This is a genomic window from Holdemanella porci, from assembly GCF_019052655.1.
Lineage (GTDB): Bacteria > Bacillota_I > Bacilli_A > Erysipelotrichales > Erysipelotrichaceae > Holdemanella > Holdemanella hominis.
In genome coordinates this window covers 1-55,772 of sequence record NZ_JAHQVB010000007.1, presented here as the reverse complement: position 1 = coordinate 55,772, position 55,772 = coordinate 1, and the positions used below count along the sequence as shown (strand labels likewise).

Annotated in this window: 57 protein-coding genes, 1 pseudogene, 1 CRISPR repeat array and 1 other annotated feature; of the genes and pseudogenes, 54 read left to right on the top strand and 4 right to left on the bottom strand. The window is 35.0% G+C overall.

Annotated features, from left to right (window positions below; all coding sequences use genetic code 11):
* Window positions 1-19: 19 nt before the first annotated feature.
* Window positions 20-451: a CRISPR direct-repeat array (repeat unit 36 nt; unit sequence GTTTTGTTACCATATGAATTTTTGCTAGAACAGAAC).
* 805 nt (window positions 452-1,256) lie between these two features.
* From KTQ83_RS02685 to KTQ83_RS02610, 17 genes are all read left to right on the top strand, one after another.
* Window positions 1,257-1,952, top strand: a complete 696-nt coding sequence (locus KTQ83_RS02685) for a response regulator transcription factor (RefSeq protein WP_244975740.1) — start codon at window positions 1,257-1,259, stop codon at window positions 1,950-1,952.
* The gene (locus KTQ83_RS02680; protein ID WP_217256018.1) at window positions 1,949-2,938 is read left to right on the top strand and encodes a sensor histidine kinase; all 990 of its coding nucleotides are present in this window, start codon (window positions 1,949-1,951) and stop codon (window positions 2,936-2,938) included. Before KTQ83_RS02685 ends, KTQ83_RS02680 begins: the two co-directional genes overlap by 4 nt.
* 91 nt (window positions 2,939-3,029) lie before the next feature.
* Complete coding sequence (locus tag KTQ83_RS02675; RefSeq protein ID WP_217256017.1) at window positions 3,030-3,797, top strand: ABC transporter ATP-binding protein; 768 nt, start codon at window positions 3,030-3,032, stop codon at window positions 3,795-3,797.
* Window positions 3,790-5,757: an ABC transporter permease gene (locus KTQ83_RS02670; protein ID WP_217256016.1), complete on the top strand. Its 1,968-nt coding sequence runs from the start codon at window positions 3,790-3,792 to the stop codon at window positions 5,755-5,757. The genes KTQ83_RS02675 and KTQ83_RS02670 overlap by 8 nt, the downstream gene beginning before the upstream one ends.
* Before the next feature lie 107 nt (window positions 5,758-5,864).
* The gene (locus KTQ83_RS02665; protein WP_217256015.1) at window positions 5,865-6,575 is read left to right on the top strand and encodes an AAA family ATPase; all 711 of its coding nucleotides are present in this window, start codon (window positions 5,865-5,867) and stop codon (window positions 6,573-6,575) included.
* Window positions 6,572-7,045 (top strand): 23S rRNA (pseudouridine(1915)-N(3))-methyltransferase RlmH, encoded by a 474-nt coding sequence (locus KTQ83_RS02660; protein WP_186998332.1) that lies wholly within the window; start codon window positions 6,572-6,574, stop codon window positions 7,043-7,045. The genes KTQ83_RS02665 and KTQ83_RS02660 overlap by 4 nt, the downstream gene beginning before the upstream one ends.
* 105 nt (window positions 7,046-7,150) lie before the next feature.
* Window positions 7,151-8,335 carry a phosphoglycerate kinase gene (locus KTQ83_RS12210; protein WP_117926647.1) on the top strand — a complete coding sequence of 395 codons (1,185 nt, stop codon included), beginning with the start codon at window positions 7,151-7,153 and terminating at the stop codon, window positions 8,333-8,335.
* An 18-nt stretch (window positions 8,336-8,353) separates the two neighbouring features.
* Window positions 8,354-9,100, top strand: coding sequence for a triose-phosphate isomerase (gene tpiA / locus KTQ83_RS12205; RefSeq protein WP_003864374.1), 747 nt, complete (start codon window positions 8,354-8,356; stop codon window positions 9,098-9,100).
* 134 nt (window positions 9,101-9,234) lie between these two features.
* A complete protein-coding gene (locus KTQ83_RS02650) occupies window positions 9,235-10,500 on the top strand; it encodes a C40 family peptidase (protein ID WP_217285020.1) in 1,266 nt (421 codons plus the stop codon).
* 93 nt (window positions 10,501-10,593) lie between these two features.
* Window positions 10,594-11,109, top strand: a complete 516-nt coding sequence (locus KTQ83_RS02645) for a nitroreductase (RefSeq protein ID WP_117923911.1) — start codon at window positions 10,594-10,596, stop codon at window positions 11,107-11,109.
* Window positions 11,102-11,587, top strand: coding sequence for a 2-C-methyl-D-erythritol 2,4-cyclodiphosphate synthase (ispF, locus tag KTQ83_RS02640; protein WP_217256013.1), 486 nt, complete (start codon window positions 11,102-11,104; stop codon window positions 11,585-11,587). Before KTQ83_RS02645 ends, ispF begins: the two co-directional genes overlap by 8 nt.
* Window positions 11,584-12,033, top strand: a complete 450-nt coding sequence (gene dtd / locus KTQ83_RS02635) for a D-aminoacyl-tRNA deacylase (RefSeq protein ID WP_117923915.1) — start codon at window positions 11,584-11,586, stop codon at window positions 12,031-12,033. Before ispF ends, dtd begins: the two co-directional genes overlap by 4 nt.
* The gene (gene folD, locus KTQ83_RS02630) at window positions 12,033-12,887 is read left to right on the top strand and encodes a bifunctional methylenetetrahydrofolate dehydrogenase/methenyltetrahydrofolate cyclohydrolase FolD (protein ID WP_217256012.1); all 855 of its coding nucleotides are present in this window, start codon (window positions 12,033-12,035) and stop codon (window positions 12,885-12,887) included. Before dtd ends, folD begins: the two co-directional genes overlap by 1 nt.
* A gap of 2 nt (window positions 12,888-12,889) precedes the next feature.
* Window positions 12,890-13,081, top strand: coding sequence for a DUF951 domain-containing protein (locus KTQ83_RS02625; protein ID WP_117570826.1), 192 nt, complete (start codon window positions 12,890-12,892; stop codon window positions 13,079-13,081).
* An 18-nt stretch (window positions 13,082-13,099) separates the two neighbouring features.
* Window positions 13,100-14,203 carry a redox-regulated ATPase YchF gene (ychF, locus tag KTQ83_RS02620; protein ID WP_117570827.1) on the top strand — a complete coding sequence of 368 codons (1,104 nt, stop codon included), beginning with the start codon at window positions 13,100-13,102 and terminating at the stop codon, window positions 14,201-14,203.
* Window positions 14,196-14,837: a site-2 protease family protein gene (locus KTQ83_RS02615; protein WP_186998328.1), complete on the top strand. Its 642-nt coding sequence runs from the start codon at window positions 14,196-14,198 to the stop codon at window positions 14,835-14,837. The genes ychF and KTQ83_RS02615 overlap by 8 nt, the downstream gene beginning before the upstream one ends.
* Window positions 14,838-14,997: 160 nt before the next feature.
* Window positions 14,998-16,806: a Na/Pi cotransporter family protein gene (locus KTQ83_RS02610; RefSeq protein WP_217256011.1), complete on the top strand. Its 1,809-nt coding sequence runs from the start codon at window positions 14,998-15,000 to the stop codon at window positions 16,804-16,806.
* 20 nt (window positions 16,807-16,826) lie between these two features.
* Here KTQ83_RS02610 and KTQ83_RS02605 read toward each other — a convergent pair whose 3' ends face one another.
* Entirely contained in the window at window positions 16,827-17,861 is a 1,035-nt protein-coding gene (locus KTQ83_RS02605; RefSeq protein WP_217256010.1) for a nucleoside/nucleotide kinase family protein, read from the bottom strand.
* 126 nt (window positions 17,862-17,987) lie between these two features.
* Here KTQ83_RS02605 and KTQ83_RS02600 point away from each other — a divergent pair, with 126 nt between their 5' ends.
* Entirely contained in the window at window positions 17,988-19,088 is a 1,101-nt protein-coding gene (locus KTQ83_RS02600; protein WP_217256009.1) for a uroporphyrinogen decarboxylase/cobalamine-independent methonine synthase family protein, read from the top strand.
* A gap of 44 nt (window positions 19,089-19,132) precedes the next feature.
* On the opposite strand, the gene tgt is transcribed toward KTQ83_RS02600, so the two are convergent.
* Window positions 19,133-20,344, bottom strand: a complete 1,212-nt coding sequence (gene tgt, locus KTQ83_RS02595; protein ID WP_186998324.1) for a tRNA guanosine(34) transglycosylase Tgt — start codon at window positions 20,342-20,344, stop codon at window positions 19,133-19,135.
* Window positions 20,345-20,733: 389 nt separating this feature from the next.
* Between tgt and rdgB the strand changes: the two genes are divergently transcribed.
* The 7 genes from rdgB to KTQ83_RS02560 all read left to right on the top strand — a co-directional run bounded on the left by rdgB (window position 20,734) and on the right by KTQ83_RS02560 (window position 26,786).
* On the top strand, window positions 20,734-21,309 hold the full coding sequence (gene rdgB / locus KTQ83_RS02590) for an RdgB/HAM1 family non-canonical purine NTP pyrophosphatase (RefSeq protein WP_186998323.1): 576 nt from the start codon (window positions 20,734-20,736) through the stop codon (window positions 21,307-21,309).
* Window position 21,310: 1 nt separating this feature from the next.
* Entirely contained in the window at window positions 21,311-21,832 is a 522-nt protein-coding gene (locus tag KTQ83_RS02585; RefSeq protein WP_117923929.1) for a tRNA (cytidine(34)-2'-O)-methyltransferase, read from the top strand.
* Window positions 21,810-22,343: a hypothetical protein gene (locus KTQ83_RS02580; RefSeq protein ID WP_217256008.1), complete on the top strand. Its 534-nt coding sequence runs from the start codon at window positions 21,810-21,812 to the stop codon at window positions 22,341-22,343. Before KTQ83_RS02585 ends, KTQ83_RS02580 begins: the two co-directional genes overlap by 23 nt.
* A gap of 207 nt (window positions 22,344-22,550) precedes the next feature.
* Entirely contained in the window at window positions 22,551-23,792 is a 1,242-nt protein-coding gene (locus tag KTQ83_RS02575; protein ID WP_244975739.1) for an NlpC/P60 family protein, read from the top strand.
* 68 nt (window positions 23,793-23,860) lie between these two features.
* On the top strand, window positions 23,861-25,060 hold the full coding sequence (locus KTQ83_RS02570) for a M16 family metallopeptidase (RefSeq protein WP_217256006.1): 1,200 nt from the start codon (window positions 23,861-23,863) through the stop codon (window positions 25,058-25,060).
* Window positions 25,050-26,303, top strand: a complete 1,254-nt coding sequence (gene yfmH / locus KTQ83_RS02565) for an EF-P 5-aminopentanol modification-associated protein YfmH (RefSeq protein WP_217256005.1) — start codon at window positions 25,050-25,052, stop codon at window positions 26,301-26,303. The genes KTQ83_RS02570 and yfmH overlap by 11 nt, the downstream gene beginning before the upstream one ends.
* A gap of 174 nt (window positions 26,304-26,477) precedes the next feature.
* Window positions 26,478-26,786, top strand: a complete 309-nt coding sequence (locus tag KTQ83_RS02560; protein ID WP_117923939.1) for a single-stranded DNA-binding protein — start codon at window positions 26,478-26,480, stop codon at window positions 26,784-26,786.
* A gap of 86 nt (window positions 26,787-26,872) precedes the next feature.
* Here the strand turns inward: KTQ83_RS02560 and rpsD are convergent, their stop codons facing one another.
* Window positions 26,873-27,481, bottom strand: coding sequence for a 30S ribosomal protein S4 (gene rpsD / locus KTQ83_RS02555; protein WP_117570841.1), 609 nt, complete (start codon window positions 27,479-27,481; stop codon window positions 26,873-26,875).
* A gap of 266 nt (window positions 27,482-27,747) precedes the next feature.
* On the opposite strand from rpsD, the gene KTQ83_RS02550 reads away from it, so the two are divergent.
* The 18 genes from KTQ83_RS02550 to KTQ83_RS02465 all read left to right on the top strand — a co-directional run bounded on the left by KTQ83_RS02550 (window position 27,748) and on the right by KTQ83_RS02465 (window position 43,233).
* On the top strand, window positions 27,748-29,523 hold the full coding sequence (locus tag KTQ83_RS02550; RefSeq protein ID WP_244975738.1) for a septation ring formation regulator EzrA: 1,776 nt from the start codon (window positions 27,748-27,750) through the stop codon (window positions 29,521-29,523).
* Entirely contained in the window at window positions 29,523-30,653 is a 1,131-nt protein-coding gene (locus KTQ83_RS02545; RefSeq protein WP_117923942.1) for a cysteine desulfurase family protein, read from the top strand. The genes KTQ83_RS02550 and KTQ83_RS02545 overlap by 1 nt, the downstream gene beginning before the upstream one ends.
* The gene (gene thiI / locus KTQ83_RS02540; RefSeq protein ID WP_117923944.1) at window positions 30,637-31,827 is read left to right on the top strand and encodes a tRNA uracil 4-sulfurtransferase ThiI; all 1,191 of its coding nucleotides are present in this window, start codon (window positions 30,637-30,639) and stop codon (window positions 31,825-31,827) included. The genes KTQ83_RS02545 and thiI overlap by 17 nt, the downstream gene beginning before the upstream one ends.
* Before the next feature lie 50 nt (window positions 31,828-31,877).
* On the top strand, window positions 31,878-32,666 hold the full coding sequence (locus tag KTQ83_RS02535; RefSeq protein WP_217256003.1) for a putative RNA methyltransferase: 789 nt from the start codon (window positions 31,878-31,880) through the stop codon (window positions 32,664-32,666).
* Window positions 32,635-34,197, top strand: coding sequence for a 23S rRNA (uracil(1939)-C(5))-methyltransferase RlmD (rlmD, locus tag KTQ83_RS02530; RefSeq protein ID WP_244975737.1), 1,563 nt, complete (start codon window positions 32,635-32,637; stop codon window positions 34,195-34,197). The genes KTQ83_RS02535 and rlmD overlap by 32 nt, the downstream gene beginning before the upstream one ends.
* 354 nt (window positions 34,198-34,551) lie before the next feature.
* Window positions 34,552-36,474 (top strand): oxidoreductase, encoded by a 1,923-nt coding sequence (locus KTQ83_RS02525; protein WP_186998313.1) that lies wholly within the window; start codon window positions 34,552-34,554, stop codon window positions 36,472-36,474.
* Between the two features lie 68 nt (window positions 36,475-36,542).
* The gene (locus KTQ83_RS02520) at window positions 36,543-36,845 is read left to right on the top strand and encodes an oxidoreductase (RefSeq protein WP_244975736.1); all 303 of its coding nucleotides are present in this window, start codon (window positions 36,543-36,545) and stop codon (window positions 36,843-36,845) included.
* A gap of 68 nt (window positions 36,846-36,913) precedes the next feature.
* Window positions 36,914-37,078: a hypothetical protein gene (locus tag KTQ83_RS02515; RefSeq protein ID WP_186998312.1), complete on the top strand. Its 165-nt coding sequence runs from the start codon at window positions 36,914-36,916 to the stop codon at window positions 37,076-37,078.
* A gap of 118 nt (window positions 37,079-37,196) precedes the next feature.
* On the top strand, window positions 37,197-37,337 hold the full coding sequence (locus KTQ83_RS02510; protein WP_217285019.1) for a hypothetical protein: 141 nt from the start codon (window positions 37,197-37,199) through the stop codon (window positions 37,335-37,337).
* Window positions 37,338-37,377: 40 nt separating this feature from the next.
* Window positions 37,378-37,560, top strand: coding sequence for a hypothetical protein (locus tag KTQ83_RS02505; RefSeq protein ID WP_217256001.1), 183 nt, complete (start codon window positions 37,378-37,380; stop codon window positions 37,558-37,560).
* Window positions 37,496-37,906 (top strand): NAD(P)-binding protein, encoded by a 411-nt coding sequence (locus KTQ83_RS02500; RefSeq protein WP_217256000.1) that lies wholly within the window; start codon window positions 37,496-37,498, stop codon window positions 37,904-37,906. The genes KTQ83_RS02505 and KTQ83_RS02500 overlap by 65 nt, the downstream gene beginning before the upstream one ends.
* Entirely contained in the window at window positions 37,891-38,478 is a 588-nt protein-coding gene (locus KTQ83_RS02495; protein WP_217255999.1) for an FAD-dependent oxidoreductase, read from the top strand. The genes KTQ83_RS02500 and KTQ83_RS02495 overlap by 16 nt, the downstream gene beginning before the upstream one ends.
* Window positions 38,479-38,677: 199 nt before the next feature.
* Window positions 38,678-40,021 (top strand): radical SAM/SPASM domain-containing protein, encoded by a 1,344-nt coding sequence (locus tag KTQ83_RS02490; protein ID WP_117923962.1) that lies wholly within the window; start codon window positions 38,678-38,680, stop codon window positions 40,019-40,021.
* A 50-nt stretch (window positions 40,022-40,071) separates the two neighbouring features.
* The gene (locus tag KTQ83_RS02485; protein WP_217255998.1) at window positions 40,072-40,962 is read left to right on the top strand and encodes a patatin-like phospholipase family protein; all 891 of its coding nucleotides are present in this window, start codon (window positions 40,072-40,074) and stop codon (window positions 40,960-40,962) included.
* A gap of 81 nt (window positions 40,963-41,043) precedes the next feature.
* Window positions 41,044-41,337: a hypothetical protein gene (locus KTQ83_RS02480; protein ID WP_117923966.1), complete on the top strand. Its 294-nt coding sequence runs from the start codon at window positions 41,044-41,046 to the stop codon at window positions 41,335-41,337.
* 2 nt (window positions 41,338-41,339) lie between these two features.
* Window positions 41,340-42,230 carry an O-acetyl-ADP-ribose deacetylase gene (locus tag KTQ83_RS02475; RefSeq protein WP_217255997.1) on the top strand — a complete coding sequence of 297 codons (891 nt, stop codon included), beginning with the start codon at window positions 41,340-41,342 and terminating at the stop codon, window positions 42,228-42,230.
* Between the two features lie 111 nt (window positions 42,231-42,341).
* Window positions 42,342-42,620, top strand: a complete 279-nt coding sequence (locus tag KTQ83_RS02470) for an autorepressor SdpR family transcription factor (RefSeq protein WP_186998305.1) — start codon at window positions 42,342-42,344, stop codon at window positions 42,618-42,620.
* Window positions 42,607-43,233, top strand: a complete 627-nt coding sequence (locus tag KTQ83_RS02465) for an SdpI family protein (RefSeq protein ID WP_244975735.1) — start codon at window positions 42,607-42,609, stop codon at window positions 43,231-43,233. The genes KTQ83_RS02470 and KTQ83_RS02465 overlap by 14 nt, the downstream gene beginning before the upstream one ends.
* Here KTQ83_RS02465 and KTQ83_RS02460 read toward each other — a convergent pair.
* Window positions 43,230-44,258: an Mbeg1-like protein gene (locus KTQ83_RS02460; RefSeq protein ID WP_217255996.1), complete on the bottom strand. Its 1,029-nt coding sequence runs from the start codon at window positions 44,256-44,258 to the stop codon at window positions 43,230-43,232. The two genes, KTQ83_RS02465 and KTQ83_RS02460, sit on opposite strands and share 4 nt — an antisense overlap.
* A 102-nt stretch (window positions 44,259-44,360) precedes the next feature.
* On the opposite strand from KTQ83_RS02460, the gene KTQ83_RS02455 reads away from it, so the two are divergent.
* From KTQ83_RS02455 to metG, 11 genes and pseudogenes are all read left to right on the top strand, one after another.
* Window positions 44,361-44,918 (top strand): manganese efflux pump, encoded by a 558-nt coding sequence (locus tag KTQ83_RS02455; protein ID WP_186998302.1) that lies wholly within the window; start codon window positions 44,361-44,363, stop codon window positions 44,916-44,918.
* A 10-nt stretch (window positions 44,919-44,928) separates the two neighbouring features.
* Window positions 44,929-45,489 carry a TetR/AcrR family transcriptional regulator C-terminal domain-containing protein gene (locus KTQ83_RS02450; RefSeq protein WP_117923978.1) on the top strand — a complete coding sequence of 187 codons (561 nt, stop codon included), beginning with the start codon at window positions 44,929-44,931 and terminating at the stop codon, window positions 45,487-45,489.
* Between the two features lie 40 nt (window positions 45,490-45,529).
* Window positions 45,530-45,741, top strand: a binding site (T-box leader).
* 44 nt (window positions 45,742-45,785) lie between these two features.
* Complete coding sequence (gene lysS, locus KTQ83_RS02445) at window positions 45,786-47,699, top strand: lysine--tRNA ligase (RefSeq protein WP_217285018.1); 1,914 nt, start codon at window positions 45,786-45,788, stop codon at window positions 47,697-47,699.
* 204 nt (window positions 47,700-47,903) lie between these two features.
* Window positions 47,904-48,452 (top strand): annotated as a pseudogene (locus tag KTQ83_RS02440) (phospholipase D-like domain-containing protein); the annotation flags it as partial.
* A 210-nt stretch (window positions 48,453-48,662) separates the two neighbouring features.
* On the top strand, window positions 48,663-50,096 hold the full coding sequence (locus KTQ83_RS02435) for a phospholipase D family protein (RefSeq protein WP_217285017.1): 1,434 nt from the start codon (window positions 48,663-48,665) through the stop codon (window positions 50,094-50,096).
* A 17-nt stretch (window positions 50,097-50,113) separates the two neighbouring features.
* Window positions 50,114-50,785, top strand: a complete 672-nt coding sequence (locus KTQ83_RS02430; RefSeq protein WP_425331019.1) for a response regulator transcription factor — start codon at window positions 50,114-50,116, stop codon at window positions 50,783-50,785.
* A complete protein-coding gene (locus tag KTQ83_RS02425) occupies window positions 50,785-51,828 on the top strand; it encodes a HAMP domain-containing sensor histidine kinase (protein WP_005929825.1) in 1,044 nt (347 codons plus the stop codon). The genes KTQ83_RS02430 and KTQ83_RS02425 overlap by 1 nt, the downstream gene beginning before the upstream one ends.
* A 33-nt stretch (window positions 51,829-51,861) precedes the next feature.
* On the top strand, window positions 51,862-52,905 hold the full coding sequence (locus KTQ83_RS02420) for an FUSC family protein (protein WP_217285016.1): 1,044 nt from the start codon (window positions 51,862-51,864) through the stop codon (window positions 52,903-52,905).
* 11 nt (window positions 52,906-52,916) lie between these two features.
* Entirely contained in the window at window positions 52,917-53,489 is a 573-nt protein-coding gene (locus KTQ83_RS02415; protein ID WP_217256860.1) for a CDP-alcohol phosphatidyltransferase family protein, read from the top strand.
* Between the two features lie 27 nt (window positions 53,490-53,516).
* On the top strand, window positions 53,517-55,367 hold the full coding sequence (locus tag KTQ83_RS12200) for an AI-2E family transporter (protein WP_244975734.1): 1,851 nt from the start codon (window positions 53,517-53,519) through the stop codon (window positions 55,365-55,367).
* Window positions 55,327-55,772, top strand: a 446-nt coding sequence (gene metG / locus KTQ83_RS02405; protein WP_254242913.1) for a methionine--tRNA ligase subunit beta, incomplete at its 3' end; no start/stop codon positions are given. The genes KTQ83_RS12200 and metG, both read left to right, overlap by 41 nt.

The window sequence follows — 55,772 nt, the reverse complement described above, 5'->3', positions numbered from 1 at the left end:
GCAAAGTCTGTCTTGTCTAGTTTTGTTACCATATGAATTTTTGCTAGAACAGAACTCATGTCTTTGATGTAATAGTTGAGTATATGTTTTGTTACCATATGAATTTTTGCTAGAACAGAACATAAACGCTTTGCAAAGTCTGTCTTATCAAGTTTTGTTACCATATGAATTTTTGCTAGAACAGAACCAAGACAAAACATTGATTGATATTTTGAACGTTTTGTTACCATATGAATTTTTGCTAGAACAGAACTTCAGATGCCGAAGTACACGATTGCTTATTGTTTTGTTACCATATGAATTTTTGCTAGAACAGAACAAAAACGAATCCGGTCAAACAGTGGACGAAGTTTTGTTACCATATGAATTTTTGCTAGAACAGAACAAAGGAGAGAAAGTTAAAGTCATGAAGATTGTTTTGTTACCATATGAATTTTTGCTAGAACAGAACCAACTGAAGGTGTCATGCAATATGGAAAGAGTTTTGTTACCATAAAGATTTTTGCTAGAATATCGTTTATTTCTCTTGTGTGACATTGACTACCGCATACTCACATATACCCTCTGTTCTCATTGTAAAACCCCAACCAACAAGGCCTGAGCTAATGATTTTTGTTTGTGTAGTCTTTTCTGCCGATTAGAGTTATGTTGTTTAAATGTACTTCTTGATCATTTAGAATGATAATATTGTTTTTAGTGATTTTGTGATTGAGTTTATTTCTTGTGAATTTTGTCTTGCTTTTATGATTGCCATATACAAAATAAATAGGGGGGCTACTTTAGTAAGTCTTCTGAGTTTCTTAAATAGGATTTCCATATCATATTTGTATGTGTATTCATCTACGAAGTCTTTGCCAAGTAGATAGAAATTTGGTGTTTGTGATTTCTTTTGTGGTTGTGATGTTGTAGGTGGTTTTATGGATGGTATACATATTCACAGAGCCAAAAGTAACGATGGATGTGGATATGGTAGCTGATACTATTATGCAGAATATTGGTTTTCTTTTCTTGAATACGATTAATAATACAAATTATGTATAGCTCACATAGCTTTATATGTACGCATATTTCAACAATTTAATAGTAATGCGATACAAATGGCGTATCGTATTTTTTGTTTAATGTATCCTTTAATACGTTGTTAATTAAATAACATAATCCGATTTCTAGAATGAGAATTCACATTTGAAGATAGATCATACTATCGCTTCCTCTTTGTTTTATCTTACAGCATTGTTAGAAAGATTTATTAGTTTATGCAGTATAATAAAGTGGGTGAGACTATGTATAAAATAATGATTGTAGAAGATGATGAACTCATCTCAAAAAAGTTAGAATCGTTTCTTAAATCTTGGAACTATGATGTTAATCGAGTTGTTGATTTTTATAATGTGATGGATGTATTTCAATCTTTCAATCCAGACTTAGTATTAATGGATATAACACTGCCTTATTTGAATGGATATTTGTGGACGGAAAAGATTCGTGAAGGATCCAAAGTTCCAATTATCTTTATTTCAAGTGCTACAGACAATATGAGTATTGTGATGGCTATCTCTAAGGGTGCGGATGATTTTGTATGTAAACCGTTTGATTTAAATGTTCTAGCTGCTAAAATTACGGCAATATTAAGACGTAGTTATGACTTTGTATCTAATCATAATATCCTTGAATATCAAGGTGTACGCTTTAATTTAGATGATAATACGGTATGTTTTCAATCTTCTCAAATTGAACTGAGTAAGAATGAGGCTAAGATCCTACGTTTACTTATGGAAAAGAAGGGGACGATTGTATCTCGAGATAGTTTAATGGAATATTTGTGGAAGACGGACTTTTATGTGGATGAAAATGCACTAAGTGTGAATGTGAATCGTTTGCGTAAAAAGTTAGAGAGTATTGGCATTGTGGATTTTATTCAAACAAAAAAAGGATTGGGATATAAGATATGAAGTTGTTTAGTCATTATTTAAAAGATCGACGTTTGTTTATAGTTATATATACTTTTAGTCTTTTTACATGTTATGTTGTATTTAAACTCTATAATTTAGAACTTGAAGCTTTTACATATGCCTTTATGATTTTATGTGTATTATTGGTGGTTTGTTTCTTTTGGGATTACTACAAATATTATAAGAAACACCAAACCTTAGTAACACTTCAATCCAATAGTAATGTTTCTTTGTCTTGTGATCTTCGAGATTTTTCATTGATGGGAGAAGATTATCATAAAATCTTAGTGGCTATGAAAGACAATCATGATGAGTATGTTATTTCTTCAGAAAACAAAATGCATGATCTAGAAGATTATTTTACGATGTGGGTACATCAGGCTAAGCTTCCCATTGCCGCTATGAAATTACTACTTGAAGATGAGGAATTGAGTCGTAATGAAATTAAGTTACAACTCTTACGTATGGATCAATATACAGATATGGTTTTAGCCTATTTACGCTTACATAGTACGCATACTGATTTCTTATTTAAAGAATTGGAGTTGGATGATTTGATTCGACAATCGATTCGTCGCTTTTCTACAGAATTTATTCGTAAACACATTCAGTTGAGTTTTAAAGAAACCGGGGATGTTATTTTGAGTGATGAAAAGTGGCTTGTGTTTGTGTTGGAACAAATTCTTTCGAATAGTCTTAAATATACCAATGAAAATGGTTTGATATCTATATATATGAAGTCTAAACATGTTTTAGTTATTGAAGATACGGGTATTGGTATTAGTGCAAGTGATCTAAGTCGTGTGTTTGAAAAAGGATATACAGGTATAAATGGACGTAGTGATAAAACGGCAAGTGGTTTAGGTCTATATTTATGTAAAAATATTTTAGATATGCTGAATCATAAAATAACGATTGAATCTAATGTAGGTAAGGGCACTCGAGTGATATTAGACCTTACGCATTTTGAAGGAAGAATTGAGTAATCTTACAATCTTGTAAGAATAGTGTTAGCTGAATCGATGGCTGCATTTTTGAATTCTTTGTAGAATTTTGGTGTACATGGAGGTAATGAATATGGCATTATTGGAAGTAAAAAATTTAAAAAAAGTATATACAACAAGATTTACACAGAATCAAGTACAGGCATTGACCAACGTAAACTTTAGTGTGAATAAAGGCGAATATGTCGCTATTATGGGTGAGTCTGGATCTGGTAAGACAACACTATTAAATATCTTGGCAGCTTTAGATAAACCAACAAGTGGACAAGTCTTATTACATGGTAAAGATATTACGCATATTTCAGAAAAAGAAATTGCGAACTTTCGAAGAGAACACTTGGGCTTTGTATTCCAAGATTTTAACTTATTAGATAATTTTAATAATCGCGATAATATTTTCTTGCCTTTGGTTTTAAGTAAGAAAAAATATCCAGAAATGAAAAAAAGATTGGATCCTATCGCAAAACAATTAGGGATTGAGGGTATTTTAGATAAGTTTCCATATGAAATTAGTGGTGGACAAAAGCAGCGTGTAGCTGTAGCTCGTGCTATCATCACAAATCCAGATCTAATCTTGGCCGATGAGCCAACGGGAGCTTTGGATTCAAAGAGTACAGAGGAACTTTTACATTTATTTGGAACAATCAATGCGAATCAACAAACAATCGTAATGGTTACTCATTCGACAAAGGCAGCAAGTCACGCTTCTCGCGTTCTGTTTATTAAGGATGGAATAATTTTCCATGAAATTTATAAGGGAAATAAGAATTTAGATCAGATGTACCAATGTATTAGTGATACGTTGACATTATTAGCTACAGGTGGTGTGCATCATGAGTAGAGCTTTCTATTTAAATTTAGCTGTAGATAATTTGAAGAAGAATGCGCGTACCATCATTCCTTATATATTAACGAGTGTCTTAACGACAATGATGTTGTATATGGTTGTTTCTTTGGCAAATAATCCACATTTAAATGAAATTGTAGGAGGAGCATCTATAAAGCAGTTATTAGGTTTTGGCACTGTGATTATTGAAATCTTTGCGTTTATTTTCTTGTTCTATACACATAGTTTCTTGATTAAAAGAAGACAAAAAGAATTCGCATTATTCTCTATATTGGGAATGGAAAAGAAACACTTAGCTCGAGTTTTGTTTTATGAAACATTAATAACTCTACTTGTTTCATTAATTTTAGGAATTGGATTAGGTGTTTTACTGGATAAAGCGATGTTTTTGGTTATCGCAAAAATGATTGGTGCAGATATTATACTCGGCTTCTACTTTTCTTTTATAGGTATGAGACAATGTGTTCTTGTGATTGGATTGATTTATGTATTGATCTATTTCTATTCTATGATTCGTATTCATATTTCAAGTCCGATTGAATTGCTTCATTCCGATCATATGGGTGAAAAAGAGCCTAAGGCCAAATGGTTTCTTTCCATTATTGGTATTCTTTGTCTAGGTATTGGATACTATTTATCAATTACTACTAAAAATCCTTTAAGCGCACTCTACGTCTTTTTTGTGGCTGTAGTACTTGTCATTATTGGAACGTATTTATTATTTACATCGATTTCGGTCACTTTCTTAAAATTAATGAAGAAAAACAAGAATTACTATTATAAGACGAATCACTTTATTAGTATTTCTGGCATGATGTATCGTATGAAACAAAATGCCGTAGGACTTGCGAATATTTGTATTCTTTCAACAATGGTTTTAGTCATGTTGTCGTCAACCCTTAGCATGTGGTCAAGTATTGATCGTGTTGTGGATTCACAATATCCAAGAGATTTTATTGGAACAGGATATGGGGAAGCTGCCAATATTGATTTTGATGAAATGAGTGAAGAATTGATTCGTATGGGCATTGTTCCAAAGAATCTTCTTGCGTATAAAGAGTTGGGTTATGCAGGATATTTAAAGAATGGCACTTTGATTACAGATTATCGTGATGAGGGAATTAATGCCGTAAATGAAATTCAAGAATTTTATTGTCTTCCATTAAAAGATATTCAAGATTATGAAAATATTAAGGGTTCTTTAAAGCCAAATGAAATCTATGTGTATTCCAATGTAGAAAAGGCTAAAGCGAAAACTTTATCTTTATTTGGAAAAGAATATGTTGTGAAGAAACAATTAGACCACTTGAAGATGGATGAAAGAAATCCCAATGTGACAGAGCATTATTATATTATTGTGGATTCAGAAAAGACTTTAGAAACGATGCAAGAAGATCAGACAAATGTGTATGGCGACGACGCGAGTACAATATATGCTAGTTATTCATTTGATTGTGATGCGAATGATCGTAGGGTTATTGAAAAATTAACTCAAAATGGAAATATAAATAATTTTATTTGGACAAATAAATCGGATCAGAAACAAGGTTTGATTGAATTATATGCAGGCATCTTATTTATTGGAATCTTCTTAAGCTTCTTATTTATCATGGCAACCATTCTGATTATGTACTACAAACAGATTACTGAAGGCTATGAAGATAAGGATCGTTTTGAAATTATGCAAAAAGTAGGTCTAGAACAAAGTGATGTAAAGAAGGCTATTCATTCACAAGTACTGACGGTATTCTTTATGCCATTACTTGTTGCAGGACTTCATGTTTGTTTTGCGTATCCAATGATTGAAAAGTTACTTCATTTGTTGTTTGTGAGCGATTCATGGCTTTATGTTCGAACAACATCTATGTGTTTTGTGGCTTTTGCCCTAGTCTACATTGTGATTTATGTATTAACTTCAAAAGTCTATTATGGAATTGTAAAAAGAAATGCTTAATTGGATATTGGGATTTATCTTGATTGGATTATGTATCTATATTTATTATGTAAATCATCATGGAATTTAGTACTCGAATAGAGTACTATTTTTTTTAGGTGATATATATGTTTATAAATGGATTTGACATCTTGTGGGATGAAATTGATGATTATGTGGCCGATATTAAAAGTATTCGAAGTATTGATCAATTCATGTTTAATAAGCCGGTCACTTTCTTTTGTGGAGAAAACGGAAGTGGTAAATCCACTTTATTAGAGGCTCTTGCGATTAAAAATGGATTGAATCCAGAAGGTGGAACAAGAAACTATAATTTTTCTACGTATGATTCGTATTCTAGATTGCATGAACATATGCGTTTGTGGCGTTCTAGAAAACCGGATTGGATGTATTTCTTGCGTGCAGAAAGCTTCTATAATGTCGCGACAAAAGAAATGGAGTATAGTGGTGTTTTGTCTGAAAGATATCATGATCAATCGCATGGTCAAAGTTTCTTTTCTGTATTGATGAAACAAACGAATAAAAATGGACTTTACTTTTTGGATGAACCGGAAGCGGCTTTATCTTGTCAGAATCAATTGGCATTATTATACTTGATTGAGGAATGTGTGAAACAAAATTGTCAATTTATCATTGCGACACATTCACCTATATTATTGGGTTTTCCCAATGCACAAATCTTATCATTTGATGAAGATAGGGTAGAAGAAGTGAATTATAAATCTACGTCTAGCTATCAAATAATGAAATTATTTTTGGATCGGTATGATTATTTTGTGAAAGATATTCAAGAGAATAATGATGGAGGGGTATTGTGATTAAATTAATTGCGATTGGTAAGAATAAAGATAAGGCTTTACAGTCTTTAGAGAAAGAATATATGAAGCGTTTGTCGGCATTTTGTAAGTTTAGCGAAATCGAAGTCAAGGATGAAGCAAATGAACATGTTTCTAGAGAAGCTGAAGTCTTATTGGTGAAAGAAAAAGAGGGAAATCGTGTTCTAGAAAAATTATCAGATCAAGATTTTGTGGTATTGCTTGATCTTCATGGAAAGATGATTGATTCTGAGTCGTTTGCGAAAAATTTGGATATGTGGCAAATGAAGTATTCAAATATTGTCTTTGTGATTGCGGGAAGTCTTGGACCAAGTGAAAAATTAGTTTCTAGAGCGAATTATCGTTGGAAATTATCGGATCTAACTTTTACGCATTTAATGACCCGTGTCTTGATGTTGGAACAGATTTATCGTGGTTTTATGATCAATAATGGTCGTAATTACCACAAGTAAGTGATGTAAGCGCTTTTTGTGAAATATTTTACTTGTGAAAAACTAGTCAATCAATTTATGTAGTGATATAATGGATGTGCAAAAATGACAGTAGGAGGAATATACATGACAAAGAGAACTGTTAAAGACCTTGATGTAGCTGGAAAAAAGGTCATCGTACGTTGTGATTTTAACGTGCCAAGAAAAGATGGTGTTATCACTGATGATAACCGTATCGTAATGGCTTTACCTACAATTAAATATTTAGTAGAAAACAAAGCTAGAGTTATTTTGATGTCTCACTTAGGAAAAGTTAAGACTGAAGAAGACAAAGCTAAAAACAACTTGGAATGCGTAGCCGTGCGTTTACAAGAATTGTTACCAGATGTAAAAGTAACTTTCTGCCCAGTAACTCGTGGTGAAGAATTAGAAAACGCTGTAAATGCATTAGCTGATGGTGAAATCGTATTAATGCAAAATACTCGTTATGAAAAAGGCGAAAGTAAAAACGATCCTGAATTAGGTGCATATTGGGCTAGTTTAGGTGAAGTATTCGTTGAAGATGCATTCGGATCTGTTCACCGTGCTCACGCTTCTACTGTAGGTATCCCTACAAACATTAAAGAAAACGGATTAGGATTCTTAGTTGAAAAAGAAGTTACAATGTTAGGAAAAGCTGTTGATGAACCAGCTCACCCATTTGTAGCTATCATTGGTGGATCTAAAGTATCTAGTAAGATTGATGTTGTTGACAACTTATTGAAAAAAGCTGACAAAGTTATCATCGGTGGTGGAATGGCTTATACATTCTCTAAAGCTGTTGGTGGTTCAATCGGTACTTCATTAGTTGAAGATGACAAATTGGATTTGGCAAAAGAATATTTAGAAAAAGCTGGAGACAAATTAGTTCTTCCTGTAGATAACGTAATCGCTGATGCATTCAGTGAAGAAGCTAACACTAGTGTTGCTGATGCTGGACAAATTCCTGATGGATGGATGGGATTAGATATTGGTCCTAAATCTGTTGAATTGTTCAAAGAAACTTTAGCTGGTGCTAAAACTGTAGTATGGAATGGACCTATGGGTGTATTCGAAATGCCTAAATTCGCTAAAGGTACTGAAGAAGTATGTAAAGCTATCTCTGAATTACCAGAAGCTATTACAGTAATCGGTGGTGGAGACTCTGCTGCTGCTGCAAAACAATTAGGATATGCAGACAAATTCTCTCACGTTTCAACTGGTGGTGGAGCTAGTTTGGAATATATGGAAGGTAAAACATTACCTGGTATCGCTATTATCAGCGAAAAGTAATAAGGAGATGTACTTAAGATGAGAAAACCTATTATCGTTGGAAACTGGAAAATGAACAAAAACAACGCTGAAACAAAAGCTTTCTTCGAAGCTGTTGATGGTGTTGCTGCTAGCGAAAATGCTACTTATGGAATTGGATGTCCATTTACTGATTTAAGAACTGCATTGGATCACGCTAAAAACTTAGTTGTAGCTGCTGAAAACTGCCACTTTGAAGATAGTGGAGCTTTCACTGGTGAAGTTAGTGTTCCTATGTTAGAAGAAATGGGAGTTAAATACTGCATTATCGGTCACTCAGAACGTCGTGAAATGTTCGGTGATACTGATGAAACAGTAAACAAAAAAGCAAAACGTTTAATTAAAGCTGGAATCACTCCAATCTTATGTGTTGGTGAAACAGAAGCTGATTACGATGCTGGAAACTCAGAAAAAGTAATTCGTGAAGAATTAGCTGGTTCTTTAGCTGACTTATGTCCAAAATGTGTTGGTGAAATGGTAATTGCTTACGAACCAATCTGGGCTATCGGAACTGGAAAATCTGCTTCAGTTGAAATTGCTGAAAACTGCTGTAAGATCGTACGTGACCAAGTTAAGGTTATGTATGGTGAAGAAGCTGCTGAAAAAGTACGTATCCAATATGGTGGAAGTGTTAAACCTAATAACATCGTTGAATATATGGCTCAACCAGATATTGATGGTGCATTAATTGGTGGTGCTAGTTTGAAAGAAGATAGCTTCACAGAAATCATTGAAAAAACAAAATAATTAATGATAATTTAGGCCTCAAACGAGGCCTTTTCTTTTGACAGATGCTAACCAAAAAAATAATTTAGGGTTGTTTGTGAGGTGGTTTCGTGGTAAACTAGTCATGAACTATTTTAAATAGGGGGTAGAATAAAATGAACTTTGTAGAAAATAATGGTAAAAAAGTTGCAGCGATTTTATGTGTAGCATCTGCTTTCCCTGTTGTGGCAACAGTAGTTGCAGCTAAGGAAGAACCAGGATGGCATGGTGATCGCTATGTCAATGAAGATAAAACTGTGGCAAAAGGATGGCAAGAAATCGAAGGAAAATCTTACTATTTTTCAGAAGATGGAACAGTAAATTCTTCAAAGACTGAAGAAGCAACAACAGCTAGCGTTTCAAGTAACATTACAGGGGAAGTGAAAGAAACAGTGGCAACAGCTAGTCAAGAAGCTGTAAAAGAAGAAACAGAACAAAAAGCCGCAGAAGTAGTTGAAACTCCGGTAACTACAACTGAAACTCCAGCAGAAACACCTGCTCCTGAACAGACTGAGACTCCAGCTCCTGAGCAAAATGTAACACCTGCTCCAGAACAGACTGAGACTCCAGCTCCAGAGCAAAATGTAACACCTGCTCCAGAACAAACTGAGACTCCAGCTCCTGAGCAAAATGTAACACCTGCTCCAGAACAAACTGAGACTCCAGCTCCAGAGCAAAATGTAGCACCTGCTCCAGAACAGACTGAGACTCCAGCTCCAGAGCAAAATGTAGCACCTGCTCCAGAACAGACTGAGACTCCAGCTCCAGAGCAAAATGTAACACCTGCTCCAGAACAGACTGAGACTCCAGCTCCAGAGCAAAATGTAACACCTGCTCCAGAACAAACTGAGACTCCAGCTCCAGAGCAAAATGTAGCACCTGCTCCAGAACAGACTGAGACTCCAGCTCCAGAGCAAAATGTAGCACCTGCTCCAGAACAGACTGAGACTCCAGCTCCAGAGCAAAATGTAACACCTGCTCCAGAACAGACAACTCCAGCACCAGAAGTACAAGCTCCTGCAGAAACACCAGCAACTAGTACTTTAGGGCAAAGAATTGCTGCTGAAGCACAAAAATTAGTAGGTGTAACTGATGGATTATGGTGTACACAAGTTGTACAACAAGCTTTGGCAAATGCCGGTGTAAGCGATGCTTATCAATTATGGCCAGATCAATACGCAGGTCAATATGGATACTACACTAACGATCCTCAAGTAGGTGACTTATTGTACTATAACAATGGTGGACGTGGTGTTGACCACATCGCTATCTATATTGGAAATGGACAAGCTGTTCATGGAAACTACGAAGGTAAGACTGTAATTGCTAGTGCATATTTAAGCACAGCAGCATCTCCACAATTTATTCGTGTTGTTAGATAATTTTAAACTTTTAGCTTGGCTTTTAGCCAGGCTTTTTTTGTATAATAAGATTTTGTATTGTATAATATGAGGTGGTTTTGGAGGCAAAATATTATGAATGAAGCATATAAAAATCTTGTAGAGAGAAGAAGTGTAAGAAAATATAATAACAAAAAGGTGAGTCATGATTTGGTTGAAAAAATTATTTATGCCGGGCAATGTGCACCTAGTGGCATGAATCGTCAAATCTTTGCCTTTGTCGCTGTTGAGGATGAAGAATTAGTAAAAGAATTATCTAAAAAGAATGCAGAGGTTATGAATTCATCGGCAGACCCGTTTTATGGCGCAAAAAGTTTGATTATTGTCTTCGCGGATACTCATGCACCTACATATTTATACGATGGAGCTTTGGCTATGGGGAATTTAATGAATGCTGCAAATGCCTTAGGTGTTGATTCATGTTGGATCCACCGTGCTAAAGAAGTGTTTGAAACTGAATATGGTAAAGAATTAAAAGACAAATGGGGAATACCAGAATCTTATGAAGGTATTGGACATTGTATTTTAGGCTATAGAAACGAAGAGCTTAAAAATCGCGCTGAAAGAACGTCTAAGGTGGTTTATGCATAATATACGTATTGGACAGGCGGTAGATATTCATCAGCTTGTAGAGGGTCGTAAACTTATTTTGGGCGGTGTTGAAATTGAACATTCTAAAGGACTTTTAGGACATTCGGATGCCGATGTTTTAACACATGCGATTGGCGAAAGTATTTTAGGAGCTCTTGCACTAGGTGATTTAGGAAAACATTTTCCGGATACAGATCCTAAATATAAAGATGCGAACAGTCTTGTTTTATTAGGACATATCTATGATATGATGGATGAAATGGGATATCAGATTGGTAATGTAGATGCGACTATTTTGGCCGAAAGACCTAAAATGGTACCACACATTATTTCTATGCGAACGAATATTTCAAATGCATTGCATTGTGATATAGAAGATGTTTCAATTAAGGCTACGCGTGGAGAAAAACTTGGCTTTGTAGGAAATGAAGAGGGCATTGTAAGCCTTAGTGTTTGTATATTGGAGAAAAAAGGATGAGAGTAGTAATTCAAAGGGCAAAGAACGCAAAATGTACGATAGATGGTCAAATAACAGGTCAAATTGATTATGGATATTGTATTTTTGTAGGATTCAATAATGAAGATACAAATGAAATTATTGATAAAATGATTCATAAGATTTTATTCTTGCGAATTTTTGAAGATGAAAACGGGAAGATGAATAAATCCATTCAAGACGTAGAAGGAAGTATTCTTTCTATTTCTCAATTTACCTTATATGCGGATTGTAAAAAGGGGAATCGCCCAAGTTTTACAAATGCAGGTAAGCCAGATTTAGCTACAACATTGTATGATCAATTCAATCAGAAACTACAAGAACAAGGTATGCACGTTGAAACAGGTATTTTTGGTGCTGATATGAAGATTGAATTATTGAATGATGGTCCAGTAACAATTGTATTGGATTCAAAGGAGTTATTTTAATGGAAATTATATATGGAAATACACTTGCGGATCGAATCAAGGCGGATATGAAACAAAAAATTGATGATATCCGTGCAGAAGGGGCAAGGCTACCATTATTAAGTGTTGTACTTGTTGGAAATAATCCCGCAAGTATGTCTTATGTTCGTGGTAAAGAAAAGGCTTGTTCTTCTATTGGGATGCTTCAAAGAACAATTCGTCTAGACGAAAATGTATCGCAAAAAGAATTAAATGATGTGATTATGAGTTTGAACCTAGATTCTGAAGTCGATGGTATTTTAGTGCAAATGCCTTTACCTTCGCATTTGGATGAAACAGCAGCCTTAGAATTGATTGATCCACAAAAAGATGTAGATGGCTTACACCCCATGAATGCTGGTTGTTTACTTACGAATCGTCCAGGATTTATTCCTTGTACGCCACAAGGTGTTATGGCTATGTTAGATTCCATTGGATGTAAAGATTTATCTGGTAAACGTGCTGTGGTCTGTGGAAGAAGTAACCTTGTAGGCAAACCAATTGCGCTGTTGCTTCAAAATCGGAATGCGACAGTGACAATCGTTCATTCAAAGACACCGGATATTGAAAAGATTGCTTCACAAGCCGACATTTTAATTGTTGCGATGGGTGTTGCTCAAATGGTCAATGAAAATTGGGTAAAAGAAGGAGCTGTCGTTATTGATGTAGGTATCAATCGTGTCAATGGAAAACTTGTAGGGGATTGTGACTTTGAATCGGTTGCAAAAAAGGCAAGTTATGCAAGTCCAGTGCCAAAAGGTGTTGGTCCAATGACGGTTTGTATGTTATTATCGAATACGCTGGATGCATATCATATGCATGTGCAAGGAGAATAATTATGGAATATGGATTAAATGATATTGTAGAAATGAAAAAAGAGCATCCTTGTCATAAGTCCAATGAATGGAAAATTATTCGTATGGGTGCTGATATTCGCATTAAATGTTTAGGTTGTGGAGCCAGTGTTTTAATGCCTAGACAAAAATTTGAAAAGAAATTAAAAAAAGTAATTCGACATGAAGAAGAATAGAGAGGATGTATTGAATTTATGCCATTAACTGCAGGAATCGTTGGTCTTCCAAACGTAGGAAAGTCAACTTTATTTAACGCTATCACGAAATCACAGGTAGAAGCCGCAAACTATCCATTTGCGACAATTCAGCCCAATGTAGGCGTTGTAGAAGTACCAGACTATCGTATTGATCGCTTAGTTGAAATCTTCAATCCAAAAAAAACAATCTATACAACATTTGAATTTACAGATATTGCGGGATTAGTTAAGGGAGCAAGTCAAGGTGAAGGGCTTGGTAACCAATTCTTATCAAACATTCGTTTAACAGATGCGATTTGTCACGTAGTTCGTTGTTTTGATAATCCAGATATAACACACGTTGAAAATAGTGTAGATCCAATTCGTGATATTGAAATTATTAATCTAGAATTAACTTTAGCGGATCTTCAGACAATTGAAAATCGTAGAAGTAAAATCGAACGTAAGGCTAAGACAAACAAGGATAAAGAATCATTGGATGAATTGGCTTTATTAGATCGTTTACAACCAATCTTAGAAGAAGGAAAACCAGCTCGTTCATTAGAATTGAATGAAGATGAACAAATCTTGATGAAAGGCTATAACTTATTGACAGCTAAACCTATGATCTATGTTGCCAACTTAGATGATGAAGGTATCATGGATCCAGATTCATGTGCTTACTATAATCAAGTAAAAGAATATGCACAAAGCCAGAATAACCAGGTTGTTGCCTTATGTGCGCAAATGGAAGAAGAATTGTCTGGTTTAGATAAAGAAGAAAAAGATGCTTTCTTAGAAGAATTAGGTGTTGAAACATCTGGTTTGGATCAATTGATTCAAAAGGCTTATGCCGTATTGGATTTATGTACATTCTTAACGGCTGGAGAAGATGAATGTCGTGCATGGACATTTAAAAAAGGCATGAAAGCACCGGATTGTGCAGGTGTTATCCACACAGATTTCAAGAAGGGATTTATTCGTGCTGAAGTATATCGTTTTGAAGATATCGATGAATTGGGTAGCGAATTAGCTATTAAAGAAGCAGGACGCTTACGCCTAGAAGGAAAGGATTATGTCGTTCAAGATGGCGATGTAATGCACTTTAGATTTAATGTTTAATTTATCAAATATTATTTATCTTGTCATTGCCGTTGTTCTTTCCATGTCGATTCATGAAATGGCACATGGACTTGTGTCCTATTGGATGGGAGATCCTACGGCTAAGATGGAAGGTAGATTGAGCTTAAATCCTTTTAAACACGTTGACTGGATTGGACTTGTCTGTCTATTAGTATGTGGATTTGGCTGGGCAAAACCAGTACCCGTGGATGCACGTTACTACAAAGATGCGAAGACAGGAATCATATGGACAAGTTTTGCGGGTCCAATCGCAAACTTTCTATTAAGTTTTATTTGTGTATTCTTATTTTATGCACTCTATAAATTTGCTCCATATTTTATGATGTCTAGTGTAGGATATTTGATATCGAATACATTGACATATACAGGATTGATTTCAACTGGATTTGGCATTTTTAACTTGATTCCAGTACCACCATTAGATGGCTCAAAAGTATTGTTTTCGTTTTTACCCGATGATAAATACTATAAATTTATTGATGGTGCACCATGGATGAATCTATTATTTATCTCACTGATTTTTTCAGGTTTATTAGATTATCCGTTGGGTATGTTACGTTCAAATATGATTCAATTTTTTGAGATGATCGCAAAGATGATTTTAGGCTTCTAAAGTCATCTTTTTTTTTAGCGTTTTCAGAAAAAAAACTTCATTTTACAGAAAATTAACACAAATTTAATATTGTTTTGACATTGTTTTTATTGCATAATAAAGACGTTGCAATTTGCGTAAAAATTGAAAATTAAATATTCATTTTATAAAGGAGTTCAAGATGGAAATAGTTACAATGGTCTTATCCCTATTAGGAGGCATTGCGTTATTTTTGTTCGGTATGTCATTAATGGGCGATGGGCTAAAAAGCGTAGCCGGTAACAAGTTAGAAGCATTCTTGTACAAGATGACAAACACAAGCTTAAAAGGTGTTGCCTTAGGTGCAGGTGTTACTTCTGTTATTCAGTCTAGTAGTGCTACGACAGTAATGGTCATTGGTTTTGTTAACTCAGGTATGATGAAACTAAGACAAGCTATCGGTATTATCATGGGTGCTAATATTGGTACAAGTATTACCGGTTGGATATTGTGTTTATCTTATGTAGGTGGTTCTAGTGGGATCGCAAGCTTATTTTCAACAGTTACGATCACAACGTTGTTTGCGTTTATTGGTATTTGTTTAAAGACATTTGGAAAACGTACTACACATAAAAATGTTGGAAATATCATGCTTGGTTTTGCGATTTTAATGACAGGTATGCAACAAATGAGCGGAGCCGTTTCTCCTTTAAGAACAAACGAAACATTCATTAGTATGCTTACAATGTTCTCAAATCCAGTAATGGGTATTCTAGTAGGTATTTTGTTTACTGCTGTTTTACAAAGTGCTAGTGCAGCGGTTGGTATCTTACAAGCACTATCTATGACAGGCTCATTGACATTTGCGGCAGCCTTTCCAATTAACTTAGGAATTGGTATTGGTGCTGCATGTCCTGTGTTGATTTCTGCCTTAAGCGCAAATAAAAATGGTAAACGTACCGCATTAGAATATTTGATCAACGACTTATTTGGTATGATTATCTGGTCAATTCTATTCTATGGTTCAAATATATTTATGCAGTATAGCTTTGTGAATGAAGTTATGTCTCCAGTAAATATCGCATTAATGAATACAGCTATTCGTTGTGGAAATGTATTAGTTTTATTCTGGTTTATTCCCCAAATTGAAAAATTATTGATGCGTATTGTCAAAGACAGTCCAGAAGATCTAGAAGAACAAGCTGACTTTGATTTACTAGAAGAACGTTTGATTCCGTATCCTGCTTTGGCGATTGCACAATGTCATCGTGTCATGAATGGTATGGCTAAAAAGGTGCGTAATAACGTGAATCGTTCAATGAACTTGATAAATGAGTTTAAACCAGAAAAATATGATAAAGTACATCGTAAAGAAAATTTGATTGATAAATATGAAGCACGTTTAGGCTCTTATTTAATGCAGCTGACAAAACAAGCATTAAATACAGAGCAAACTCGACAAGCTTCTTTATATCTTCATACAATTAGTGACTTTGAAAGAATTGGGGATCACGCTGCAGATATTGCCGAGATGTCAAAGAGTATCAATGAAAATCGTATGGAAATGTCAAATGCCGCTATGGATGAGTTAAACCTTGTTGTGGAGGCCGTTCGTGAATCAATGAATATGACATATCATGCTTATTTAGAAGATGATTTAGCTTTGGCTCGACGCGTATCTCCATTAGGAATTGTCATTCGTGGACTTTGTGATGAAATGAAATTGTGTCACGTTGAACGTTTATCACAAGGAAACTGTGGTCTTGAAGAAGGTACAGTATTCAATGATTTATTAAATAGTTTAAACCGTATCGCCACACACTGTGCAAGTAGTATGGTGGCTTTGATTAAGATTCGTGAAAAAGATACAGATATTCATATTCACGATTCCAGAGTATATGCGATTGAAGGTGACGATTATAAAACAACATTGGCTGAGTACCGTGAAAAATATGATCTTGGACAAAGAGAAGGTCGTATTGTTAGTATGGAAGATGAACAAGTTGAATAATGTAAATAAGGCCTGATGATTTAGGCCTTTGATGTATCTATTTTTATGTCACATATGTCTTGGATTGAAAAAGTTTTAAAATAAAGTTCTTCTAAAGGAATCCATCGTTGAATAAAATTGTTCAACATATTCGGGTTCCTTTTTTCAAGTCTTGAAAGTTGTTCTTCTTTACTCACGGTTAAGAAAACAGAATACGAATAATATTTTTGAAGATCTGAGTGCATCGAATAAGAACCTTCAATGACATTAAATGATTTATATGGAATTAAGTGAGCAGATTGTATTGACAAAGTTGAACAATTGAATTTATGCAGCTTTATATCTTCATGTTTTGATAGTGGAATCAAGACCTCTTGTTCAAAGCGCTCATGGTCTACATTTTCTCCAGGACTTTCAAGCCTTTCCTTTGTCCTTTGATGGGGTTGTAAGAAAAAGTCATCCATTTTAAATACGTTACAGTCATATATTTGTTTTAAAAGATTTGAAAGTGTAGTCTTACCCGAAGCACAACGTCCGTCGATTGAAATAATAGAAGGATGCTTGTTGTCGATATGCTTAAATAGTTTTAAGAAAGGAACGTACTTTTTATGTATTAAGCGATAAGATGGATGGTACAATTGATTGAATGTATTGGAATGATGAATGGCAGGATATCCATCTTCTTTCCATTTTAAAAGAGTTACCTTAGCGTTGTTTAAAGAAAATGGAAGTTCTTGATTGGAAATCATATCGATAAGGATTTGAAGCTTTTCTTCGAGCTGTTCCTTGCCGTTTTTTTCTTGTTGACTTGATAAAATAAATAAAGTACTCAGTGTATTTACGCTCAATCCATAATTTAAATGAAGACGAACATAATTTCCATCTAGATATTCAATGGAATTACATGTATCTAGTTTTGTGTCGAGTTCTTGTTGGATCTGTTTTTTAACTGTATCAGGATTTGAAAGTAAGTGTTCACAACCAAAACTGCTTTGGTATAAAAATTTCATTAAATCCTGTAGTTCTAGTTGTGGGTATGTTTGAAATTGGTTGAGTATATATGATTTTGTGTTCATAGAAATTATTTTATCACATTCTTTTCTTTTTTATTATAGATAAAAGTTATAACGGGCGTATATTATTAAATATTATCAATAATTAACTAGAAATGATAAAATGATGACGTTGGAGGAAAATTACTTATGTTGAATATTAAATATGATATTGTAGGATCTTTTTTAAGACCACAGGAAATTAAAGAGACCCGTGCTAAATTTAATAATAATGAAATCACATATGAACAATTGCGTGATGTAGAGGATGAACAAATCGCAAAATTAGTTGCGAAGGAAGTACAACATGGATTGAAGTTTGTGACAGATGGAGAATTCCGTCGTCGCTGGTGGCATTTAGATTGGTTAAAAGAATTTGGTGGTTTTACGACAAAACATTTGGATAAATTTATTAATGGAAGAAACAATCATATTGAATTAGGTATGATTGAAGGTAAGATTTCTTATGATCCAAATAAAGCACATAAAGAAATGTACGCATGGGATTTCTTGAAGAATGAGGCAAGTAAATATGGTGTAGAAGCTAAGAAGTGTATTTCTGGACCAAACATGATTTTGATTGATCATTTTTTACAGTTAGGTATCAAAGATACGCCATACTATGGAACAGATATTGAAGCAGTCATTGATGATATTGGATTGGCATATCAGGCAGCTATTCGTGATTTTTACAATCATGGATGTCGCTATATTCAAATTGATGATACTTCATGGACCTATATGATTGATGATACATTTGTATCAAAAGTAGAAGGATTGGGTTATACAAAAGCACAAGTGTTAGATTGGTTTGTACGTGTAAGTACTAAGGCTTTAGAAAATCGTCCAGAAGACATGCAGATCGCAACACACTTCTGTAAAGGAAACTTCAAAGGAAATCCATTGTTCCATGGATTCTATGATACGATTGCCAAGTCTGTTGCGAGCATTCCATACGATGGATATTTTGTAGAATATGATGATGCTCGTAGTGGAACCTTTGATCCATGGGCTGTTTTAAAAGGTACTGGCCGTACATTTGTAGCTGGCTTGATTTCTACAAAGCGTAAAGAATTAGAAGAGCATGATGCGATTAAGGCACGTTATGAACAAGCTAAAGCTGTAGTCGGTGATAATATTGCACTTTCTCCACAATGTGGATTTGCCTCTGTTGAAGAAGGTAACTGCATTGATGAGGAAACACAATGGAAGAAAATTGATTTATTGGTATCTTGCCAAGATTTTATTTAAGAGGAATCGTTTGATTTCTCTTTTTTCAAAAAAAGAACAAGCATTTACTTGTTCTTGTAGTATGAATTTAAGAAAGATTCTTTGAATTCTTTAAATGTTCCATCTAAAATAGCTTGTCGAGCTTGTTCAGTTAAACGGATGATAAAGCGAAGATTATGTATAGAAGCAAGTTCGAAATACTTTGCGGATTCCGTGCGGTCTTGCGATTTCCATAGTCTTCTTAATTCACCAAGTGTGATATGAGAAAGACAAGTAGGACAATCGCAACCTTCATCAATGATTTCATCGCTATCTCTATATTTTGATAAATTGATAGGACCATGCATTGTATACAATCTTCCATGTCTTGCCTCTCTAGTAGGAGCTACACAATCGAATGTGTCGGCACCATTTTCTGTACCAATCAAGATATCATCTGGATGAGACAATCCTAATAAGTGTCTTGGTTTATTTTCAGGGAGTTCTTCGTTACACCAAGTTAAGATATCACCTAGCGTTTCTTTAAGGAAAGCACCACCTAATCCATAACCATCAAAATCCATTTGAGCGTACTTTTTACAAGTTGATCTTCTTAGATCTTCCCAACGCCCACCTTGAATGACACCATATAAAGATTGGTGGTAGCCTAAATCATCACAATGTTTCTTATGTTCATCAAGACTTCTCTTTGCCCAACGTTCAGTTCTTGCCAAGGATTCAACGTTATATTCGTATGTATCGGCTAAAGAAGTTAATTCATCATAAGCCATATGAATATCGGCTCCAATGCGACATTGAATTTGCATACTTTCTTCTGGACCAATAAAATCTTCTTGCCCTGTAAATGGATCGTGAAAGTGTACTCCATCTTCGGTTACGTGGGCCAAACGTTTTTCTTCTTCGGTATTCTTCATATTGTCTTCACGTTTCATGCTGACAACTTTTCCGCAGCCAGAACCTAAAGACATCACTTGAAAGCCACCGGAATCCGTTAAAGTTGGACCGTTCCATTTTGACCATGCGGATAAACCTCCATTTTCAGCAATTTCTGGGGAAATGTTTCGTAAATGATATCCATTACTCAACATGGCTTGGGCATTAATACTTTTTAATTCTTCCATAGAAACAAAGCGAACTTCACCATGTGTTCCAACACACATGAATGCAGGGGTCTTGATGTCTCCATGGGGTGTATGTATAATTCCGGCTCTTCCTAAATGACCAGGAATTCTTTTTTCAATTTCAAAATAAAATTTATTGTCGTTCTTGTATTCCATAAATTCCTCCAACCCATTTATTCTATCATATATTAGCGTCGGCATATATAAAAGATTATGTGATTGCACCTGCAATATATCCGATGGATTGAATGTTGAGAAGGTTAATGGTTTATCCTCCAATAAAAATTCTTAATCCAATATCTAGATTAAAAATACCTGAGAAAATCGACATCGCAACAGAACTTGTGTTTTCATTGGTTGCCAATATCGTTTCTGATTGGCAAGATTAGAACATATACACCACACAATACACATATGGATACTGTACTTGTTTTTTTAATGCAATCTAAGAACAGTCGTCACTTCGATGCGGAGAGGTTCAATTTAGCACAACTCTTGTTGAAAACCCCATTTTTTCTTTCTATAATATATATCGGTGATAAAAAATGAAAAAAACAATTTGGATAGCAACGAGCAATGCTCATAAAGTTGAAGAGTTTCAGACGATGTTGAAGGATTGCCAAGTTAAATGCTTAAAAGATCTGGATCATAAAATTGATATTGTAGAAGATGGTACAACATTTGAAGAGAATGCGCTAATTAAAGCTCGTACTTTATTTAATGAACTTCATGAACCTGTAATCAGCGATGATTCTGGTTTGGAAGTAGATGCGATGGATAAGAAGCCAGGTGTGTATTCAGCTCGTTTTTTAGGTGAAGACACAAGCTATGATATCAAGAATCAATATATTATAGATCAGGTAAAGGGAAAAACGCGTACGGCTCGCTATGTGTGTGTCATTGCCTATATTAATGAAAATGGAAAAGAATATGTATATCGTGGAGAGTGTGAAGGTTTGATTCATGATGAAATGGTTGGAACAAATGGTTTTGGATATGATCCAATCTTCTATTATCCTGAATTTAAGACAACACTTGCCAATGTGAGTGAAGAAAAGAAAAATAGTGTATCTCATAGAGGAGTAGCACTTGAGAAATTTTTAAAGGATTGGAGTAAATAATATGTTGCATGTAGTATTGTATGAACCTGAGATTCCTCAGAATACAGGAAATATCATTCGAACTTGTATGGCTACAGGTTCGCGTTTACATTTAATTGAACCATTGGGTTTTTCTTTGGATGAAAAGCATTTGCGTCGTTCAGGAATGGATTATATTAAGGATGCGGATATCCACATTCATAAAGATTGGGATGCGTTTGTGGCTGAAAATCCAAGTGAACACTATTATTTTATGACTCGTTATGGTAAAAAAGCACCAAGTGAATTTGATTTTACGAAAGAAGAAGGCGATGTATATCTTGTGCTTGGAAAAGAAAGTACGGGAGTTGATAAAAAAATCCTTCAACATCATTTAGATACTTGCATGCGCTTGCCTATGGTCGCAAATGCGAGAAGTTTGAATTTGTCCAATTGTGCTGCCATTATCGTTTATGAAGTACTACGCCAACTTGATTATCCAGGACTAAGTACACATGAAGAACTTAAGGGAGAGGATTGGCTTGAAAATCTTAAAGTTGATTGATCGTTATGTAGATTCGTTTGAAAAGCGAATCTTTATTTTTATTGTATTTATAACCATATACTGGTTATGGCAGAATATTTGGCAGTTAATATTATTTTCTAAATTATTTTTTATAACTGATTATGAAAGTTTGTTCAATTTGCAGGCCCACTTATCCAACTATGAATCGAGTGTTTTGATACGTATCATATATTATGTGATTTCAAATCCATCATTGAATATTGCTGGTGTTGTTAGTTGTATAAAACTGATAGACATAATGGGGATTGTAGGATTTTTGATTTTGGCTCAAAAATATCGAATTATTATAATTTTAAATGGATTTAAATACGTTTGGTGTTCTATTTGGCTTGTAAAAGGTATGAATTCTGCAAGTGTATATTTGGTAATAAATTGCTTAAAATGGCTTTCAATAGGCGGCTTAATTCTTGTCGGTATAGTGATTCTTTTATGGCTTTTAGGATTGATACGAATAATCTTAGAACAGGATAGATTTGTTCACGATTTGTAGACAACGTTATACATTTTATAAATTATGTACAATTTTTTATAAAATCACATAATTTACCATAATTTATATTTAGATACTTTATATAAAGTGTATTAAGAAATATTTAAGAAATTAATTACTAAAAAGTGTAAATAATTTTTTTGCGAAAATTTGCAACAAAATTTAAATCTTGTTAAACTTCAGGTGTTGTAACGAAGAGGTGATATGATGAATTTTATCGAAAAGCACAGTAAAATTTTAGCCGTAAGCCTATGTCTATTGACTTCTGGACCAATTGTTTCGACAATGTATGCCAAGGAAGTTCAACCAGGATGGCATGGTGAAGGCGCAGATCGTTATTATGTTTTAAAATCAAATCGTCAGACAGCTACTGGTTTAACAAAAATCGATAAGGAACTTTATTATTTCAATAATAAAGGAGAAATGCAGTTTGGATGGCAGACTGTTTCAGATGAAACTTACTATTTCCAACAAGACGGAACTGCTGCAAGAGGTTCTGTGACAATTCAGGGTAGTGAGTATAATTTCCAAAAAGAAGGTGTCCTTCTTCATGGTTGGAGTAATGATGGTAAATCATACTACGATGAAAAAGGTAACAAAACTTCAACAAACTGGGTTGAAGAAAATGGTTCGAAATATTATTTTGATGCCGATGGAAATTGTGTAACAGGATGGCAGGAAATCGATGGCCAGAAGTATTTCTTTGGTGAAGATGGAAAGATGGCTATAGGTCAATTTGATGTAGACGGAAAAACATATTTCACTCAAGAAGACGGTACTTTCCGTACAGGATGGCAAGAGATCAACGGTCAAAAATTGTATTATGCGGAAAACGGTGAAGTAACTAAGAATCAAATCGTTGAAATCGAAGGTACTAAATATGCGTTCGATGAAAATGGTGATTTGATTAAAAATGCCGAAAAAGATGGATATAAGATTGATGAAAATGGTGTTGCGACTGAAGTAACCCCTTCTGAGGAAACAACTCCAACTCAAGATACAACGACTCAGGCTCAGGCTCCAGCACAAACAACTACTCAAAGTGCTCCAGCTCAAAGCACAACAACAACTACAACACAAGCGCCAGCACAGCCATCGACTCCTGATGCTCCAGCTAAAGATTATGTAGCTCCAACCCCAAGTGTGAACAGTTCAGCAATCGCTGCTGCTGCATTAGCACAAGTAGGAACTACACAAGATTGTACAATGTTAGTTACTAATGCTTTGAGAGCTGTTGGAATTAATTTCCACGGTTGGCCAGAAGACTATTTGAGTCTTGGTACAATCACATCAAGTCCAGTTGCAGGTGACATTATTGTTTATTCAGGACATGTTGCTATTTACATTGGAAACGGACAAGCAGTTCATGGTGGATGGTACGGAAGCCAGACTGTTGTATCAAGCGTTTCTTGTGACAAGGCATTAATTGGATACGTTCACGTAGGCTAGATTGAATTCTAGCCTTTTTTTTTGTTTTTGTGGTAGAATTATTAATATATTTTCAAGGAGGTTTACTTATGAACTATATACAAACGCAAAAATTTAGTGATGTTTATGTTTCTTGTAAAACCATGATGCCTTTTCATCGAAATACAATTAGTGCTTTAAACGTGCTTGTGTATATGATGAAGGCGAAAACGCAGAAAATGAATTCGAAACAAAAATTAGCTTCTACCTTAAATCGTGCTTATGGAACAAAGGTGTCTTATGGTTTAACATCTTATGGAGATCTTGTTCAACTCGATGTTCGTTTTCAGTTTGTCCGTCCAGACTGGATTGAAGATAGAAGCTATTTAGATAAAATTAAAGATATTATGGATGAAGTTCTGTTTCATTCTGTATTGGATGAGGAAAACTTTAAGGAGTCAGTGTATTTGTTAAAAAATAGATTGTTGGCACAAATGGATGATCCGGCCAGCTTGTCTTGTATGTATGCCTTTGAGATGGCACATGCTAAACATTCTATTTCAATTCCTGTGCAGGGAAGTTTAAAAGATTTAGCGACACTTACTTTAGAGGATGTGAAAAAAGCCTATACATTATATATGGATATGGCAAAACACTTCTATATCTGTGGTTATGTAACGGATGAATTGTATGATTATATTGATAGTTTAGATTCGCATTGTGCTTTTATATCGGAAAGAACATTGCTTCCTCGCGTAGAAACAAGCTATAAAACCTTTGAAAAGGATATTGCGCAAACTTGTATTTCGCAAGTCTATTCGACAGGTGTTGATATTTCAAGTTCGGATTATGAGGCTGAACTAATTTTAAATAGTATTTTGGGGCAAAGCCAGAAGAATTTAATGTTTGATGAAATTCGTGAAAAGAATAGTCTTTGTTATTCTATAAGCTCTTCTATTATTCGCTTTGATGGAGCTTTGTTAATTCATACGGGTGTGAATCGTAAGGATGTCACAAAAGTATTAAATTTGATAGAAACACAAATAGATCGATTATTGAACATGGATTATGATGATCGATATTTAGAAATCGCAAAGATGGACTATAAGGACCGTATTATTAGTGGATTAGATCATGCTCAATCTTTGATTTCACAAGCTTTTTTAGATGATCTTTTACATCGCCAGCTCACGCCTGAGCAAAGAATTGAGAGAATTATGAAGGTGACAAAGGAAGATATTTCACGTGTTGCCTTACGATTGAATTTGGCTTCAGTGGCCATTGTTGCGGAGAAAGAAAATGAATTATAATTTGGATATTAAAAAGGAAACATTGTCAAATGGTTTACAGGTGATTCTTGTTCATAAACCGGATTATCAAAAATCACTATTTCTTTTAGGAGCTAAAGTAGGAGGGTTTGATATTGATCAAAGCGTAGATGGGCAAGTGATTAGACATAAGAGTGGAATTGCGCACTATTTAGAGCATCAAATGTTTTATTTGGATGGAGAAGATGTAAGTGATTTATTTGCGAACTTACAGTGTTCTACAAATGCATATACTTCTTATACAGAAACGGCATTTTATTTTTCGACTACGGCGGATGTGAAAAAGTCATTAAAACTTTTATTGGATTTTGTCGAAAATTTAGATGTGACAAATGAAACGATTGAAAAAGAAAAGGGGATTATTCTTAGTGAATATGATATGTATCAACAATCGCCTGAACAACGTCTTTTTAAGGAAACTTTGATTTCTTTATTTCAATATCATCCAATGAAAGTTGATGTACTCGGTTCAAAAGAAGATATTCAAGATATGAGCATGGAGGATTTAAAACAATTTTATGCATTAAATTATGATCCTAGTAAATTGTGTCTTGTGGGTGTAACTGGAAAAGATACAAATGAAATCATGGATTGGATCAAGGAATGTCAAAAAGATGTTTTGAGTAAGTTAAATAAAAAGATTGAGCGTGTCTTTAAGGAAGAGCCAAAGGAAGTAAATCGCAAAGAGTATGTCGATTATATGGATATTCATCAGCCATTTGTATGTGTTGGCTATAAGATGGATGCTTGCAAGACAAAGGAAGAAGCATTCGAAAAAGACTTTGCGGTGAATATGTGGTTAGATTCTATCATGGGTCCTTTAAATCCTAATTTTCAGGAATGGCTAGATCAAAGAATCTTTACACAGTTTGTAGGCGCAGAAGCGGACTTTACTTTGGATCATAGTTATATCTTGTTTTATGCTCAAACAGTAAATCCAAATGCCTTTATTGAACTTGTAAATGAGCTTGTACAGAATAAGTCGATTTCTGATGAAGACTATCAGTCGTTGCATGCACAGGCAATCGCGAATAATTTGCGTGGCTTAGATCATTTTGATGGCTTGGCCAATGATTTACTTCGAAGTCACTTTGAGGAGTATGACTATATTGAAAATTTAAATAGCATTCAAAATATGGAAATTGAGCAAGTACATGCCTATATTAAGAATTTGGATTTCTCACATTCTTGTGTGACAAAAATTCTTCCGAATGACTCTATCTGATCTAATTTGTGTTTTTTTTAGCAAATTAGAGGGGAAAAACGCATGTAAAACGCATAAAAAGACGGCCTATAGATAAGATAGGTCGTTTGTTTTATATGTGACATATTTGTAGAATACCATTGAAGAAGGATGGTGATAAATATGGTGGTCAGAATTGAAGGAGGATAATCAATTATGAATGCGTTTAGTATCGTGGGAAAAATTACGGACATGCCAATGTTAAAGGAGACAAGCAATGGATTAAAAACTTGTGAGCTTCCAATTCGGGTACAGCGTAATTTTCCAAATTCAGAAGGTGTTTATGAAAGTGATGATGTAATCGTTGAAGTATGGCGAGGTCTCGCAGAAACTGTAAGTGCTTCGTGTAAGATTGGAGACTATGTGGGAATTAATGGTCGTATTCATTCGCGTAAATACCAGAAGGATGACAGGGTATATCTAAACTATGGCTTTGTAGCTGAAAAAGTTGATTTTCTACGTTGATCAACAGATAAAATACATGAATTAAGAAAACACATCCACAAAAAAAGAAGCGATCAATTCGCTTCTTTCTTGTTCTATGCCTAAGATTAACGGTTGTAGAATTCTACTACTAACAATTCGTTGATTTCTTGAGCTGTGAATAGTTCTTTACGTTCTGGGTAACGAACATAAGTACCTTTCTTAGCATCTTTGTTTACTTCAACAAAATCAACAGTTGCTGTTGCAGCTTCTAAAGCTTCGTTGATTACGCTTAAGTTTTTAGCGCGTTCACGAATTTCGATAACTTGTCCTGGTTTTACTTGGAAACTAGGGATATCTACTTTCTTACCATCTACTAATACGTGTCCGTGGTTTACTAACTGACGGCTAGCACGACGAGTACGTGCAAATCCCATACGATAAACGATGTTATCTAAACGAGATTCCAACATTACTAAGAAGTTTTCACCAGCAGAACCAGCTTTTTTACTTGCTTTTAAGTAAGTGTTGTAGAATTGTTTTTCACTTAATTGGTAAGTGTGACGAATTCTTTGTTTTTCCTGTAATTGGATACCGTAGTTTGTTAATTTTGGACGACGAGCATTTCCGTGTTGTCCTGGAATTGTGTTACGACGAGTTAATTCTTCACCAGTTTCTAATACTGAGAATCCAAGGCGGCGTGACTTCTTCCAAACGCTTCCTGTGTTTCTTGACATAATTTTTCCTCCTATTGTTTTATATCATTCACAAAACAATAACAGTACAAATCTTTAAAGGCTGTGTTGACAATGATACTTTCCGCTATCAGCTATTAGCTTACTCATATCGCTTAATAAGGCTGCAACGCATATCCTTTAACTTTGTATGCTGCTATCAATTTATGCTTATGTATCATATCAAAGAATATTAATAAAATCAAGAAAATGATGCAATGATTTTGAAGTTTTGCTATAATAAGAATGGTTTGCAAGGAGGTACCACTATGGATAGTGTTTTGAATTTCTTTCGATCAGTATACGCGTTCATTCGAAATCAACTTTCTGTGACTGTAATTATCTATCTTTGTATAGCAATTCTAGTCTTGATTTTGATTTGGATCATTATGCGTATGATCAAACGTAAAAAGGCGTCGAAACGACTTTCAGATCTTGAGATCGAAATGAATGAAATTCGTAACAATTCCTTGGCCTACAAATTCAACAAAGCATCGGCATTCGCAAGAGTGAATGATGATATCATGGATAAAGTGAAAGGCTTGACTCCAAAATATGATACTTGTCAAAAAAACTTAAGTGCTTGTGATGATTTGTTTAATGAAGCAGATGATTATGTTTCTAGACATCGTCTTCGTAAATCTATGCGAGCTATGGACGATTTAGAAACAATGATGGATGAGACAAAAGAAAGAATTCGTATTGTTACTCAGTCATTAGATCATGTCTTGGCTCGTGAAACAGAGGTTCGTGAATCGGCAAATGCTTTAAAAGAGCGTTTTCGCAATGTGAAAACTGTTTACCAAGATAATCGTTCTTCATTTTATGGATCTGTTAATTATGTAGATTCATGCTTAGAGGAAATTGAAAATGAATTCTCTAATTTTGAAGAGTGGATGTTTGCTTCAGAATTTAACAAGGCAAAGGAAGAACAAGAAAAAATCTCAAAAATGGTGGATGAGATTAGCTCTAAAATTGCAGCCTTCCCTGGACTATATGAAAAGGCCAAAAATGTATTGCCTCGTGCAATCAACGAAGTTCGTTTGCACATTAAGGAATTACAGGAAAAAGATATCGACTTATCTTATTTAGAACCAGAAGAAAAATTAACAACCATTCAAAGTGCTTTGTCTAGTTCAATTGATCAATTGGATGCAGGTGAATTTGAAATGGCACAAGAAAACTTGGAAATCATTGGAGATCACATTCTAGCATTACAAGATGATGTAACGAATGAAAAAGAAGCTTATGATGAAATCCATGTAAGTCTTCAATCTAATTTAGATCTAGTTAATGTCATTGGTCAGGAACTTGAGGAAATTATGGCGCTTTATGCCAATATTAAAGATCGTTTTGGTCTAGAAGATTGGACACACCGCTTCTCTTTGGCACAAATCCAAATGGAAGATTTATCAAATCGTCGTGATGAAATTCAAAAAGAATTGAAACAAAATCAACGTCCTAGCGTAGATGTAGTTCATGGTTATCGTAAATTTTCAGAAGATGTTAATGAATTCCACGATCAAGTCAAGGATATGAAAGAGATGTTAGTGGGAGCAAGCAGTGATGAATCACGTGCTAAAAAACAATTGACAAAATTACAATTGATTTTAAATGAAGTACGTTTAAATACAGTAACACGTCATTTGCCTAGTATCTCATCTCAATTTTCTGCAGATTTAAAAGAAGGCGAACGCTTGATTCAACGTGTTCGTGTAGTGTTGGATCACTCACCATTAGATGTACAAACATTAAATGCAGATTTGCAGGATGCCATCGACTTTGTATATAAGTTATACAATAACGCAAACAATTTAGTCGGTGTTGCTGTTATGGTAGAAAATGCGATTGTGTTTGGTAACCGTTTCCGTAGTACGCATGCACAAATGGATTCGGATTTAACTCGTGCTGAGTTATGTTTCCAAAATGGAGAATATACTCGTGCACTTAAGATTGCGATTCAAGCAATCGAAAACATGCACCCAGGAATTTATGAGAAGTTAGTAGCTCAAAAAGATCCTGCTGTCATGAACCAGGTGCAGTAATGATTTATTTTGATAATGCTTCGACAACCTCTGTACGTACAGAGGTTCGTCGTGTTTATGGGCAAGTGTTAGAAACTTGTTATGGCAACCCAGATAGTTTGCATGCGGCTGGTCGCCAGGCAAGTTCGCTCATGGAAAAAAGTCGATCAAATATTGCTTCTATGCTTCATGTAGATCCAAGTGAAATTATCTTTACATCAGCTGCTAGTGAATCAAACACTTTAGCTATTGTAGGATATGCCTTGGCCAATGAACATCGAGGTCATCATGTACTCACAAGCAATGTTGAGCATTCGAGTGTTCGTCATGCGATGGAGTTTTTGAAGCGTTTTGGATTTGAAGTTGAATTTCTTCCAATTAATGAAGATGGAATTGTTACACCAGAATGCTTAAAATCTCATATGCGTAAAGATACAATTTTAGTATCGGTTATGCATGTGAATAATGAAATGGGAGCTATCAATCCTATTTTAGAACTAGAAAAAATTGTACACCAAAATCCAACGTGTGTATTTCATGTGGATTGTGTACAGAGTTTTTCAAAAATTGATATTCCTTTTGAAAAACTAGATATGGCTACGATCTCTGCACATAAGATTCATGGTCTAAAGGGTAGTGCCATTTTAATGAAGAAAAAGAAGATTCAACTTGTTCCAATTATTCAAGGTGGACAACAGGAACAAGGACTTCGTGGTGGAACAGAGAATGCACCGGCGAATATTGTTTTGGCAAAGACAATTCGTTTAGCTTTAGAGGAACAATCAAAGGCTTATGATCATGTTTTAAAAATCAACCAATATTTGCGTGAAGAATTAACTAAAATCAATGGTGCGCATGTACATTCGCCAAAAGATGCGATTCCTTATATTCTTAATATTTCATTTGATCAAATAACAAGTGAAGTCTTATTGAACGCTTTGGATCAAAAGGGAATTTGTGTATCCGCAAAAAGTACTTGTTCATCACAAAATACGAATGCTTCTGAAGTGTTATTGGCTATGCACAAGTCAGAATTTGATGCGACACATGGAATTCGTTTATCTTTTTCTAATGAGAATACTTTGGAAGAGGCAAAATATTTTATAGAAACATGTAAGGAGATTATAGAGAATTATGGCTTATCGTTATAATCATATCTTAATTCGTTATGGCGAATTGAGTTTAAAAGGAAAAAACCGTAACAACTTTATTAAGGCGCTTTATGACAATGTTCGTAAAGCTTTAAAAGCATTCCCAACATTAGAATTTGAGAAACAGCACGACCGTATGTATATTTATCTTCATGATGAAGATTCTAAGCAGGTTAGTGATATTTTAGCTAAAGTTTTTGGAATATCTTCATTTTCATTGGCTATTAAAGTGGAACCAGATTTAGATCAAATCATTGATGCTTGTTATGAATCTTTAGATTTAACAACACCAAAAACATTTAAGGTGGCTGCACGTCGTAGTGATAAACTATTCCCATATATTTCAGACGATATTAATCGTAGGGTTGCAACTAAGATTTTAAAGAACAGTGACTGGAAAGTTGATGTTCATAATCCGGATGTAAAAATTGTTGTTGAAGTACATCAAGATGCAGCTTACATTATGACAGATCGTATTCAAGGTGCTGGTGGATATCCAGTTGGTGTTGGTGGAAAGGCCATGGTTTTATTAAGTGGTGGAATTGATTCTCCAGTTGCCTGCTATTTAATGATGAAACGTGGTGTACATATAGAATGTATTCACTATGCTTCACCTCCATATACTTCACAAAATGCCCAAGAAAAAGTAATGGAGCTAGCTAGACTTGTATCTGGTTATCAAGGTGATGTTTTAGTTCATGTTGTTCCATTTACAGATCTTCAATTGGCAATCTATCAAAATGCGGATGAAAGTTATGCAATCACATTGATGCGTCGTATGATGATGCGTATTGCGACAGGCCTAGCTAAGAAAAGACATGCTCAAGCTATCGCAACAGGTGAATCGATTGGACAGGTCGCAAGTCAAACTTTAGAGAGTATGCTAGCAATCAATGATGTCACAAATATGCCGATTATTCGTCCAGTTGTTTGTATGGATAAAGTTGAAATTATTGATCTTTCTAAAAAGATTGGAACATATGAAACAAGTATTCTTCCTTATGAAGATTGTTGTACGATTTTTACACCAAAGAATCCGGTCACTAAACCTCGTGTGGATAAGTGTGAAAAATATGAGGCAAAATGGGATTTTGACAAGATGGTACAAGATTGTATAGATAATACAGAAGATATTTGGGTACATCCAGTTAAGGTTGAAGAAGATTTATTCTAAGAGAAGTGAAATATAGCGCTTCTCTTTTTCTTTTATGTTATAATCTTTTTATGTTGATATGTCCGGTGTGTAAAAAGAAACTAATAAAAGAAAATAAAACATTTCGATGCGAAAATAATCATTCGTTTGATTGTGCCAAACAAGGTTATGTGAACTTATCGCGTAAACAGACAAAGAATCATGGGGACAATGCTTTGATGGTCAAAGCGCGTACCGATTTTTTTAAAAAAGATTATTATGATTTTATGCGTCAATATGTAAAGGGAAAGGCTAATGGATCTATTTATTTGGATGCTGGTTGTGGTCAGGGTTACTATACAAAAGAGATAGGGGCGAACTTTGAACATAGTTATGGGATTGATTTGAGTAAGGAAGCGATTCTTCATGCGTCTAAACAAGATAAACATACGCAATATATTGTGGGGAGTTTATTTGATATGCCTTTTTTAGATGAGAGTATAGATTGTGTTACAAGTATTTTTGTGCCTTTAGGCCAAGATGAAATCTATCGTATACTAAAAGAAAATGGATATTGGATCGTAGTAGGTCCGGGTCCTAAGCATTGTTTTGAATTAAAAGAAGTATTGTATGACACACCATACGAAAATGAAATGCCTGAAATACTAGAACAATATGAATTGGTAAACCAGGAAATTATTCAGAAAAAAAAGATGGTAGATGATGTATGGTCTTTACTAGAAATGACACCATATCGATATAAAACGAGTCAAGCTGGACTTGATCGTGTAAAACAATTAGAAAGGTTAGAGGTTACGTTTGAGTTTGTCGTAACTGTGTATAAAAAACATGAAAACAACAGTAAAAAAATGGGGAATTAATGGTGAGGGAATTGCGTTCCATGAAGGAAAGCCAGTATTTATTGAAAATGCCATTCCGGATGAAGTTATTGAATTTGATATTAAAAGTGATGAAGGTACTTATTTAGTTGGAGAATTAACTCGTTTAGTTGAACAGAGTTCAAAGCGTCGCTACCCACTTTGTCCAATTTGGAAAGAGTGTGGTGGATGTGCTTTGATGCATGTAAAGTATCCAGCACAATGCAAGATGAAAGAGGGTAATTTAAAAGAAACGCTGATTAAGTATGCGGATTATAATGGTCGCATTTTACCAATTTTAAAGAATCATGAGCCATTGTCATATCGTAATAGCTGCAAACTTCCTTTTGGTGAAGAATATGGGGAGTTATATACAGGAATGTATGAGCGTGATACAAACCATTTCCAAAAGATGAAAAGATGTTATGTGCATTCAAAATTGTTGGAACAAACGCGTCAGGAAGTTTTAAAAATTATGAATGAGCATCATTTAAAGATGTATGATGATAAAAAGAAAACGGGTTATCGTACATTGGTGATGAAAGAATTTGATTCTAAGATTCAAATTATATTTGTGACGGGAAAAGAAGATATCAGTGAAGAATTTATTCGTGATGTGACTCAACTAGAGGGTGTTGTATCAATCTGGCAAAGTGTAAAAACAGAAACAAAGCGTGAAGTATTTGGGGATATGCGGTTTATTTGGGGAGAAGAAAAGATGCATCTTCAATTAGAAGATATTCAATTATCTTTACTTCCTAGATCTTTCTTCCAGTTAAACACGAAACAATCCGTGAATCTTTATAATGTGGTTAAAGATTGGATGCCAAGATCAAAGACTACGGTTGAAGCCTATAGTGGTATTGGTGCTATCAGTTTATTTGTGAAAGATAAAGCTGAAGAAATCATTGGTGTTGAATCCATTCAGGATGCGGTTGATAATGCCAATGAAAATGCGATGTTAAATCATGCAGACAATGTATCTTTCATTTGTGAAGATGCGGGTAGTGCCTTAGCACATTTAGTACAAGAAAAAGAAGTGGATACATTGATTGTGGATCCGCCTCGTTCTGGTTTGGATGATACAATGAAGGAAACTATTTTAAAATCAAAAATCAAAACGATGATCTATGTATCTTGTAACCCAGCTACTTTGGCTAAAGATTTAGGCGTATTAAAGAAAGAATATCGTATTGTCAAGATTCAACCACTCGATATGTTTAGTCAAACTCCACATGTAGAAAGTGTTACACTACTTGTTCGTAATGATGACTATAAACCTAGACGTCGTTTTGATAATCGAAAAAATCGTGACTATAAACCAAGAAGAGATGGAGATTTCAAACCTAGACGTCGTTTTGATGATAAAAAAGATGGAGACTTCAAGCCAAAACGCCGTTTTGAGGATGATAAACCAAGAAGACGTTTTGATGATCGAAAAGATGGCGACTTCAAACCTAGACGAAGATTTGATGATGATCGTAGATCGAAACGTTTTACAGATGACAAACCAAATCGTAGATATGGTAAATAAAACATGCAAGGATTTCAGGAAAATGAAACTGAAGTCCTTTTCTTATTTATTAGAAATTTATTTCAGAGAATCTTGGCACTTCAATGATGAGAGATTCAAATATGGATGGCAGTGAATTAGAACCTATTGTTACAATCAATGATAAAATGTTGTACTAAATCATTGTTAAGGATACCTAACCAAAAAAGTTTACAAATTAATTAAATAGATAATTTTATGTTAATAAATGCGTTATAATGATGGTAGCGCATTCTTTTTATTTTTTAATTCATAATAATATACAAAAAAAGAGATAGGCTTTTTGCGTCTATTTGTGAGTAAAATAACAAGAATCTATGAGGAGGAGTTTATAAAATGAATAATTTTCCACATTTATTTGAACCAATTGAAATTGGAAAGACAACAGTAAAAAACCGTATTTTTATGCCACCTATTTCAACAAATATGGCCGATAAAGGATATGTTACAGATGATTTAGTAGCACACTATTCTGCACGTGCAAAAGGTGGAGTTGGACTTATCGTTACTGAAGTTGTAACTGTAGAACCAACTTATGTATATCTTCCAGGAGATATGTCAATTTATGATGACAGTTTTATTCCAGGATGGAAAAAATTGGTGGATGGCGTACACCAATATGGAACTAAAATTTTGGCACAATTGTTTCACCCAGCTTATATGGCATTCCCAGTACCAGGAACACCTCAATTAATTGCACCAAGTTGTGTAGGTCCTTACTATGCACAAAGTGCACCAAGACCAGCAACCATTGAAGAATTACACACAATTGTTGATCAATTTGGTCAAGCGGCTCACCGTGTACAGATTGCCGGTGGTGATGGTGTTGAAATTCAATGTGCGCATGCTCATGGATTATTAGGTGGTTTCTTAACACCTTTATATAATAAACGTGCGGACGAATATGGTGGAAGTCTTGATGGACGTTTACGCTTATGTTTAGAAGTTATTGCATCTGTTCGCAAGTATTGTGGAGATGACTTCATTATCGATGTTCGTATTAGTGGTGATGAATATAGTGAAGGTGGATTGACATTAAATGATCAGATCTATGTTTGTAAACAATTAGAAAAAGCTGGAGTTGACTTTATTCACGTATCTGGTGGTAATACAATCAAACGTGGATCAAGTATGCCAGCTCCTGGTACAAGTGCTGCACCTCACGCTCACTCAAGTGAAGAAATTAAAAAGCATGTAAATATCCCAGTCGCTACAGTTGCTCGTATTAACGAACCTTGGATGGCTGAAGAACTAATCGCAAACGGAAAATGTGATATGTGTATGATCGGACGTCCAAACTTATGTGACAGTGAATTCGCAAATAAAGCATTCGAAGGTAAAGTAGACGATATTCGTCCATGTATTGGATGTGGACGTTGTTTAACAGGAATCATGATGGGTAAACGTATTGGATGTACAGTAAATCCAAGCGTGGAAGATGATACGATTGCACCTGCAGAAACTAAGAAAAAAGTTTTAGTTATTGGTGGTGGTCCTGCTGGTATGGAAGCAGCATATGTTGCCAAAAAACGTGGACACGAAGTTGTTCTTTGTGAAAAATCGAATGAACTTGGCGGTCAATTAAGACTTGCGGCTGTTCCAATCGCGAAACAAGAATTGTGTAAAGTTATTAAATTTATGATTCGTCGATTAGATCATGAAGGTATTGAAATTCGTTTAAATACAGAAGTCACAAAAGAAAGGCTTGAAAATGAATTTAAAGATTACGAAATCGTATGTTCAAGTGGAGCTACACCCAAAGAAATTCCACCATTCAAAGTATTCAAAAATTGTATGACCGCAGACGATGTATTATCTGGAAAGAAATATCCAGGACGTAATATTGTTGTATTAGGTGGTGGAAGTGTTGGATGTGAAACAGCGGATTATTTAGCACCATTAATCAATGACTTATTCCCAATGAATCGTAAAATTACATTATTAGAAATGACAAATAACTTAATGCCTGGTGAAGGTGGAGCTGCAAAATCTAGATTGACTCAAAGATTGATGCAGAAAGGTGTTCGCATCGAATTGAATGCACAAGTAACAAATGTGGATGAAGAATCTATTACTTACGTAAAAGAGGGTGTTGAACACAAAATTACAGAAGCGGATACTTTAATTTTTGCTGTAGGATATGCACCTAAGAAAGTGGAAGTGGAAGCTGAAAATGTACACTATATTGGGGATTGTGAAAAAGTGGGAACTTTAAAAGATGCGATCACAAATGCGCATGAAATTGCTAAAAATATCTAGCAGAAATTATGATAAGTGAATTATTATAACCAATTCAAGTTGGTAACTTAACTTTTAAAAATAGAATTATGTTTCCCCCTTTGACAACAGGATGTGAAGAAAGAGTCGGATTGATTGAGCCTCGTTCATTAGCTTTCTATACAAGACTTGCACAAGGTGGATGTTTTTATATCGTTATTGGCGATGTGGCTCCTGTTCGTACTGCAAATCCTACACCAAAACTATATGATGAATCGCAAATTGAAATGTATAAAAAATTAGCTGATGCCTTACATGAACACGATTGTAAAGTAGCTTTACAATTGTTCCATCCAGAATATGATGTTCAAGGCGTAGGAAAAATGATTGTGGAAGCTGGTATTGCTGGTTAATTGGCTGTAAAAGCGAAGGCTGCCAATAATTTAGAAGAGGCTAAAAGCAACAAAAAATCTGTGACGAATTGACAAAGGGTGCATACGCAAAATTACATCATGATATGCAGCACTTTGTGACGGAAGCAATTGCTGAACAATTAATAGCTATTAAAAATAGTATTGCCCAATGTGCTAGAAAAGCGCAAAAAGCAGGTATTGATGCGATTGAAATTCATGGTGACCGTTTATAGGTTCATTATGTTCAACATTATTAAATCATCGTACAGATAATTATGGTGGTAGCTTAGAAAATCATACGCGTTTGCATTAGAAGTTTTACGAGCAATTAAAGAAGCGGCTCCATCAATGATGGTCGAATATAAACTTCCAATTATTACAGTTAATCCAGATGGATCTTTACGTGGTAAAGGTGATTTATTGGAAGATGAAGAGGCTGAATTCGCAAAAATGTTAGATGCAGCAGGAATTGATATGATTCAAGTGGCTTAAGCTAACCACACAGGAAAACAGGGGCGATACAATTCCTCCTATGGGTGCTGTTCCTTATAACTGGATTTTAGGTGCTTGTGAAAAAGTGAAATCCGTTGTTTCTTGTCCTGTTGCAACAGTGGGTCGTGTTGTCAGTGTTGAAGCTGGTGAAAAGATTCTTGAAGACGGCAGATATCATTGGATATGGAAGAAGTTTATTAACAGATCCAGATATTGCCAATAAAGTGGAAAATGGTGAATGCATTCGTGAATGCTTGAACTGTAATAAAGGTTGTGTAGATGCCATCCAATCTCGTCGTTACTTAAGTTGTGTTTTAAATGACGAAAATGGAGATGAAGAAACAATCTTCATTCAACCATGTACAGAAACTAAGAATATCGCAATCGTAGGTGCTAGTCTTGCCGGATTAGAAGCGGCTCGTGTAGCTTATAAACGAGGACATACAGTGACTGTATTTGAAAAATCAAATCGTTTAGGTGGACAAATCAATATTGATTCAGTTCCACCAAGAAAGATGAAATCTTACGTTCTGTTCAATACTATGAAAAATTCTTGTCCGATAAAGTAGATATTCAATTAAACCATGAACCAACAATGGATGAATTGAATGGATTTGATCATGTGATCTTGGCAATTGGTACTCACAATATGGATCTTCTTATGTCGGTAGAAAATTCAAATGTTGTATCCAGCTGGGATATCTTGAATGGTCAAGAAGTATCTGGTAAATGTGTTGCCTTAGGCGGAGGTTTAGTAGGTGCTGAAACGGCTGAATATTTGGCAAGTAAAGGGCTAGAAGTTTCAATCGTTGAAATGATGGATAAGATTGCAGCACAAGAATCTGAAACTGTATTACCATTGATGGAAGCTGATTTTAAAGAACACAATGTTCAAAAATTTGTGAATACACGTGTTAGTGAAATTAAAGATAATGTCATCTATGTAGTGAATACAAAAGATGAAACAAATGTTGAAATTACAGCGGATGCAATTGTAAATGCATTAGGTTCTAAAAGGAATGTATTTGATGATAGTAAGTTAACTGTTCCATTTACTTATGTAGGTGACTGCAGTGGTGAAAGAACAGCAGATATCGCAAGTGCTATTCGTACAGGATATAAGGCTGCCAATGAAATCTAAGAAGGTGTGAAAACATCTTCTTTTTTACAACAAATGACCGTGGTTCATAAATATATAAACCATATATGGCATATATCTCAAAATGGCATAAAAATAATGACCATAGCTCATAAATATTTACACATTTGAAAATTTGTCTATTAAAAACCCATTTTTAAAGAACTAGAATGAAATTATAAATGAAACCGGAGGAAGAGTTATGAATTTTAGTTCTTTACAGAGTAGTGTTCAAAAGTTTGGAATGAGTCAAGCTTTGAAGTATTTGGATAAGGATCCAGAAACAAATATTCCTAAATTAATGAATTTAGTAGATAAGGTTATGCCTGAAGGTTGGTATGGTTCACAGCGTAAAGTGATTCGTGAACAAATCGATGAAAAAGGTGTTTGGTATGACTATATCATGAAGCTTTACGATTTGAATGCAGGCGTTCGTCAGGCTGTATTTAAAAACTTTATTTTTAATGCATCACTAAATGGTAGTACAAAACAAGAGGAGTTGGCACAAAAATATAATTGTAATATCCCTTGGGCTGTATTATTAGATCCAACATCTGCATGTAACTTACATTGTACAGGATGTTGGGCTGCTGAATATGGACATCAATTAAATTTATCTTTAGATGATATTGATTCGATTATTCGTCAAGGAAAAGAATTAGGTACTTACATGTACATTTATACGGGTGGAGAACCTTTAACACGTAAAAAGGATGTGATTAAGATTTGTGAAATGCATCCAGATTGTGCTTTCTTATCTTTCACAAACGGAACATTGATTGATGAAGAATTCTGTCAGGATATGTTGCGAGTTAAAAACTTTGTTCCAGCCATTAGTTTGGAAGGTTTCGAAACAGCGAATGATTCTAGACGTGGTGAAGGCTGTTATGAAAATGTAAAACGTTCCATGGAATTATTAAAGAAACACAAATTGCCTTTTGGAATTAGTACTTGTTATACAAGTGTAAACTATAAAGATATCGCAAGTGATGAATTCTTTGATTTAATGATTGATTCAGGTGCTTTATTCTGCTGGTTCTTCCACTATATGCCAGTAGGAAATGAGGCTGTGAAAGAATTGCTTCCAACACCAGAACAAAGAGCGTATGTTTATCATCAGATTCGTAAGTTCAGAAGTGAAAAACCAATTTTCACTATGGATTTTCAAAATGATGCGCAATATGTGGGTGGATGTATTGCTGGAGGTAGAAGATATCTTCATATCAATGCCAAGGGCGATGTAGAACCATGTGTATTCATTCATTATTCGAACTGTAACATTCACAATACAACATTACTCGATGCACTTAGATCTCCATTATTCCAGGCTTATCATGATAATCAACCATTTAATGAAAATATGTTAAGACCTTGTCCAATGTTAGAAAACGCTGGTCGTATTCAAGAATTGGTGAAACAAAGTAAAGCAGTCAATACAGATTATGAATCCCCAGAAGATGTGGATCACTTATTGGAAAAGACGGTTCCATATGCAAAAAACTGGAAGCCAATGGCTGACAAACTTTGGAATGAACAAAAAAAGTAGACAAATTAAAAAAATGAGTATAGAATTTTCAGCTAAGAAGGAGGGATGTTATGAAGAAGAATAATAAGCGTTTTTCGGGAATATCCAAACTTCCAAATGGAAATACTTCAAATAAAATTGTACCTGGATGTATCGTCCTTGAAGGCGGAGCTTTTCGAGGATTATATACATCAGGGGTATTAGATGCTTTAATGCAGTTTGAAATCAATATGCAGTGTACAGTTGGTACAAGTGCAGGGGCTTTGAATGGATTTAACTATGTGGCTGGTCAAATTGGTCGTAGTGCTAGAATTAATTTAGGGTATCGTCATGATTCTCGATATGTTGGTTTAGAAGCTTTTAAAAACAACAAAGGAATTATTGGATTTGATTTTTTGATGAAAGGAACTCAATATTTTGATCCATTAAATACACCTCGTTTTATGAATCCAACGCGTGATTTTATTGCGGTATGTACAAATTGTAAAACGGGAAGGCCCGAATATTTTAGTAAGAATAAAACGCAGGATATTTTTAAGGCCGTACAAGCCAGTGCAACCATGCCTTATGTTTCAAAGATGGTTGAAATTGAAGATGGTTTATACTTGGATGGTGGCTGCAGTGATAAGATAGCGTATCAATGGGCATTGGATCATGATTATGAGAAAATCATTGTGGTTCGTACACGTCAAAGAGAGTATCGGAAGAGTGAAGCGAATCCTTTCGTTCAAAAAATGACAAAAAGATTGTATGCTGAATATCCAGCTTTAGAACAGAAGTTGGAATCGATGAATAGTGAATACAATAGACAGTGTGATGAATTATCAAGACTTGAAAATGAGGGAAGAATCTTTACGGTTGCCCCAAGCAAGCCAGTGAATGTATCGCGTGTAGAGAGGGATGTGGATAAACTCGCTGATCTTTACTACATGGGATATTTGGATGGTTTAAATCAGATTTAAAGAATCAAAGAATATTTAGAAATTGATTAAGAGGCCATGCCTCTTTTTCATTTTGTGTTAGAATAAGTGTAGGTGATTTTTATGGTACAAGAAAGACAACAAGAAATCGTAAATGAATTATTAAACTATATGGATACATTAGAAGATGGTAGTGAAGTAAGTACTTGGGATTTAATGGATGAAGTATTTAACTATCAACGCTTTAATGATGGGTATTGTTTTAATGATTTTAAAATTAGCGAAGAAGAATTTATTTCGTTAGATTCGCTATTAAAGGAAAGTGCAATGAAAGAGGGATTCTTTATTGATGACTCTATTTATCAAGATGTGATTGGGGCTTTTCCTTTTAGTTTGACATTTGTAGTAAGGAAATAGGTATGGAAAGATTAGAAACATTGATTCAAGAATTATATCAAGAGGGGACTCGTGAAAAAAATATGGAGGTTCTTTCGCATATTCGTAAACTGGCAAAAGAACAAAAACAATTTATTATTCCTGTCGGCGATGTCGAGGGTGAAAAAGTCTATCGAAGATTATCTTTAGATGATGGTCAAGATGTATTTGTAGCTTTTACTACACAGGCTCAAGTGGATTTGGGGCAGGATACAGAAACATTAAATCAAAGTGTGATGGATGTTTTAAATATGGTGCATGATACACAAGGTGTAAGTGGAGTTGTATTAAATCCTTGGAAAGATTCGTATTTTTTACCAAAAGTTTTAATTGAAATGATTTTAGACAATAAGAATCTAGAGAGTGAAATCAAAGTAGTAAAAGGAGATATCACTACTTTTGATGGAGATTGTATTGTCAATGCAGCCAATGAATCGCTTTTAGGTGGCGGCGGTGTAGATGGCGCTATTCATAGAGCGGCCGGCCCCATGTTACTTGAAGAGTGTAAGCTATTAAATGGTTGTCATACAGGACAGGCCAAGATTACTAAAGGGTATGATTTAAAGGTAAAGTATGTGATTCATACTGTGGGTCCGATGTATTCGGCAAAACATGAAGATGAGCATATGTTGAGGGATTGTTATTGGAATAGTTTGAGTTTAGCTCGTAAGTATGATATTCATACAATCGCATTTCCATGTATTTCATGTGGAGTCTATGGCTATCCTGTAGAAAAGGCAGTGCCATTAGCATTAAAGACAATTGCGGATTGGTTGGATGCAAATAGTGATTATACAATGAAAATCAGTTTGTATTGTTTTGATGAAGAAACGACAAAGGAATATCAAAAATATACAACGTATCAGGGAGAATAATCTTCCTGATTCTTTTTATTATCTATTTAGAAAATTTTCTAAATATAGTTGAAATTATCAAGAAACGATGTATAATCTATTTAGAAATATTTCTAAATAGGAGGTGGTGTTTTGTTTGAAAAAACGTTTAAAGCTTTAGGTGCTCCAGTCAGAAGAGACATTTTGAGTTTATTAAAAAAAGGCAAGATGTCAGCTGGAGATATCGCAAGTCATTTTGATATGTCTCAGGCAACTGTTTCTTATCATTTATCCTTATTAAAGGACGCAGGTTTGATTTGTGAAGAGAAGGATAAAAATTTTATCTTTTATCAAATCAACGCATCTGTTTTTGAGGAGATGTTGTGTTATTTTAAGTCTTTTTTAGGAGGGAATGAAGATGTTGAAAAATAAATGGTTTCAATTTAGTTTAGCTTTGTTTGTGGTTCCATTCGTATTGAATCTAGTTTTCTATAATCAATTACCAGATGTTGTGCCAACCCATTTTGATGTAAATGGACAAGTTGATGGTACAATGCCTAAGTTTATGGGTTTATTTGGTATGTTGTTTTTGTGCTTGGCAATTCATGTATTTTCTTGTTTTGTGACGGTAAAAGATCCAAAGCGAAATAATATTCCAGATTTTATGATGAATATTCTATTTATGATTTGTCCAGTTGTTTGTATTGTGACAAGTATGACAATTATTTATTTTGGCTTGGGGTATTCTTTTGATGTTAGTTTTGTGATGAATATTTTAGTTGGCATTTTATTGATTATACTCGGTAATTATTTGCCAAAGGTAAAGCGAAATTATGCGGTTGGAATTAAAACTTCGTGGTCTTTGAATAGCGATGAAAACTGGGTGTTGTCAAATCGTGTAGGTGGCTATTGTATGGTCATTGCTGGAATCTTATATATAGTACTTGGATTACTTGGTTATGTGACAATGGGCATTGTTGTGATTCTTGTAGCGACTATTATTCCGTGTATCTATAGTTATATATTATTTAAGCGAGGAATTTAGTTTCCTCGCTTGATTTCGTTTTGAATGCATTTGAATAAGACTTGAATGGTTCCACTAATCATTTTCTTCGTTTGACTATCCATATTTTGAATGGATTTGACCATCTCAACCATATCGATATTCTTCCTTAAATCTTTTGGGTTTTCATAATCTGAAAAGATAGAGTAAATGGTATCAATAACTTGTTTGCGAGTATTGATATCAATGGATTTAAGCCATTTTGATAGTGTGGATTGTGTATGTTTGGATAGTTGATCATTTTGTTCTAGATAAATAAAGTCACCATTTTCAACGCACCACGTAAATGGATCATGTTGAAGGATGGATATGGCATCACTTTGGATGATTTGATAATTATTTGTTTCTTCAAGTAAGAGTCCAATAACACTCGATTGTGGTATGGTCTTGAATACTTTCTTATCAGTTTGATAAGGTGTAAGAAATCCAGGCCCATCATGGTTGTATGTACAATAAATTGGATTGTGTGTATGGATAGTGGCATAAAGTGCTAAGTTAGCTCCTTTGGAGTGTCCTCCTAAGATGAGTTTGTGTTTTGTCTTATAGTTGTTTACATAGTTTAATGCAGAAATTTGACTGGGAATATTTTCTTGAAAACATAGATTAAAATCTTCTTTCCATCCTACAAAGCTAGCATCGGTTCCGCGAAAGGCAATATAATCGGTTTGATTGGGCAAGTGAAAAGTCATAGCACAGAATTGTTTTTCGTTGTCTTTGTCAAAATTGGTTTGTAGATGAGAAATGGTAATGGATTCATAACGAAGGGAGTGTATGCATTGAACAAATAATTCTTCATTTAATTCGGGTACTCGGGTATCAATGCATAAAGTATCAATCTCATTTTCAAATTCATTTAATAAATGGACTTCGGATTCAACATCAATAGTGGAGTTTTCAAATTTAATATAGGAGATTTGTGAGAGAATCAAAGAGTCCACATTATTAAATGGGTATTCTTCAAGGGTTAAATTTCCGTATTCTTTGATGTGGTCAATGATGTTTTTCATAAGTTTATTGTAGTGCATAAATACATTTAATGAAATATGTTCATCGTGATTTTTAAAATAATCCAAGTTCGTATACAATAAGGTTAGTGAAGGTGGATTGTTATGTTGATATTTGGAATTTTGAGTATTTGTCTGAGTTTAGACGTATTTGTATGTGCACTAGAACAGGGGGCTTCAATTCGTAATATTCGCTTCTCAAAAGTATTAGTTTATGGATTGATTTTTGCGCTATGCAGTTCGGGTATATTTTTATTAGGACATGGAATGTCCACATATATTTTTGGACGTCCTTGGGCAATATTGAATAAATATGTTGCGATATTTGTCTTTTTGATTCTTGGAAATGGAATGGTCATCTATAGTTTTAAGCGTGGAAAGTTTGTGGAAAGACTACAAGAGTTTGATACAAAAAAAATTATTAAATTGGCTCTTATTGGAGGACTGGACTGTTTCTTTGTTGGAGTTGGCTGTTATTATATGAATCTTCCTTATTTGATGGAGTCTTTAGTCTTATTTTTAATTGTACTTGCTGGCTATATGATTCATTTTTATATTGGATATTATAATGGGGCCGGATATCAAAAGGCTTATTATTTTCTTTGCGGAATCGTATACTTATTTATGAGTTTATCGTTAATTTTTAGATTAATTCGATTGTAGAGGTGATTTCATGACATTTAATGAAAAGGTGACGATGAAAGATCTTCTGAGTGAGGGATTGTATATTTTGATGCAACAAAAGCCTTTCGAAAAGATCACAATCAAACAGATTTGCGATAAAACAGGTGTTATTCGTGGAACTTTCTATAATCATTTTATGGATAAGTATGAGGCTTTAGAATACTTGATTCATCGTATGTTTTATAAAGGAATGGAGCATGAATCAAATCCTCAAATTATAAAACACATCTTTCAGACTGTAAGTGATAATCGTGATTTTTTTAAGTCTTGTTACAGAATCACAGGACAGAATGGTTTTGAAGATTTAATGAGTAATGTGTTTAAAGAAATATTTAGAAATGTATTTTCTTATTTAGATGTGACTGGTATGGATTCAAGGTTCACAGTAGATTTTTTAGTGGATTATTATGCGAATGATTTATTATACTTTTTAAAGTATTGGATTTCTCATGATTTCGAACCGGATGTAGAAACATATTATGCCAAGATCGATGTTTTATTTAAAAACTGTATTAAAGAATTAAATATTCGATATATGGATAAATCTTAAATTGACAAATTGTGTATTGTCTAGTAGGATAAGAGCGTATAAAAAGGCAATGAAGAGGGCGAGTACCTTTTAGAAATACTTTAGAGAGCTTTTGGTTGGTGAAAAAAAGTGTAGGACTAATTGGGAATAAAGACTTGGAGCTATTTGTATTTCCTGCATTAAAGGAAGAGCTGTTTATAGACAGTGACTAAGGCTGGGCAAAGTGATTTGTTTGGTAAATTAGGGTGGTAACACGAGCACTTCGTCCCTTTGTGGCAAGTGCCTTTTTTTATGGATAAAAGAAAAAGGAGAAAACAATGGAAAAGTTAACGCAACAAGAACAAGTTCGTCGTCAAAAGATGCAAGATTTGATTGACATGGGTATTGATCCATTTGGATCTCGCTATGATCGTACTTCAAATTCGGGTATTATTACTTCATCTTATGGAGACAAGACAAAAGAAGAATTAGATGAATTACAAGTAACAGTTAAGATTGCAGGTCGTATCATGACGAAGCGTCGTCAGGGTAAGGCTGGTTTTATGAACATCCAGGATCGTGAAGGTCAAATTCAGATTTATGTTCGTAAAGATGAAATTGGTGATGATCAATATGAAATCTTCAAGAAAAATGACATTGGAGATATCGTAGGTATTGAAGGTACTGTCATGAAGACAGATCATGGACAATTGTCTGTTCGTGCTAAAAACTATACACACCTTTCAAAATCACTTCGTCCTTTACCAGAAAAATTCCATGGTTTGACAGATGTTGAAGAGCGTTTCCGTCGTCGTTATGTAGACTTGATCATGAATCCAGAGGCAAAAAGAATTGCCTTAACTCGACCAAAAATTATTCGTGCAATCCAACATTATTTGGATGGTCAAGGTTTAGTGGAAGTTGAAACTCCAGTTATGCAACCAATCTTAGGTGGTGCAAGTGCTAGACCTTTCGTAACGCACCACAACACATTAAATATGGACTTCTATTTGCGTATTGCGACTGAATTACCATTAAAGCGCTTGATCGTTGGTGGTTTAGAAGGTGTTTATGAAATTGGACGTTTATTCCGTAATGAAGGTATGGATGCGATGCATAACCCTGAATTTACTACAGTAGAAGCGTATGTTGCCTATAGTGATTTACACGGAATGATGGACTTGATTGAAGGTTTATTTGATTCTGTTGCAAATGAAGTATTGGGTACTACAGATATTACATATCAAGGAACAAAATTATCATTAAAGGCTCCTTTTAAACGTATTCACATGGTGGATGCGATCAAAGAAGCTTGTGGTGTAGACTTCTGGCAAGATATGAGTTATGAAGAAGCTTTGAAATTAGCTGAGGAACATGATATCGAAGTTGAAAAGATTCAAAATACAGTTGGACACATTATCAACTTATTCTTCGAAAAATATGTTGAAGAAACTATTGTACAACCAACATTTGTATATGGTCACCCAACATCCATTTCTCCATTAGCTAAGAAGAATACGAAGGATCCTAGATTTGCGGATCGTTATGAATTGTTCATTTGTGGACATGAATATGCGAACGCATTCTCTGAATTAAATGATCCAATTGATCAAAGAGAACGTTTCGAAAAACAATTAGAACTTCGTGAATTAGGTGATGATGAAGCCAACGAAGTGGATACAGATTATGTAGAAGCATTGGAGTATGGTCTTCCTCCAACTGGTGGTGTAGGACTTGGAATTGATCGTTTCGTAATGTTATTGACAGATCAAAGAACAATTCGTGAAGTATTATTATTCCCTCACATGAAGAACTTGGGGGATTCAAACAAGAAAGCAAAAGCTAAAAAACTAGTGGAAGCTGCACCTGTAAAGGTTGATTTCTCGAATGTAAAAATTGAACCAATCTTCACAGATATGGTAGATTTTGAAACATTCAGTAAGTCAGATTTCCGTGCTGTTAAGATCTTAGCTTGTGAAGCTGTAGAAAAATCTAAGAAGCTATTAAAATTTACTTTGGATGACGGAGAACGTAAAGATCGCGTTATTTTAAGCGGAATTCACGAATATTATGAACCAGAAGAATTGGTTGGAAAGACTGCAATTGCGATTGTAAACTTACCACCAAGAAAAATGATGGGTATTAATTCTGAAGGTATGTTGATCTCAGCTGTTCATGAAGAAAATGGTCATGAAGGACTAAACTTATTGATGGTTGATGACAAGATTCCTGCAGGAGCTAAGCTTTACTAAAATAGAATAAAGTAATGAATTAATATAAGGCTTTTATCAATCTTGTTAACTCAAGATAAAAGCTTTAAATAAAAGGAAAATGACTGATATAGGTTGATACAGATTGTTATAGACATGTCTAAAAAAGACCCGAATCAGGACCCGGAAAATTCATTTTAGGACTCAAAAAGGACCTGAAAAAGATCAAAAAACTGTTATTTTATAACAGTTTTTTTTAAGCCTTATGCAGACAGTCCTATGGATAATGAGCAGGTCGGAGAAGAAGTTTATATCAGTATGATAAATAAAGCTGAAAAATATTGTTGGTTTATGACTCCATATCTAATCATAACAGATGAAATGACGCATGCGTTATGTCTGGCTGCTAAGCGAGGGGTAGACGTAAGAATTATCACACCTGGTATCCCTGATAAAAAATTCATTTATAATGTAACTCGTTCTTTTTATCATGGATTAGTTAAACATGGTGTTCGTGTTTATGAGTGGACTCCTGGTTTCTGTCATGCAAAAATGAGTGTGGCAGATGACTGTATGGCAACTTGTGGAACAATTAATTTGGATTATCGAAGTTTATATCACCATTTTGAAAACGGCTGTTTTATGGCAGATTGTCAGGCAGTTGTGGAAATAAAAAATGATCTGATAAGAACGATAGGAGAATGTCGTGATGTGACAGACCAATATCAAACCGTACGAAGTGCATATTTGCGACTGGGACAATTATTTACGAGATTATTTGCTGGATTGCTATAAGAATCTGATGAAACGACCTTTCAAAAAACAGTTGATTTAGAAGTTAACTGTTTTTGAAAGGCCGTTTTTGCTATATCTAACAGTCTGTTGTACAAAGAAGATTTTGCATGGATGAAAAAACAAACCTTGTTGAGGTTAAATTGAGTTTTCCATTGTATTGTATTGCTAATGAATAAGAATAAGAAATAAAAAGGAATCAGGTGATGTACAATGAAAAAGCATAAAATATGTAAAATCCTTCTTGTTATACTGGCAATTTTTTTATGTGTGGCTTTTTATGAATTGCTCGGAATCTGCGTTGCATATAAAAAGCAGCCGGAAGTGTCCAATACAACCAAAAAAGAAACAAAAAATGGGTCATGGAACGAATGCAGTGAAAATACAGAACGGGCAGTAATCATAGAAAAGAATCCAGAAGCGCTTTTACAAAGAGTGCGTTTGATCAAGAATGCAAAAAAGGAAATTATTCTTTCTACTTTTGCATTTAAATCCGATGAAAGTGGAAAATTGATCTTAGGAGCACTGCATGATGCGGCAGACAGAGGTGTACATATTCGTCTGTTAGTAGATGGAACGGAGAGCTGGATTGATATGGAAGGAAATCCGTATTTCTATGGATTATCTTCCCATGAGAATGTTGAAATTAAACTGTATAATAAGGCCAATCCGTTGAAACCGTGGAAAATGATGGGTAGAATGCATGATAAATATTTGATTGCAGATGGAAAGAGATATATTCTTGGGGGAAGAAATACATACAATTATTTCCTGGGTGATTTTCCGGGACATAAGAACTATGACAGAGACGTGTTAGTGGTTTGCGATGAACCTGAGAAAGAAAATTCAGTTAACCAGTTGTTAGAGTATTTTGAAACGATATGGGAACAAGAAGACAGTGATTATTTTCATGACAATAAAAAACTGGCAAATAGAAAATCTGTAAAGAACGCAGTTTTAGAGCTGCAGAACGGCTATCAGAAATATTTTGAAGAGAATAAGGAAAGAATCTGCGATACCGATTACACGGACGAAACTTTTGAGACAGAAAAGATTGCATTAGTGTCAAATCCTATCCACACAGGTCCCAAGGAACCAGTAGTCTGGTATCAACTGGGAGAACTAATGAAAAATGCAAAAGAGCGTGTGAAAATTCATACACCATATATTATCTGCAATGATATGATGTCTAATACATGGGAGGAGATTGCAGAGAACGTTTCAGATTTTTCTATCATGACAAATTCAGTTGCGAATAATGGGAATCCATTTGGGGCTGCCGATTATGCGAAAAACAGAAATAGAATCTTAAGTACAGGAATTAATATCTGGGAATATGAAGGCGGTTATTCATACCACGGAAAAAGTATTCTGATTGACGATGATCTGTCTGTAATCGGTTCCTTTAATATGGACATGAGAAGTGCATATCTGGATACGGAACTGATGCTCGTAATTCGCAGTAAAGATATTAATAAACAGTTGGAAGAGGGCATGATGGAATATGAAAGAGTGTCCCGACAGGTATTGGAAGATGGAACCTATCGTGATCCATATCATGTAGAGCCAATCGAATTAACAAAGAAACGTCAGAGAAAAATATTTTTGGTACAGCATCTGCTTGGATGGGCAAGGTATCTGTTTTAATAAGGAGGAAGGAAAACGTGTTTCAAATATTGATTGTAGAAGATGATAAAGAATTAAGCCAGCTATTCCAAAAAGTGCTTGAGAAGAATGGATATCAAGTCAAAAGTGCATCGGATGGAGCACAGGCATTAGAAGTATTGGTTAAGGAATATATTGATCTGATCATTTCTGATATTATGATGCCGGTTATGGATGGCTATGAACTGGTGTCAGAACTTCGCTCAGCAGGATATCAGATACCAGTGCTTATGATCACTGCGAAAGGTTCCTTTGATGATATGCGCCAGGGATTTCTTTCGGGAAGTGACGATTATATGGTAAAACCGGTAAATGTGAATGAAATGGTTTTAAGAGTCGGAGCACTGCTTCGCCGTGCACAGATACTGAATGAACACAAAATTGTGATCGGTTCAACAGAGTTTGATTATGATGCAATGACGGTTACAACTGATAAGGAAAGTCTTGTTTTGCCTAAAAAAGAATTCCTGCTTTTATATAAGCTTGCAGCTTCGCCAGGCAGAATATTTACAAAACAACAGTTGATGGATGAAGTATGGGGATACGAGACGGAGGCAGACTCACATACGATAGAGGTACATATAGGAAGAATCAGGGAGCGTTTGAAAGATAACCCTGATTTTGAAATCGTAACAATGCGTGGAATTGGATACAAGGTGGTGAAAAAATAATGGAACAAAAGAAAGAAAAAGGATTGCGGATCCGATCCTGTCTGACTGGTGCAATCTGGCTGGCACTTGTATTTTCAACAGTCATATCTGCGTTATTATTTGCTTTTTTGAATCATTTTTTTAATCTGCCGGGCAGCATACCTGTGCTTGGCTGGCTTTTGATTTTCAATACATTGATTGCAGGGCTGATCACTTCCTTTATTAATGCAAAGTTACTGGAACCAATTACAAGACTTAGTAAAGCAATGAAGGAAGTTTCTCGGGGAGATTTTGAACAGCATTTGGAAACGAATAGCCGTATAGCAGAAGTTGGAGAATCTTATCAAAGTTTTAACGTTATGACAAAAGAACTTCGTGCAACAGAGGTGCTGCAGATGGATTTTGTATCTGATGTTTCTCATGAGTTTAAGACCCCGATTAATGCCATTGAAGGATATACAATGCTGCTTCAGGGAGAAGAACTGTCTCCGGATCAAGAGGAATATGTAGAAAAAATCTTATTTAACACCCAAAGACTTTCCGGATTGGTTGGTAATATTTTGCTGTTATCCAAGTTAGAGAATCAGAATATACCAATGAAAAAAACAGAATATCGTCTGGATGAACAGATCCGCCAGGCAGTTCTTTCATTGGAAACAAAATGGACAGAAAAAGAAATTGGTTTTCAGGTAGAATTGGAGGAAGTTAAATATACTGCGAATGAAGGACTTTTTATGCATATCTGGATAAATCTTTTAGATAATGCGATTAAGTTCAGCCCTTCAAAGGGGACAATTACGATGTTTCTGAAACAAGAACAGGATTCTGTTAAGTTCATTCTGGAAGATGAAGGACCAGGAATAGAGGATGATGTAAAATCCAGAATATTTGACAAGTTCTATCAGGTAGATGGATCTCATAAAGCAGAAGGAAATGGCCTAGGTCTTGCACTTGTAAAACGGATTGTAGATAGTGCCGGAGGAACAATCAAAGCAGAAAACCGTGAATATGGTGGATGCAGATTTGTTATAGAGCTACCAAAGCAGAAAGATGAGATTATCTAGTTTTAAGATAAATTAGAAGATGAGAGGATTTATATGACATTTTATCAGGAGTTGCAGTTAAATCAGGCAGGTTCTAAAAACCTGTTGAAAAAGAGTGAAACACTAAAAGAAAAACTATATCATATGTGGGTATATCTGGTGAAGATAGCTGCTACAATGGCATTTTGTTTTTTCTTTGTTAGTATTTTCAGCATCCTATTTGGAAATGAGAACAGCATTGTAGGTGTAGTAGTCTTATTATGTCTCATGGTGTTTAGGAATGCGGATCTGGGGATCCACACCGGACAATCTACGATGCTTTTGGCTTTGTTCTTTGTAATTATGACTGTATGTCCGCATTTAGCAAATCAGTTTTCACCGGTATTGGGAATGCTGTTAAATATTGCGGCACTGGCTGTGTTGATTCTGTTCGGATGCCATAATCCATCCATGTTTAATCAATCTACATTGGTTCTTGGGTATCTGCTGCTATATGGTTATGATGTTACGGGAAAAAGCTATCAGATGCGATTAGTCGGTATGGCTTTAGGTGCAGCACTTACCTGCTTCGTATTTTATCGAAATCATAAAAACAGAACTTATAAAAGAAATCTGAAAGATCTGATACAAGAATTTGATATCACTTCTTCCAGAACAAAATGGCAGATATGTCAGATTTTATGCGTACCGATTGTCCTTTGCATTGCAGAACTTTGTAATATGCCACGTGCAATGTGGGCTGGTATTGCGGCCATGTCCGTGATTTTGCCGTCCATGGAAGATATGCACTACAGAGTCCGTAAAAGGATTGTCGGAAATATTGCAGGTGTTATATGTTTTACAGTATTATATTTTCTGCTTCCTTCGTCAATCTATGCATATATAGGAATTCTTGGTGGAATCGGTGTAGGATTTTCAGCACAATATGGCTGGCAGGCAGTATTTAACACATTTGGTGCTTTAGCCATTGCTGCAGAGACATATGGACTACAAGGAGCGGTTAGTCTTAGAGTGAGTCAAAATGTTTTTGGTGTTGTGTTTGCTTTAGCATTTTGTGTTATATTTTATTGGTTTATGCCTAAAAAAAAAGGAAAGTGAGGTGACCGTACATGCAGAGTGAAGTGAATCAGGAAGAAAATTTGAATAGAATTATTACGGTTCCTAATCTTCTTTCTTTTTTTCGGCTTTGTCTGATTCCGGTAATTATATGGAGTTATTGTGTAAAGAAAAATCCTCTGTTAGCTGGTGAAATCTTATTGCTGTCTGGTCTTACGGATCTTGCTGATGGATATATCGCAAGAAGATTCCATAGGATTAGTAATTTAGGAAAAATACTTGATCCGGTGGCTGATAAGCTGACACAGGCAGCGATGTTAATCTGTCTGTTTACTCGTTTTCCGCATGTGCTTCTTTTAATCGTAATAATGGCAGGTAAGGAGCTGTATATGGTAGTCAGTGGATGTCTTGTGATACAAAAGACAGGAAAAGTACATGGTGAAGACTGGCATGGAAAGATAGTAACCTTTTTATTATATGGAACTGCAGCGGTGCATATTATATGGTTCCACATTACACCGATGGTATCAGATCTGTTGATTGGTTTGTGCGCTATAATGATGGTCATATCGGTCGCTCTGTATATTATCCAGAATACCAGGACTCTTAAGGAAGAGACTGTATAAGCAATTTTATATGCGATACAGTTTCTTTTGTCAGGAAATTTCGGAGCAATTTTAACCGTTCTTTGTTCATCGGTTGCAGGACTTCCGGTGCCATTTGCACCAGTACATTTACTCTTCATTAATCTTTTGACGGATAGTCTTCCGGCAATTGCGTTAGGCTTAGAGCCGGATAGAAGTGAAGTGATGAGTGAAAAACCGAGATTGGCAGATGAGTCGATATTGACAAAAGATTTTCTTAGCAAAATCGGTCTGGAAGGTTTGGTAATTGGAGCAATGACAATGATCAGTTTTTTGACAGGATACAACCAGAATGGTACATTGCTTGGAAGCACGTATGCTTTTGGAACTCTTTGTCTGGCACGTTTGTTTCATGGATATAATTGCAAATCAGATCATCCGGTCATTTTTACAAAAGGTCTCTTTCATAACAAGTGGCTTCAGGGAGCATTTGTGTTAGGTGCAGTACTCATTACAACAGTACTGACGGTTCCTGGTTTCCATAACTTATTCAAAGTGGAAACGTTGAATCTGATGCAGCTTGGATGTGTATATTTATATGCTTTTGCAAGCCTTCTGATTATTCAATTACTTAAGTGTATACGTATGAAACTAAGAAAGAGGGGAAAGATAGTGGATTTAAGTAGATGTTCTATGAAAAAAATTCGAGAACTGATTGTGTTTACGGCATTTCTTGTAGTTGCTTTGTGGAAATTCGATGTGGTGATTGAAGTGCTGAAGTCAATATGGAAAATTGTGTTTCCTTTTGCGCTTGGTGGTGCAATTGCCTTTGTGATTAATGTACCAATGAGTTTCCTAGAAAAGAAAATGCTCGGAAAGATAAAAGAAAATAATAAAATAGGAAAAAAAGCTGCGAGACCGATAAGCCTGCTTCTTACAATTATATTGGTAGCAGGTGTCATTATATTGGTAATGTTTGGTGTGATTCCACAGCTTACACAGACCATGGGAAATCTGATGACGAGTATTTCAGATTTTATTCCACAGATGCAAAACTGGATTCGAGAATTTTCACATGATAATCAGGATATTATGAAATTGGTAGATCAGCTGCAGTTTCAGCCTGATCAGGCAATTAAATGGGGAATAAGTCTTCTTGGAAACGGAGTCGGAAATATGATGAATACGACGATGTCAGCAGTAGGTTCCATTGCCAGTGGATTAGCGACCTTTTTTATTTCGTTTTCCTTTGCATGCTATATTCTTTTTCAGAAGGAAAAATTACATTTACAGGTAAGAAAAGTGATTTTCGCTTTTATTCCAAAACAAAAAGCAGATGCAATTCTTAACATATGTTCGCTGACATATCGGACATTTGCAAATTTTCTTGCAGGGCAGTGTCTGGAAGCAGTAATTCTCGGAATGATGTTTGTTATCACGCTAAGTATTTTAAAAATGCCATATGCACTTTTAATTGGAATTTTGATCGCGTTTACCGCATTGGTTCCTATCTTTGGAGCCTTTATTGGCTGTGCCGTGGGAAGTTTTCTGATCTTTATGGTAAATCCAAAACAGGCAGTTTTATTTATTATAGTTTTTCTGCTTTTGCAGCAGATAGAAGGTAATCTGATCTATCCTCATGTGGTTGGCGGATCAGTAGGACTTCCATCAATTTGGGTACTGGCGGCAGTTACAATCGGCGGAAATCTTATGGGAATTATAGGTATGCTGATTTTCATTCCACTTGTATCGGTATTTTATACTATATTCCGGGAGTTCGTATATCTGCGCCTAAAAAAACAACATATAAAACGAGTAACGAGAACGGATGTGGAAGAGTATGCGGAGGAGGAAATTGCGTCATCCTTTATTTTGCCGAATGAAGAACTTGGGGGATTCAAACAAGAAAGCAAAAGCTAAAAAACTAGTGGAAGCTGCACCTGTAAAGGTTGATTTCTCGAATGTAAAAATTGAACCAATCTTCACAGATATGGTAGATTTTGAAACATTCAGTAAGTCGGATTTCCGTGCTGTTAAGATCTTAGCTTGTGAAGCTGTAGAAAAATCTAAGAAGCTATTAAAATTTACTTTGGATGACGGAGAACGTAAAGATCGCGTTATTTTAAGCGGAATTCACGAATATTATGAACCAGAAGAATTGGTTGGAAAGACTGCAATTGCGATTGTAAACTTACCACCAAGAAAAATGATGGGTATTAATTCTGAAGGTATGTTGATCTCAGCTGTTCATGAAGAAAATGGTCATGAAGGACTAAACTTATTGATGGTTGATGACAAGATTCCTGCAGGAGCTAAGCTTTACTA

Coding starts and splice junctions, on each gene's coding strand:
- KTQ83_RS02685 (WP_244975740.1), top strand. CDS start 1,257: ATGCAGTATAATAAAGTGGGTGAGACTATGTATAAAATAATGATTGTA.
- KTQ83_RS02680 (WP_217256018.1), top strand. CDS start 1,949: ATGAAGTTGTTTAGTCATTATTTAAAAGATCGACGTTTGTTTATAGTT.
- KTQ83_RS02675 (WP_217256017.1), top strand. CDS start 3,030: ATGGCATTATTGGAAGTAAAAAATTTAAAAAAAGTATATACAACAAGA.
- KTQ83_RS02670 (WP_217256016.1), top strand. CDS start 3,790: ATGAGTAGAGCTTTCTATTTAAATTTAGCTGTAGATAATTTGAAGAAG.
- KTQ83_RS02665 (WP_217256015.1), top strand. CDS start 5,865: ATGTTTATAAATGGATTTGACATCTTGTGGGATGAAATTGATGATTAT.
- KTQ83_RS12210 (WP_117926647.1), top strand. CDS start 7,151: ATGACAAAGAGAACTGTTAAAGACCTTGATGTAGCTGGAAAAAAGGTC.
- tpiA (WP_003864374.1), top strand. CDS start 8,354: ATGAGAAAACCTATTATCGTTGGAAACTGGAAAATGAACAAAAACAAC.
- KTQ83_RS02650 (WP_217285020.1), top strand. CDS start 9,235: ATGAACTTTGTAGAAAATAATGGTAAAAAAGTTGCAGCGATTTTATGT.
- KTQ83_RS02645 (WP_117923911.1), top strand. CDS start 10,594: ATGAATGAAGCATATAAAAATCTTGTAGAGAGAAGAAGTGTAAGAAAA.
- ispF (WP_217256013.1), top strand. CDS start 11,102: ATGCATAATATACGTATTGGACAGGCGGTAGATATTCATCAGCTTGTA.
- dtd (WP_117923915.1), top strand. CDS start 11,584: ATGAGAGTAGTAATTCAAAGGGCAAAGAACGCAAAATGTACGATAGAT.
- folD (WP_217256012.1), top strand. CDS start 12,033: ATGGAAATTATATATGGAAATACACTTGCGGATCGAATCAAGGCGGAT.
- KTQ83_RS02625 (WP_117570826.1), top strand. CDS start 12,890: ATGGAATATGGATTAAATGATATTGTAGAAATGAAAAAAGAGCATCCT.
- ychF (WP_117570827.1), top strand. CDS start 13,100: ATGCCATTAACTGCAGGAATCGTTGGTCTTCCAAACGTAGGAAAGTCA.
- KTQ83_RS02615 (WP_186998328.1), top strand. CDS start 14,196: ATGTTTAATTTATCAAATATTATTTATCTTGTCATTGCCGTTGTTCTT.
- KTQ83_RS02610 (WP_217256011.1), top strand. CDS start 14,998: ATGGAAATAGTTACAATGGTCTTATCCCTATTAGGAGGCATTGCGTTA.
- KTQ83_RS02605 (WP_217256010.1), bottom strand. CDS start 17,861: ATGAACACAAAATCATATATACTCAACCAATTTCAAACATACCCACAA.
- KTQ83_RS02600 (WP_217256009.1), top strand. CDS start 17,988: ATGTTGAATATTAAATATGATATTGTAGGATCTTTTTTAAGACCACAG.
- tgt (WP_186998324.1), bottom strand. CDS start 20,344: ATGGAATACAAGAACGACAATAAATTTTATTTTGAAATTGAAAAAAGA.
- rdgB (WP_186998323.1), top strand. CDS start 20,734: ATGAAAAAAACAATTTGGATAGCAACGAGCAATGCTCATAAAGTTGAA.
- KTQ83_RS02585 (WP_117923929.1), top strand. CDS start 21,311: ATGTTGCATGTAGTATTGTATGAACCTGAGATTCCTCAGAATACAGGA.
- KTQ83_RS02575 (WP_244975739.1), top strand. CDS start 22,551: ATGAATTTTATCGAAAAGCACAGTAAAATTTTAGCCGTAAGCCTATGT.
- KTQ83_RS02570 (WP_217256006.1), top strand. CDS start 23,861: ATGAACTATATACAAACGCAAAAATTTAGTGATGTTTATGTTTCTTGT.
- yfmH (WP_217256005.1), top strand. CDS start 25,050: ATGAATTATAATTTGGATATTAAAAAGGAAACATTGTCAAATGGTTTA.
- KTQ83_RS02560 (WP_117923939.1), top strand. CDS start 26,478: ATGAATGCGTTTAGTATCGTGGGAAAAATTACGGACATGCCAATGTTA.
- rpsD (WP_117570841.1), bottom strand. CDS start 27,481: ATGTCAAGAAACACAGGAAGCGTTTGGAAGAAGTCACGCCGCCTTGGA.
- KTQ83_RS02550 (WP_244975738.1), top strand. CDS start 27,748: ATGGATAGTGTTTTGAATTTCTTTCGATCAGTATACGCGTTCATTCGA.
- KTQ83_RS02545 (WP_117923942.1), top strand. CDS start 29,523: ATGATTTATTTTGATAATGCTTCGACAACCTCTGTACGTACAGAGGTT.
- thiI (WP_117923944.1), top strand. CDS start 30,637: ATGGCTTATCGTTATAATCATATCTTAATTCGTTATGGCGAATTGAGT.
- KTQ83_RS02535 (WP_217256003.1), top strand. CDS start 31,878: ATGTTGATATGTCCGGTGTGTAAAAAGAAACTAATAAAAGAAAATAAA.
- rlmD (WP_244975737.1), top strand. CDS start 32,635: ATGAAAACAACAGTAAAAAAATGGGGAATTAATGGTGAGGGAATTGCG.
- KTQ83_RS02525 (WP_186998313.1), top strand. CDS start 34,552: ATGAATAATTTTCCACATTTATTTGAACCAATTGAAATTGGAAAGACA.
- KTQ83_RS02520 (WP_244975736.1), top strand. CDS start 36,543: ATGTTTCCCCCTTTGACAACAGGATGTGAAGAAAGAGTCGGATTGATT.
- KTQ83_RS02510 (WP_217285019.1), top strand. CDS start 37,197: ATGGTCGAATATAAACTTCCAATTATTACAGTTAATCCAGATGGATCT.
- KTQ83_RS02505 (WP_217256001.1), top strand. CDS start 37,378: ATGGGTGCTGTTCCTTATAACTGGATTTTAGGTGCTTGTGAAAAAGTG.
- KTQ83_RS02490 (WP_117923962.1), top strand. CDS start 38,678: ATGAATTTTAGTTCTTTACAGAGTAGTGTTCAAAAGTTTGGAATGAGT.
- KTQ83_RS02485 (WP_217255998.1), top strand. CDS start 40,072: ATGAAGAAGAATAATAAGCGTTTTTCGGGAATATCCAAACTTCCAAAT.
- KTQ83_RS02480 (WP_117923966.1), top strand. CDS start 41,044: ATGGTACAAGAAAGACAACAAGAAATCGTAAATGAATTATTAAACTAT.
- KTQ83_RS02475 (WP_217255997.1), top strand. CDS start 41,340: ATGGAAAGATTAGAAACATTGATTCAAGAATTATATCAAGAGGGGACT.
- KTQ83_RS02465 (WP_244975735.1), top strand. CDS start 42,607: ATGTTGAAAAATAAATGGTTTCAATTTAGTTTAGCTTTGTTTGTGGTT.
- KTQ83_RS02460 (WP_217255996.1), bottom strand. CDS start 44,258: ATGAAAAACATCATTGACCACATCAAAGAATACGGAAATTTAACCCTT.
- KTQ83_RS02455 (WP_186998302.1), top strand. CDS start 44,361: ATGTTGATATTTGGAATTTTGAGTATTTGTCTGAGTTTAGACGTATTT.
- KTQ83_RS02450 (WP_117923978.1), top strand. CDS start 44,929: ATGACATTTAATGAAAAGGTGACGATGAAAGATCTTCTGAGTGAGGGA.
- lysS (WP_217285018.1), top strand. CDS start 45,786: ATGGAAAAGTTAACGCAACAAGAACAAGTTCGTCGTCAAAAGATGCAA.
- KTQ83_RS02435 (WP_217285017.1), top strand. CDS start 48,663: ATGAAAAAGCATAAAATATGTAAAATCCTTCTTGTTATACTGGCAATT.
- KTQ83_RS02425 (WP_005929825.1), top strand. CDS start 50,785: ATGGAACAAAAGAAAGAAAAAGGATTGCGGATCCGATCCTGTCTGACT.
- KTQ83_RS02420 (WP_217285016.1), top strand. CDS start 51,862: ATGACATTTTATCAGGAGTTGCAGTTAAATCAGGCAGGTTCTAAAAAC.
- KTQ83_RS02415 (WP_217256860.1), top strand. CDS start 52,917: ATGCAGAGTGAAGTGAATCAGGAAGAAAATTTGAATAGAATTATTACG.